At 68.4% G+C, this 47,762-nt stretch carries 38 protein-coding genes, 2 tRNA genes, 2 rRNA genes and 1 pseudogene (2 of these 43 cut by a window edge); 26 read left to right on the plus strand and 17 right to left on the minus strand.

Going from position 1 to position 47,762, the window contains the following annotated elements:
* The 4 genes in view from ACPWT1_RS06075 to ACPWT1_RS06090 are tightly spaced (at most 16 nt apart) and all read left to right on the plus strand, a layout consistent with a single transcriptional unit that may run on beyond the window.
* A protein-coding gene (locus ACPWT1_RS06075) for a glycoside hydrolase family 2 protein (protein ID WP_427914492.1) crosses the window boundary here: on the plus strand, positions 1 to 1,287 show its 3' portion. The gene continues 495 nt to the left of window position 1, outside the view; 1,287 of the gene's 1,782 nt are visible here — the last part of the coding sequence; its start codon lies off the left edge, out of view; the stop codon is at positions 1,285 to 1,287.
* Entirely contained in the window at positions 1,287 to 2,381 is a 1,095-nt protein-coding gene (galT, locus tag ACPWT1_RS06080; RefSeq protein WP_427914493.1) for a galactose-1-phosphate uridylyltransferase, read from the plus strand. Before ACPWT1_RS06075 ends, galT begins: the two co-directional genes overlap by 1 nt.
* On the plus strand, positions 2,378 to 3,511 hold the full coding sequence (gene galK, locus ACPWT1_RS06085) for a galactokinase (RefSeq protein ID WP_427914494.1): 1,134 nt from the start codon (positions 2,378 to 2,380) through the stop codon (positions 3,509 to 3,511). The genes galT and galK overlap by 4 nt, the downstream gene beginning before the upstream one ends.
* Positions 3,512 to 3,527: 16 nt before the next feature.
* Positions 3,528 to 4,277, plus strand: a complete 750-nt coding sequence (locus ACPWT1_RS06090; RefSeq protein WP_427914495.1) for a general secretion pathway protein GspB — start codon at positions 3,528 to 3,530, stop codon at positions 4,275 to 4,277.
* 43 nt (positions 4,278 to 4,320) lie between these two features.
* On the opposite strand, the gene ACPWT1_RS06095 is transcribed toward ACPWT1_RS06090, so the two are convergent.
* The gene (locus ACPWT1_RS06095; protein WP_427914496.1) at positions 4,321 to 6,501 is read right to left on the minus strand and encodes a family 1 glycosylhydrolase; all 2,181 of its coding nucleotides are present in this window, start codon (positions 6,499 to 6,501) and stop codon (positions 4,321 to 4,323) included.
* A gap of 13 nt (positions 6,502 to 6,514) precedes the next feature.
* Positions 6,515 to 7,729 (minus strand): UDP-galactopyranose mutase, encoded by a 1,215-nt coding sequence (glf, locus tag ACPWT1_RS06100; RefSeq protein WP_427914497.1) that lies wholly within the window; start codon positions 7,727 to 7,729, stop codon positions 6,515 to 6,517.
* Between the two features lie 331 nt (positions 7,730 to 8,060).
* Between glf and ACPWT1_RS06105 the strand changes: the two genes are divergently transcribed.
* Together ACPWT1_RS06105 and ACPWT1_RS06110 are read left to right on the plus strand one after the other, a co-directional pair.
* A complete protein-coding gene (locus ACPWT1_RS06105; protein ID WP_427914498.1) occupies positions 8,061 to 10,475 on the plus strand; it encodes a glycoside hydrolase family 5 protein in 2,415 nt (804 codons plus the stop codon).
* Positions 10,476 to 10,593: 118 nt separating this feature from the next.
* Positions 10,594 to 12,069 (plus strand): MFS transporter, encoded by a 1,476-nt coding sequence (locus ACPWT1_RS06110; RefSeq protein WP_427914499.1) that lies wholly within the window; start codon positions 10,594 to 10,596, stop codon positions 12,067 to 12,069.
* A 292-nt stretch (positions 12,070 to 12,361) separates the two neighbouring features.
* Here ACPWT1_RS06110 and ACPWT1_RS06115 read toward each other — a convergent pair whose 3' ends face one another.
* The gene (locus ACPWT1_RS06115) at positions 12,362 to 14,515 is read right to left on the minus strand and encodes a protein-disulfide reductase DsbD family protein (protein WP_427914500.1); all 2,154 of its coding nucleotides are present in this window, start codon (positions 14,513 to 14,515) and stop codon (positions 12,362 to 12,364) included.
* Between the two features lie 42 nt (positions 14,516 to 14,557).
* Positions 14,558 to 15,298, minus strand: coding sequence for an alanyl-tRNA editing protein (locus ACPWT1_RS06120; RefSeq protein ID WP_427914501.1), 741 nt, complete (start codon positions 15,296 to 15,298; stop codon positions 14,558 to 14,560).
* 115 nt (positions 15,299 to 15,413) lie between these two features.
* Between ACPWT1_RS06120 and ACPWT1_RS06125 the strand changes: the two genes are divergently transcribed.
* The 12 genes from ACPWT1_RS06125 (at position 15,414) to ACPWT1_RS06180 (ending at position 27,824) form a co-directional block, all read left to right on the plus strand.
* Positions 15,414 to 16,736, plus strand: a complete 1,323-nt coding sequence (locus tag ACPWT1_RS06125; RefSeq protein WP_427914502.1) for a PQQ-dependent sugar dehydrogenase — start codon at positions 15,414 to 15,416, stop codon at positions 16,734 to 16,736.
* 106 nt (positions 16,737 to 16,842) lie between these two features.
* On the plus strand, positions 16,843 to 19,455 hold the full coding sequence (gene mdeB, locus ACPWT1_RS06130) for an alpha-ketoglutarate dehydrogenase (protein WP_427914503.1): 2,613 nt from the start codon (positions 16,843 to 16,845) through the stop codon (positions 19,453 to 19,455).
* A gap of 78 nt (positions 19,456 to 19,533) precedes the next feature.
* A complete protein-coding gene (locus ACPWT1_RS06135) occupies positions 19,534 to 20,601 on the plus strand; it encodes a LacI family DNA-binding transcriptional regulator (RefSeq protein WP_427914504.1) in 1,068 nt (355 codons plus the stop codon).
* 49 nt (positions 20,602 to 20,650) lie between these two features.
* Entirely contained in the window at positions 20,651 to 21,328 is a 678-nt protein-coding gene (locus ACPWT1_RS06140; RefSeq protein WP_427914505.1) for an amino acid ABC transporter permease, read from the plus strand.
* Positions 21,329 to 21,982, plus strand: a complete 654-nt coding sequence (locus ACPWT1_RS06145) for an amino acid ABC transporter permease (RefSeq protein WP_427914506.1) — start codon at positions 21,329 to 21,331, stop codon at positions 21,980 to 21,982.
* Between the two features lie 35 nt (positions 21,983 to 22,017).
* Positions 22,018 to 22,806, plus strand: a complete 789-nt coding sequence (locus ACPWT1_RS06150) for a transporter substrate-binding domain-containing protein (protein WP_427914507.1) — start codon at positions 22,018 to 22,020, stop codon at positions 22,804 to 22,806.
* Positions 22,807 to 22,826: 20 nt separating this feature from the next.
* On the plus strand, positions 22,827 to 23,612 hold the full coding sequence (locus tag ACPWT1_RS06155) for an amino acid ABC transporter ATP-binding protein (RefSeq protein ID WP_427914508.1): 786 nt from the start codon (positions 22,827 to 22,829) through the stop codon (positions 23,610 to 23,612).
* The gene (locus ACPWT1_RS06160; protein WP_427914509.1) at positions 23,612 to 24,388 is read left to right on the plus strand and encodes a sugar phosphate isomerase/epimerase family protein; all 777 of its coding nucleotides are present in this window, start codon (positions 23,612 to 23,614) and stop codon (positions 24,386 to 24,388) included. Before ACPWT1_RS06155 ends, ACPWT1_RS06160 begins: the two co-directional genes overlap by 1 nt.
* Complete coding sequence (locus ACPWT1_RS06165; protein ID WP_427914510.1) at positions 24,385 to 25,329, plus strand: sugar kinase; 945 nt, start codon at positions 24,385 to 24,387, stop codon at positions 25,327 to 25,329. Before ACPWT1_RS06160 ends, ACPWT1_RS06165 begins: the two co-directional genes overlap by 4 nt.
* Positions 25,326 to 26,303, plus strand: coding sequence for a 2-hydroxyacid dehydrogenase (locus tag ACPWT1_RS06170; protein WP_427914511.1), 978 nt, complete (start codon positions 25,326 to 25,328; stop codon positions 26,301 to 26,303). Before ACPWT1_RS06165 ends, ACPWT1_RS06170 begins: the two co-directional genes overlap by 4 nt.
* A gap of 42 nt (positions 26,304 to 26,345) precedes the next feature.
* Positions 26,346 to 27,182 carry a creatininase family protein gene (locus ACPWT1_RS06175; protein ID WP_427914512.1) on the plus strand — a complete coding sequence of 279 codons (837 nt, stop codon included), beginning with the start codon at positions 26,346 to 26,348 and terminating at the stop codon, positions 27,180 to 27,182.
* A 150-nt stretch (positions 27,183 to 27,332) separates the two neighbouring features.
* On the plus strand, positions 27,333 to 27,824 hold the full coding sequence (locus ACPWT1_RS06180) for a CBS domain-containing protein (RefSeq protein ID WP_427914513.1): 492 nt from the start codon (positions 27,333 to 27,335) through the stop codon (positions 27,822 to 27,824).
* A gap of 10 nt (positions 27,825 to 27,834) precedes the next feature.
* On the opposite strand, the gene ACPWT1_RS06185 is transcribed toward ACPWT1_RS06180, so the two are convergent.
* From ACPWT1_RS06185 to ACPWT1_RS06200, 4 genes are all read right to left on the minus strand, one after another.
* Complete coding sequence (locus tag ACPWT1_RS06185) at positions 27,835 to 28,389, minus strand: inorganic diphosphatase (RefSeq protein ID WP_427914514.1); 555 nt, start codon at positions 28,387 to 28,389, stop codon at positions 27,835 to 27,837.
* A gap of 91 nt (positions 28,390 to 28,480) precedes the next feature.
* The gene (locus ACPWT1_RS06190) at positions 28,481 to 28,687 is read right to left on the minus strand and encodes a KGG domain-containing protein (RefSeq protein WP_427914515.1); all 207 of its coding nucleotides are present in this window, start codon (positions 28,685 to 28,687) and stop codon (positions 28,481 to 28,483) included.
* A 167-nt stretch (positions 28,688 to 28,854) separates the two neighbouring features.
* Positions 28,855 to 29,235, minus strand: coding sequence for a thioredoxin family protein (locus tag ACPWT1_RS06195; protein ID WP_427914516.1), 381 nt, complete (start codon positions 29,233 to 29,235; stop codon positions 28,855 to 28,857).
* Positions 29,236 to 29,259: 24 nt separating this feature from the next.
* A complete protein-coding gene (locus tag ACPWT1_RS06200) occupies positions 29,260 to 29,931 on the minus strand; it encodes a histidine phosphatase family protein (protein ID WP_427914517.1) in 672 nt (223 codons plus the stop codon).
* Between the two features lie 150 nt (positions 29,932 to 30,081).
* Between ACPWT1_RS06200 and ACPWT1_RS06205 the strand changes: the two genes are divergently transcribed.
* Positions 30,082 to 30,573, plus strand: coding sequence for a histone H1-like repetitive region-containing protein (locus ACPWT1_RS06205; protein WP_427914518.1), 492 nt, complete (start codon positions 30,082 to 30,084; stop codon positions 30,571 to 30,573).
* A 14-nt stretch (positions 30,574 to 30,587) separates the two neighbouring features.
* Here the strand turns inward: ACPWT1_RS06205 and ACPWT1_RS06210 are convergent, their stop codons facing one another.
* The 5 genes from ACPWT1_RS06210 to ACPWT1_RS06230 form a co-directional block, all read right to left on the minus strand.
* A complete protein-coding gene (locus tag ACPWT1_RS06210; protein ID WP_427914519.1) occupies positions 30,588 to 30,899 on the minus strand; it encodes a hypothetical protein in 312 nt (103 codons plus the stop codon).
* A gap of 138 nt (positions 30,900 to 31,037) precedes the next feature.
* On the minus strand, positions 31,038 to 31,727 hold the full coding sequence (locus tag ACPWT1_RS06215; protein WP_427914520.1) for a VOC family protein: 690 nt from the start codon (positions 31,725 to 31,727) through the stop codon (positions 31,038 to 31,040).
* A complete protein-coding gene (locus tag ACPWT1_RS06220) occupies positions 31,724 to 32,581 on the minus strand; it encodes a PhzF family phenazine biosynthesis protein (protein WP_427914521.1) in 858 nt (285 codons plus the stop codon). Before ACPWT1_RS06220 ends, ACPWT1_RS06215 begins: the two co-directional genes overlap by 4 nt.
* 12 nt (positions 32,582 to 32,593) lie before the next feature.
* A complete protein-coding gene (locus ACPWT1_RS06225) occupies positions 32,594 to 33,214 on the minus strand; it encodes a glutathione S-transferase family protein (RefSeq protein WP_427914522.1) in 621 nt (206 codons plus the stop codon).
* Positions 33,211 to 34,416: a PLP-dependent aminotransferase family protein gene (locus tag ACPWT1_RS06230; protein ID WP_427914523.1), complete on the minus strand. Its 1,206-nt coding sequence runs from the start codon at positions 34,414 to 34,416 to the stop codon at positions 33,211 to 33,213. Before ACPWT1_RS06230 ends, ACPWT1_RS06225 begins: the two co-directional genes overlap by 4 nt.
* Positions 34,417 to 34,575: 159 nt before the next feature.
* Between ACPWT1_RS06230 and ACPWT1_RS06235 the strand changes: the two genes are divergently transcribed.
* Positions 34,576 to 36,018 carry a PLP-dependent aminotransferase family protein gene (locus ACPWT1_RS06235; RefSeq protein WP_427914524.1) on the plus strand — a complete coding sequence of 481 codons (1,443 nt, stop codon included), beginning with the start codon at positions 34,576 to 34,578 and terminating at the stop codon, positions 36,016 to 36,018.
* Positions 36,019 to 36,036: 18 nt separating this feature from the next.
* Here the strand turns inward: ACPWT1_RS06235 and ACPWT1_RS06240 are convergent, their stop codons facing one another.
* Positions 36,037 to 37,803 (minus strand): phospholipase D family protein, encoded by a 1,767-nt coding sequence (locus tag ACPWT1_RS06240; RefSeq protein ID WP_427914525.1) that lies wholly within the window; start codon positions 37,801 to 37,803, stop codon positions 36,037 to 36,039.
* A gap of 83 nt (positions 37,804 to 37,886) precedes the next feature.
* Positions 37,887 to 39,758, minus strand: coding sequence for an ATP-binding cassette domain-containing protein (locus ACPWT1_RS06245; RefSeq protein WP_427914526.1), 1,872 nt, complete (start codon positions 39,756 to 39,758; stop codon positions 37,887 to 37,889).
* A 74-nt stretch (positions 39,759 to 39,832) separates the two neighbouring features.
* Between ACPWT1_RS06245 and ACPWT1_RS06250 the strand changes: the two genes are divergently transcribed.
* Entirely contained in the window at positions 39,833 to 40,288 is a 456-nt protein-coding gene (locus ACPWT1_RS06250) for a (2Fe-2S)-binding protein (RefSeq protein ID WP_427914527.1), read from the plus strand.
* A pseudogene (locus ACPWT1_RS06255) lies at positions 40,285 to 42,560 on the plus strand (molybdopterin cofactor-binding domain-containing protein). The gene ACPWT1_RS06250 and the pseudogene ACPWT1_RS06255 overlap by 4 nt, the downstream one beginning before the upstream one ends.
* 236 nt (positions 42,561 to 42,796) lie before the next feature.
* On the opposite strand, the gene ACPWT1_RS06260 reads toward ACPWT1_RS06255, so the two are convergent.
* Positions 42,797 to 42,979 carry a hypothetical protein gene (locus tag ACPWT1_RS06260; protein WP_427914528.1) on the minus strand — a complete coding sequence of 61 codons (183 nt, stop codon included), beginning with the start codon at positions 42,977 to 42,979 and terminating at the stop codon, positions 42,797 to 42,799.
* 162 nt (positions 42,980 to 43,141) lie between these two features.
* Between ACPWT1_RS06260 and ACPWT1_RS06265 the strand changes: the two genes are divergently transcribed.
* The 3 genes from ACPWT1_RS06265 (at position 43,142) to ACPWT1_RS06275 (ending at position 44,946) form a co-directional block, all read left to right on the plus strand.
* A 16S ribosomal RNA gene (locus tag ACPWT1_RS06265) occupies positions 43,142 to 44,672 on the plus strand.
* Positions 44,673 to 44,777: 105 nt separating this feature from the next.
* Positions 44,778 to 44,854 (plus strand) — tRNA-Ile (locus tag ACPWT1_RS06270).
* Positions 44,855 to 44,870: 16 nt separating this feature from the next.
* Positions 44,871 to 44,946: transfer RNA gene (locus ACPWT1_RS06275), tRNA-Ala, on the plus strand.
* Here the strand turns inward: ACPWT1_RS06275 and ACPWT1_RS06280 are convergent.
* Entirely contained in the window at positions 44,934 to 45,080 is a 147-nt protein-coding gene (locus ACPWT1_RS06280) for a hypothetical protein (protein WP_427914529.1), read from the minus strand. The two genes, ACPWT1_RS06275 and ACPWT1_RS06280, sit on opposite strands and share 13 nt — an antisense overlap.
* Before the next feature lie 151 nt (positions 45,081 to 45,231).
* On the opposite strand from ACPWT1_RS06280, the gene ACPWT1_RS06285 reads away from it, so the two are divergent.
* Positions 45,232 to 47,762 (plus strand): 23S ribosomal RNA (locus ACPWT1_RS06285); it runs 347 nt beyond the window's last position.
* Together the 16S and 23S rRNA genes with 2 tRNA genes alongside form the textbook arrangement of a ribosomal RNA operon.

Raw genomic sequence — 47,762 nt, forward strand, 5'->3', positions numbered from 1 at the left:
ACCGTCTGGCTCGAGCGCGTGCCGCGCACCTATGTCGACAAGGTGCGCTGGACCCCCCGCGTTGAGGGCTTCCAGATCGGCTTCGAGGTGCGCGTGCGCGGCGACGCGCTGGACGACCTCTCGGTGGAGATCAGCCTCAGCCACGGCGAGCGCCTGCTGGCGAAGGACCGCTACCAGGTCATCGACAACGAGGTCGACCGCTACATCGTGCTGTCGGATCCGGGCATCGACGACTTCCGCAACGAGTTGTTGTGGAGCCCCGAGCGGCCGACGCTGCTGGATGCGCGCATCCGCCTGCTGCAGGGCGACAAGGTGATCGACGAGTTCACGTCGTACACGGCGCTGCGCTCGGTGAACATCCTGCGCGACCGCTTCATGCTCAACGGCCGGCCCTACGTGCTGCGGCTGGTGCTGGACCAGGGCTACTGGCCCGAGACGCTACTGGCCGCGCCGGGCGACGAGGCCCTGAAGCGCGACGTCGAGCTCGCCAAGGCGATGGGCTTCAACGGCGTCCGCAAGCACCAGAAGATCGAGGATCCCCGCTACCTGTACTGGGCCGACAAGCTGGGGCTGCTGGTCTGGGAAGAGATGCCGTCGGCGTACCGGTTCACGCGCACGGCCATCAAGCGCATCGTGCGCGAGTGGACCGAGGCGATGGACCGCGACTACAGCCACCCCTGCATCATCGTGTGGGTGCCGTTCAACGAGTCGTGGGGCGTGCCCGAGCTCACGGCGGTGCGCGAGCAGCGCCATGCGGTGGAGGCGCTGTACCACCTGACCAAGACGCTGGATGCGACACGTCCCGTGATCGGCAACGACGGCTGGGAATCGAGCGCCACCGACATCATCGGCATCCACGACTACGACGCCAACATGGCGCACATCCGGCAGCGCTATGGCGCGGAGATCCCGCCGGACCAGCTGTTCGATCGCCGGCGCCCCGGCGGCCGCGTGCTCACGCTGGACGGCTACCCGCACCGCGGCCAGCCGGTGATGCTGACCGAGTTCGGCGGCATCGCCTTCCAGAACAAGCCCGAGCCGGGCGTCAAGAAGATCTGGGGCTACACCAAGGCCGAGAGTGAGCAGGAGTTCGCGCGCCTCTACGAGGAGCTGCTGCACACCATCATCCACACGGCCCTCTTCAGCGGCTTCTGCTACACGCAGTTCGCCGACACCTACCAGGAGGCGAACGGCCTGCTCAACGCCGACCGCTCGCCCAAGGTGCCGCTGGAGCGGATCCGCAAGGCGACCATCGAATCGCGCACCTGGATCCCGGGGACGCTGTGATGCACCGGCTCGACCTCACCAAGCCCGACGGACGCCCGCTGACGCTGTATGCGCGCGCGCCGATCGAGGGCGGGCTGCGGGCGCCGAGCCCGTTCCCGGAGCCGCTGAATGCCTCGCCGCACCTGCGCTGGCATCCGCTGCGCGGCGAGTGGGTCACCTATGCGGCCTACCGGCAGGGACGCACCTTCCTGCCGCCGCCCGAATACAACCCGCTCGCGCCCACCGTGAGCACCGACAACCCGACCGAGGTGCCCGCGGGCGCCTGGGACATCGCGGTGTTCGACAACCGCTTCCCGTCGCTGGGCGTGCCGGCCTCGGGCGGCGATCCGCCACCGCACCTGATCGTGCCGACCGCGCAGGCGCAGGGCCGCTGCGAGGTGGTGGTGTTCACGCAGGACCCCAAGGGCGCACTGGGCCGCCTGCCGCTGGACCACATCGAGCTGCTGCTGCAGGTCTGGGGCGATCGCACGCAGCGCCTGGGCGAGCGTGCGGAGATCCAGTACGTGCTGCCGTTCGAGAACCGCGGTGCCGAGGTCGGCGTCACGCTGCACCATCCGCACGGCCAGATCTACGCGTACCCCGTCGTGCCGCCGGTGCCTGCGCGCATGCTGCAGGTCGCCGCGCAGCACCGCGCCGAGCACGGCCGCGGGCCGCTGGAGATGCTGATCGAGGCCGAGCGTGCGAACGGCGAGCGCATCGTCTATGCGGGACCGCATGCCGTGGCGTTCGTGCCGGTGTGTGCGCGCTATCCGTACGAGGTGTGGGTCGCGCCGATCCGCAACGTGCCCGGCTTTGCGCAGCTCGAGCCCGCCGAACGCGCGGACCTCGCACGCGCGCTCAAGACCGTGCTGCTCAAGTACGACGCGCTGTGGGACCGGCCGCTGCCCTACCTGATGGCCTGGTACCAGGCGCCCACCGACGGGCAGCCGCATCCCGAGATGCACCTGCACGCCGAGATCTATCCGCCGTACCGCACGCGCGACCGGCTGAAGTACCTCGCCGGCACCGAGATCGCGGCCGGCCTGTTCGCGATGGACGCGCTGCCGGAAGAGAAGGCCAGGGAATTGCAGCAAGTGGAGGTGTCGCTCTCATGAGTCACGTTGCATTGGAAGCCGAGGTCGCAGCCAAGGCCGAACACCCGCGTTCGGGATGCGCGCACGATTTCGAGCAGGTGTTCCATGTCCTGCCGCATGCCGAAGCGCATGCGCCCGGCCGGGTGAACCTGCTGGGCGAGCACACCGACTACAACGACGGTTTCGTCTTGCCGGTGGCCATCCCGCAGCAGACGCGCGTGGCGATGGCGCGCAACGGCGGCTCGACCTTCCGCCTCCATGCGGCCGAACTTGGCAGCGCGGTCGAATTCAGCTTCGAGGATCCGCCGACCGAGCATTTCGCGAGCTATGTGTTCGGCTGCCTGCGGCTGGTGCACGAGGAGGGTGTCGACATCCCGGGGCTGGACATCCACGTCGCCTCGGACGTGCCGATGGGCGTCGGCCTGTCGTCGAGCGCCGCGCTGGAGGTGGCCACGCTGCGCTGCCTGCGCGAGCTGCTCGGCCTGCAGCTGGACGACGTGCGCATCGCGCAACTGGCCCAGCAGGCCGAGATCCAGGATGCGGGCGTGCGCTGCGGGATCATGGACCAGATGGCGTCCAGCCTCGCTGCCACCGATCGCGCGCTGCTGCTGGACACGCGTTCGCTGGAGCGCCGCATGGTGCCGCTGCCCGAGGGTAGCGCGGTGCTGGTGCTCGACTCGGGCGTGGCGCGATCACTGGCCACCAGCGGCTACAACCAGCGCCGCGCCGAATGCGAGGAAGCCGCGCGGCTGCTCGGGGTGGAATCGCTGCGCGACGTGGATCACCTCGAATACATCGAGAACCTGCCCGAGCTCCCGCGCAAGCGTGCGCGCCACGTCTTCACCGAGAACCGCCGCGTGCTGCAGGCGGTCGACTGCCGCGATCCGAAGGCCTTCGGTGAACTGATGAACGCCTCGCATGCCAGCCTGCGCGACGACTACGAGGTGTCCACGCCCGAGCTGGACCTGCTGGTCGACCTGCTGCAGCGCCAGCCCGGCGTGCTGGGCGCGCGGCTGACCGGCGCCGGCTTCGGCGGCGCCTGCGTCGCGCTGTGCAAACGGGAGGCCGTGCAGCAGGTCGCGCGCACGGTGCTCGCGCAGTACCGCGAGGCCGGGCACCAGGGCCGCCTGCTGGTGCCGGCCACCGATTGACCTGGAGGAATTCGCCATGCGTGTCCTGCCATCCACCCTGCTGGTGCTCGTCGCTGCGGTGGCGGGCATGGCCCCGGCGCAGTCGCAGGTGAAGGAGTCCGTGCCGTTCGGTGGCCGTCCTTTCGGCGCGCCGCCCGGCACGCCACCCGAAGGCGGCAGCGTGGCGCCCCAAGGCACCGCGATGGGCGGGCCCGGTGGGTCCAGCGTCACGGCACCGGGGACGCCCAACATGGGATCGCCGGCCGTGGTCGTCGCCCCCGCACCTGTACCGACGCCCGCCCCGGTGCCGGCGCCCGCGCCGGTGACGCCGCTGCCGGCGATGACGGCGCCTGGCGTCCACTCGCCCGTGCAGTCGCCGCCAATGCCCGCGATGCAGACGCCGGGCACCACGCCGGGCGCGCCAACCAATGCGAACGCGGCCCCGGCCGCAGTCGCACCGGCACCCCCGACGGCGGCGGTGCCTGCCCCCGCACCTGCGAGCGTCGTCCCGCCGTTCGGCGTGGGCCAGAACCCGTCGCGCAACGCGCCAGCCGTGTCTGCATCGACAGCGCAGCAGCAGCCCGTGCGCGGGTTGCCTGCCGATGCGCCCAAGCTGGTGATCAGCGGCTCGGTCTATTCACCCGATCCGGCCAAGCGGCTGCTGATCGTCAACGGCCAGGTGATGCGCGAGGGCGCCGACCTGGGCCAGGGCGTGCAGCTGCGTGAGGTGAAGCAGGACAGCGCCGTGCTGGGCTTCAAGGGCAACAACTACAACGTGGTGTTCTGAGGCCACGGACTGGATTGCGGGCCGAAGCCCGCAATGACAGCCCTCAGGCCGGCAGCTCCACCTCGTCGAGATAGCGCTCCAGCCCCGCCTCCAGCGTCGGCATCACCATTCCGCGCTCGCTGTCCAGCGCCGAGTAGCGCGGGCGGCAGGCCACCTGGCCGAGTTCGGCGCCGCTGCGTGCGTGCACCAGCGAGCGGTCCAGTCCCGCGGCTTCCGCTGCCAGCTGCGCCAGCTCGAACCAGCTCACCGCGCCGCGGTTGGCGAGGTGCCACAGGCCGTGCTCGCCATCCACCAGCATGTCCAGCGAGGTCTGCACGAGGTGCGGCACGTAGGTGGGCGACACCCACTGGTCGTGCGCGGCATGCCAGGGCTCCCCGCGCCGCATCGCCGCCAGCGCCTGCGTCACGAAGTTGTGCCTGTCCCATGGGCCGAAGAAGGCCGCCGTGCGCACCATCAGCGTGTCGGGCGCGACCGCCAGGATGCGCTGCTCCGCCTCGGCCTTGGTGCGACCGTAGGCGCACAGCGGCGCGGTGGGATCGGTCTCGACATAGGGCTGCGACTTGCGGCCATCGAACACCAGGTCCGACGAGAAGCTCATGAGCCGCACGCCGCGCTCGGCGCAGGCGCGCGCCAGCACCAGCGGGCCCTCGACGTTCTCGCGCCAGTTGCGAGGATCCGTCTCGGCATCGTCGACGCGCACGTAGCCCGCGGTGTTGACGACGGCCCACGGCTGCCAGCGGTCCAGCGCAGCGGCCACCGACGCCGGATCGGCGATGTCCATGTCCTGCCGGGTGAGCAGCTTGTAGGGCAGCCCGCGCATGTCGCACAGGCGCGCGTATGCACGGCCCAGCGTGCCGGTCGCGCCAGTGATCAGCAGCGGCTTGCCGATGACGGCGTGCGATTCCAGCTCGCCGTGGTGCGGGTAGAGCAGCCGCAGGTCGCGCTGCCACCAGCCCGGCCCCTCGAGGACCGGATGGCTGGGTTTGCGCCCGTGGCCCAGCTCGCGCGCCAGCGTCGCCAGGGCCGTCGGCCGCGGATCGTCGCCGCCGCGCACGTCCCACATCCCGGGCTCGTAGTGCCCCTGCTCCTTCGTGACCAGGCTGTCCCAGTCGAAGGTGCCGAACGCGGCCCACACGGTGAGCGCGCGCACGTCGAGGCCTTCGTCGCGCAGGTGCTGCGCCGAGGTCCAGGCCTGGCCGAGCCAGCGCAGCTGCTCCTCGCGCGTGCAGCCCAGGTGCACCTCGGTGATCGCGACCGGCCGCTCGTAGCGTTCGCAGGCCTCGCGCAACCGCGCCTGGAAGCCGCCGATGTGTGCGCCGAGCACCCGCGCGGTTTCCACGTCGGCATAGGCGTCGCGGCCGTTGCCGCCGCGCAGGTGCTCGGGGTACAGCGTGAGCCGGTCGTCGAGGAAGCGTTCGCTGGTGATGTAGGCGTTGATGCCCAGGATGTCGGGCGGGCAGGGCTCGTCGACCATCGCCAGCAGTTCGTCTTCGCTCGCGCCGTGGTGCCGCAGGTAATTCCACAGCGGATGCTCGCGCGTCACGCGGCCGCACAGCAGGTCGAAGCTGAGCCAGCGCCGGTCGTTCTCGAAGTCGGCCTGGTACTGCAGCCGCGGCGTGGCGACGGTGGTGTAGCCCAGGTCCTCGGTCTGCACCAGCTGCGCCTGCGGGTTCACGCGCCGGATGGCGCGCATCGCCAGCATGGTGCCCTGCACCTCGCCCAGCAGGCAGCGCACGAACTCGCGGTCGCTGCGCCCGTGCGGGTACCAGGTGCCATACAGGCCGGAGAATCGCGCCGTGGTCAGTGGCTCGTTGACGGGCGTGTACGCCGGGATGTCGGGAAAGCGTTCGGCGACGGCGCCGGCGTACTCGGCCAGCAGCTCCGGAAAGCGCTGGTCCACCAGGCTGGTGTGCCGCGGTCCGCTGCCGTGGTGCAGCAGGCCCGCGATCGGCTGCACGCCGAGCGTGCGCAGCCGCTGCAGGCGCTCCTCGGCGCAGCGCCAGTCGGCGCTGGCCGGCCCGTTCGGCGCGGTGCGTTCCCACAGCAGCGGAAAGCGCATGCGGCGGATGCCGAGCGAGGCGAGCCGGTCCAGGTCGTCCAGGCGGCGCTCGAAGCCGCTGTAGCGCATCTGGTCGAGGTAGCGGTCACCAACGCGGTTGACCGTGCATTCCGGCCCCGCCCAGAGCTCGAGCTCCCGCTGGCGCGGGACTGAGTGATCGTTCATGGCGCAGCAGCGGTCAGGCACTCCCGGCCGCGGTGTGCTGCACCGACGCGAGCGCCGCTTCGGCTTCGGCCGTGGCGTGCCTTTCCTGCAGCCGCTTGAACGCGGTAAGCGCCTGCGCCACCACCTGGTCCATGTTGTAGTACTTGTACGTCGCGAGGCGCCCGACGAAGGTGACGTTCTCCATCGCATCGGCCTCGGCCTCGTACTTGCGATAGAGCTCCGCGTTCTCCGGCCGCGGCACCGGGTAGTACGGGTCGCCCTCGGCGCGCGGGTACTCGTAGACCACCGAGGTCGTCGCGTGCTCCTGCCCCGTGATGTGCTTGAACTCGCTGATGCGCGTGTAGCCGTAGTCGTTGGGGTAGTTCACCGTGCCCACGGGCTGGAACTGCTCCTGCTTCACGTTCACGTGCTTGAACTCCAGGCTGCGGTACGGCAGCTTGCCGTACTTGAAGTTGAAGAACGCATCCACCGGGCCGGTGTAGACCATGTGCTTCCATGGCAGCAGGTCGACGATGTCGCGGTAGTCGGTGTTGAGCATCACCTTGATGTTCGGGTGGTCCAGCATCTTCTCGAACATCCGCGTGTAGCCCTGCAGCGGCATGGCCTGGAACGTGTCGGTGAAGTAGCGGTCGTCGCGGTTGGTGCGCGTGGGCACGCGCGCGGTGACGCTGGCATCCAGCTCCGACGGGTCCATGCCCCACTGCTTGCGCGTGTAGCCGCGGAAGAACTTGTTGTACAGCTCGCGGCCGACCTTGTTGACCACCACGTCCTCGGACGTCTTGATGTTCTCCTTCTTCTCGGCCACCGACTCGAAGAACTTCTCCACCTCGAACGAGGTGAGCTTCAGGCCGTACATCTTGTTGACCGTGTCCAGGTTGATCGGGATCGGCAGCAGCTGGCCGTCCACGCTGGCCAGCACGCGGTGCTGGTACGGGCGCCACTCGGTGAACCGCGACAGGTAGTCGAAGATGTCGGCCGAGTTGGTGTGGAAGATGTGCGGACCGTACGGATGGATCAGGACCCCCGCGTCGTCGTGCCGGTCGTACGCGTTGCCGCCGATGTGCGGACGCTTGTCCACGATCAGCACGCGCTGGTTGAGCACGTTGGCCAGGCGCTCGGCGAGCACGCTGCCCGCGAAGCCGGCGCCGACGATCAGATAGTCGAAGCCCCGCTGTCCAGGCACGGCTGCCGTCACGGCCGACTGGAATCCTTCACTGCCTTTGTCCATCGATCCTCCTGAAATGGAATGTCCGTTGCGCGAGCCGCTCGCTCGGCTCAGTGGCAGAGGCAATCGGCGGGCCCGGGTCGGCGTCGAGCTTAGTGAGGATCGCTAGTACGTCACGTAGCAAGAATGACCTGCACGCATGTCAGCGGATGCCGTAGGCGCGCCGCATGCAACGAGGTGTGAGTTGTGCGCAGTGCGGCGTTGCCATGACTCAGCACTTCGCCCATGCACGCCGATGGCTGTGCTTCGCTCCTGGTCGCAAGCACTCGTCCGGGCTAGCCCGCTGCGCACTCGTCCTACCGCCCGCCGAGCTTGGGCAACCTAAGGTGCAGTCGTGACCCGAACGACCGTTGACCTGGCCGTGCGCCGCCGCCTGCTCCTGCAGGCCGCGGCCGCGGCCGCCGTGGCGCCCAGCTTGCAGGGCTGCCTGTGGAACGAGAGCGAGGCCGCGACAGGCCCGACGCCGCCGCCCGTGATCGGCACCAACCTCTCCGGCATGGAGTGGGCGCAGCCCGGCATCCGGCGCGGCGGCAGCACGCAACCCAACCTGCACTACACCGCGCCGCGCCGCGCCGAGATCGCGTGGCTGGCGGCGAACGGGTTCAAGAAGAACCGGTTGCCCGTGCTGTGGGAGTTGCTGCAGCCGGTGCTGTTCGATGCGCGGCCGAATGCGGCGACACGCGCAATGACCGGCGAGCCCGGCGCGTTCGATGCGCTCTATGCGCAGCTGATCACCGAGGTGCTCGACGCGCACGCGGCGGTCGGCGCCACCTGCATCCTGGACCTGCACAACTACGGCCGCTACCGCGATTTCCGCTACACCGCCGACGGCAGCGTGCCCGGCCTGCAGAAGCCGCCGACGCCGCTGCACCGCGCGTACACCGAAGACCCCGGCGGCGTGCAGGAGCGCATCTTCTCGCTGGCGCCCGGCGCGACGCTCACGCAGGCGCACTACGCCGACTTCTGGACCCGCGCGGCGCAGCGCTGGAAGGACCACCCCGGACTGGCAGGCTGGGGCCTGATGAACGAGCCGCACGACATGCCCGCCCGCGGCGGTACCGAACCCACCGAAGGCGGTGGCGAGGACCTGGCGATCTGGCCTGCATACGCGCGCGCCGGCGTCGACGCGATCCGCAAGGTCGATGCGAAACGGCCGATCTACGTCGCCAGCAACCAGTGGAGCGCGGCGATGGCGCTGCCGGACGCCAATCCCGGTTTTCCGCTGCAGGGCGAGAACCTGGTCTACGAAGTGCACCTGTACCTGGACGCGGTGAGCGGCGGCCACGCCTTCGATTACGACAGCGAGGTGCGCAAGGGCTTCAGCGCCGGCGCGGGGCGCCGCTCCATCGACGCCGACACCGGCGTCAAGCGCCTCGAGCCCGCGATCCGCTGGGCGCGCAAGCACAACGCGCGCCTCGCGCTCACCGAGGTCGGCATGCCGGTCGACGACGAGCGCTGGCAGGTGATGTTCCAGAAGACCGTCACCCATGCGCTGCGCAACGGCGTCGAGGTCATGAGCTGGATGGGCGGCAGCCACTGGCCGATCCGCAGCCATGCGATCAACCACGTGCCGGGCTGGTACCAGAACCGCACGATCGAGCCGGCGGTGGCCGGGCCGATGAAGGCCGCGGCGGGCATCGGTCCTGCGGCGCTGTTCGACGAAGGCGCGGGCGTCGCGCAGGGCGGCCAGCCGGTCACGGTGACCGTGGCGATCCGCGGTGCACTGTCGCAGCCGCTGACGGTGAACGTGGCGGCGACCGAAGGCGCACGCCTGTCGAAAGCCAGCGTGACGATCCCGGCCGGCGCCAACACCAGCGACAGCTTCACGGTCGTGCCGGCACCGGACCGCGTGACGACGCTCACCTATTCGGGCGCCAGCGGCATCCAGGTGCCGCCGCCCCGCAAGCTGTACGCGTTCGCCGATCCCGTGAAGCTGGCGGACACCCACCTCGCCGATGCCGCGCTCGCCATCCTGGCCCGCTACGGCGCGAGCAAGTGGGAGATGGCCGATGCGTTCGACGACTACGTGCAGGGCTCGCCCGCGCGCGACGGCGGACCGGTGCGCGCGGTGGCCGACTCGGGGTTCGGCTCCAGCATCGCCAATCCCATGGAGATGCTCAACTTCGCCAACACCGACGACGCGCAGGCAGCGTGGCTGAAGCCACCGCTGCTGCGCGTCGTCAATGGCCGCAAGGTGCTGGACTGCAGCGTGCCGCACAGCACCGGCCTGTGGTGCAAGAAGGCCGCGCCCACGCCCGTGGTCCGGCCCCATCCGAACAGCCGCGTGCCGTATGACCTGCAGGACGAGCATTTCGCGCTGGCGCTGGTCATCGCACCGGCGGCCGGTGCTTCGGGCGTCGTGTTCCAGGCCTCCAAGGCGGAGGATCCGGTCACCAGCGAACTCACGGTGGCCGATGGCCAGCCGCAGGCACGCTGGATCGATGCACGCGGCCAGCAGGTGGTGCTCACGGCGCCCGGGCGGCTCGAGCCCGGTCGACCCACCGTGCTGTCGCTCACCAGCGCGCAGGGGGCGCAGGTGCTGCGCGTCGACGGCGAGCCGGCGGGCCGGGCCAGCGCGAGCTTCGCACCGTCGGCCTTCGCGCAGCTGCTGATCGGCGCGGGATTCCTCAGCTACTACCCGCGCGAGGGCTTCCGAGGCCACATCGTCGCTGCCATCGCGGGCCGCGGCCGGCCCAGCGACGCCGAGCTCGCGGTGCTGCACCGTTACCTGCGTTCACTTGCTGCGTGAGCCGCCGGGCCGCTCCCAAGGCTCACAGCACCGCAGCCCGCAGGGCGGTGGTTTTCGATTGAGCATTCGCGGCCCGCGCTGACACCGGCCGCACGGCAGGCTTGGTAGAAACCCCGCGATGCTCGAACCTGTCGAGACCGTCACACCGCAGGCCCTCGCGGCCGGCGAGCGAGCGCTGGTGCGCGACCTTGCGTGGGCCAGCATGTCGGGCGCGTTCAGCGGCGGCGTGATCCTGGTCGCCTTCGCACTCTCGCTCGGCGCCACGCCCGTCATGGTCGGCGTGCTGGCCGCCATTCCCTACCTCACGCAGGCCTCGCAACTGCCCGCCACGCTGCTCGTGGAGCGCGTGCGGCAGCGGCGCAAGATCGGCGTGTTCGCGATCACCGCGATGCGCGTGCTGATCCTGTCGATGGCCGCCCTGCCGTTCCTGCCGCATGGGATGGCGCTCACCTTCCTGGTCGGGTCGCAGGTGGTGATCGCCGCGCTGAACGCGATCGGCGCCTGCGCCGTGAACTCGTGGCTGCACCAGCTGATTCCGCACGAGAAGCTCGGTCACTTCTTCTCCCGTCGCCTCTTCTCCGGCACGACGCTGGCCTGCCTGGGCACGCTGGCCGCCGGTGCGCTGGTCGATCACTTTCCGCCGCACCGCACGGTGCAGGCCTATGCGCTGTCGTTCGCGCTGGCGGGGCTCACCGGCTTCGTCAGCTCGTTCTACCTGGGCCGCGCGCCGGAGCCGGTGATGCATGCGGCCGGACCCTCGGTGTCGATGCGCCAGCGCCTGCGCGGGCCGTTCCGCGACGCCAACTTCCGCGCGCTGCTGATGTTCCTGGGGGCGTGGATCGTCGCGTCCAACCTCGCCGCGCCCTTCATCACGGTGTACCTGATGGAGCAGCGCGGCTACGCGGTCGGCACCGTCACGAGCCTGTGGGTGACCAGCCAGCTGGCCAATGCGCTCACGCTGTACCTGTGGGGGCGGCTGTCGGACCGGCTGTCCAACAAGGGCGTGCTGGCGGTGGTGCTGCCGGTGTATTTCCTCTGCGTGCTCGCGCTGTGCTTCGTCGACGAGAGTTTCGACCCGCACTGGCAGCTGGGCTCGCTGTACGTGATCCATTTCCTGATGGGTGTCGCCACGGGGGGCATCGGCCTTGCGACCGGCAACCTGGGCCTCAAGCTGGCGCCGCAGGGCGAGGGCACCGTGTACCTGGCGGCCATCGGCCTCGTGTCCGCCGTCGCGGGCGGCACGGCGCCGATCGTGGCCGGCGCGCTGGCGCAGGCGTTTCAGGCCAGCCAGCTGTCGGCGGTGGTGCGCTTCACTTCGCCGGCCAGCCAGCATGAGATGGCGCTGGTGAGCTTCGCGCACTGGGAGTTCCTGTTCGCCATCTCCGCCATGGCCGGCTTCTACGTGCTGCATGCGCTGTCGCGCGTGCGCGAGGGCCGCGAGGTGAGCGAGCGCCAGGTGGTGCAGCAGTTCGCGCTGGAGGCCTGGCGGTCGGTGAACAACCTCTCGTCGACGGCGTTCGGGGCGATGTTCCCGTTCGAGCGGCTGTCGGAGCGTCGGAAGTGGTGGCGGGCGAGGGAGTCGCGCGGGCGGTGAGTTGCCGGGCGGCTCGGCGGGGTGAGGCTTTGGGGGTGCGCGGCAGGCGGTATCTGGCAGGGCCTCATACGGTGAGAGTCGCTTCGCCGAAGCTCGCTCCCGTCACCCAAATCGGCCCTGCCAGATACCGCCTGCCGCGTACCGGCACCGTGCGTGTTCGGAGAGGGCATTCAGTGCCCCGAGGGTGTCATCCGGTTTGACCTACGACCCAGCATGTGGGCGCCTTGGATTCCCGCGTTCGCGGGAATGACGGGACTCCGGAGAAGAGCAGAGCGGCGCCTGCCGCGCCCCCTCAGAGCTTGGCGACGACGCCTCGCACTTCAGCCACGCTGAGCAGCTCCGACAGCACCACCGGCGCGCTCCCCTGGCGGTACATCACGTACACCGGCACGCCGTTGCGGCCGAGCGAGGCCAGGGCGGCGCTGATGGCCGGGTCGCGGCGGGTCCAGTCGGCGCGCAGCAGGGCGACCTTGCGCTGGCGCAAGTCCGACAGCACCTGCTCGTTCGACAGCGTGGTCTTTTTGTTCACCTGGCAGGTGACGCACCAGGCCGCGGTGAAGTCGACGAAGACCGGCTGCCCCGCGGCGACGAGCTGCTGCACCTTGGCCTGCGACCAGGGTTGCCACTCGCCCTCGGCCTTCGCGGCCTGCTGCGACGGCGCGGCCGACGCGAGGTGCGGGCCGACGGTCCAGGCGACGGCGGCGAGCGCGAGGGTGGCGACCGTGCCGAGCACCACGCGCGTGCGGCCGCGCAGCGTGAGGGTCCACACCAGCAGGCTCACGGCCACCAGCAGCACCAGCAGCGCGCCGGCACCGTCGATGCCGCTCTGCTGGCCCAGCACCCACACCAGCCAGGCCACGGTGGCGAACATCGGGAATGCCATCAGGCGGCGGAAGACGTCCATCCACGGACCGGGACGCGGCAGCCAGCGGCCCACCGCAGGCACGGCGCTGGCAGCGAGATAAGGCAGCGCCATGCCGACGCCAAGGATGCCGAACACCAGCAGTGCCTCCACCGCTGGCAGCGTGGCGGCCAGGCCCAGCGAGGCGCCCATGAACGGCGCCGTGCAGGGCGACGCGATGGCGACGGCCAGCACGCCGGAGACGAAGGCATTGCGCACCGGGTGGCGCAGCTGCACGGAGGCGATCGACGAGGGCAGCACGCCGCCCACCTCGAAGACGCCGGCGAGGTTCAGCGCGATCAGCGTGAAGAGCACGGCCAGCACCGCCACCACCAGCGGCGACTGCAGCTGGAAGCCCCACCCGAGCTGCTCCCCCGCCGCGCGCAGGGCCAGCATCGCGGCGCCCAGCGCGAGGAACGACAGCACCACGCCGGCGGTGTAGGCCAGGCCGTCGGCGCGGCGCGCGCGCGCATCCTGCGCATGCGAAGCGAAGCCCACCAGCTTGATCGCCAGCACGGGGAACACGCAGGGCATGAGGTTGAGGATCAGGCCGCCCAGCAATGCGCCGAGCAGCGCGGCCATGAGGCCGACCCGGGACGACGCGGGGACGCTGGCCGTCGCATTGCTGCGCAGCGCCTCGTCCAGCGCCGGCGACACGCCCGTGGGTGCGGCCGCCACCGGCGGCCAGGTGCCGGCGACCTTGAGGGTCGCGCGCCAGCCCTGCTTGCCATCCGCGACCACGACCGGCAACTGCGTCGGACTCGTGCTGCGCAGCCCGGAGAGCGGGACATGCGCGGTCCACACCGCGCCCTTCCAGGCCTGGGTCCACGCGCCGGCAGGTTCGACGATCTCGGGCGTCTCCGGGAAGAACGCCAGCTCCTTGCCGCGCTCGGCGACCGGCAGGCCCTGCACCTCGATGTCGAGGCCATTGCCCGCGATGCGCGCCACGCTGTCCGGGATCGCGGCCGTGCCTTCAGGCACGTTGCGCGGCGCCGCCGCGAACGCGTCCGCGAAGGCCTGGCCGTGCATGGCGGTGGTGCTCTGCGCGGGGATCTTCAGCGCGAACTCGCCGTCCTCCGGGATGCACTCCTTCTTGCACACCAGCCATGTGGCCTTGAGCTTCACCGTGAGATCGCTCGCCAGCAGCGAAGGCTTGAAGTCGGGCCCGATCGTCAGCGGCACCGGCAGCAGCACGGTGCCTTCGTAGCCGTAATTGGCCAGCGTGCCGACCGGGATCTTGTGCGGCACCGGCCAGGCGATGTCGCCCGCGGTCACGCCCGCCGGCAGCGTCCATTCCAGCTGCGTGGCAAGGCCGGAGTCGCCCGGATTCTTCCAGTAGGTGTGCCACTCGGGCTGGTGCGCCAATTGCAGGCCCACCCAGACCTGCTTGCCGGGCGCGACGCCGTCGGGCGCATGCGCCAGCAGCTCGGCGCGCACGCGCTCGGTGGTGACCACGGCGCCCGGGCCGGTGGACAGCTGGGCGTGCGCTGCCAGCGACGAGGCCAGCAGCAGGAAGAGGGCGAACGAGCGCAGGACGGAGGACATGTGCAGGGTGCGAGCCGTGTGGGGCCGGACGAGTTCCGCCGTTCAGGCGAAGCCCAGCACCACGCGTCGGGTGGTGGCCGATTTCTTCTCGATCTTGGTGACCACCACCGCGCCGATCTCGGACGTGTTGGCCACGTGGGTGCCGCCGCAGGGCTGGTAGTCGATGGGGGCGTCGGCGCCGATGCGGATGGTGCGGATCCGGCCGGTGCCGCGTGGCGGCTGCACCGACATGCTGCGCACTAGCGCCGGGTTGGCGTCGAGCTCGGCGTCGGTGATCGCACCGACGGCGACCGGGTGCGCCGCGGCCACCAGCGCCGCGATGCCCGCGGTGAGGGCTTCCTTGTCGAGCGGATCGGTCATGTGGAAGTCCAGCCGCGCGTAGTCGGGCGTGATCGAACAGCCGTTCACCGGCTGCGGCACCAGGTGGCACAGCAGGTGGGTGGTCGTGTGGAAGCGCATCAGCTTGTGGCGGCGCTCCCAGTCGATGCGGGCCGTGACACGCTGGCCCGGCTGCAGCGTGGCCAGCAGGTCGTCCTGTCCCGGCGCGGGCACGTGCAGGATGGCGTCCGTAGGGCGGCCCTCGGCGTCCTTGGCCTTGCGCGTGTCGGCGATGGCGAGCTGGCGACCGTCCGCCAGCTGCAGCGTGCCGCTGTCGCCAGCCTGGCCGCCGCCCACCGGATAGAACACCGTGCGGTCCAGCACGACGCCCTCCGGCGCGACGGAGCGCACCGTGGCGTCGCACTCGCGCAGGTAGCCGTCCTCGCGGAACAGGTCTTGGGTCATCCCGCCATTTTCGGCGATGCCGGAAATCCCCTGCCTGGCTCGACATCGAGCGGCTGCGGCGAGGATGCGCTACGGGCCTACAGTCCGGCGAGCCCGCGCAGCCGACAGTGGCGGCATGAAGAACAACAAGCTGTCTGCCACCCTGCCTCTGCTGCTGGCCGCGGGGCTGGTCAGTGCCTGCGCCGCCGTCGCCGCAGCCGGCGACGAGAACGTGGGCGTCGGCCCCAACCCGCAGCTGCCGGCCCCGGACAAGTCGCTGGTGCCCACCGTCGACATCGCGCCGGCGATCGGCTGGCCGCAGGGCGGCAAGCCCAAGCCAGCAGCCGGCTTCCAGGTGACGGCCCTGGCGACCGGCCTGGACCATCCGCGCTGGCTGACGGTGCTGCCCAATGGCGACGTGCTGGTCGCCGAGACCAACGCGCCACCCAAGCCCCAGGACGCCAAGGGCATCAAGGGCAAGGTGATGAAACTGGTGCAGAAGCGCGCCGGCGCAGCGCCGCCCAGCGACAACCGCCTCACGCTGCTGCGCGACACCAACGGCGACGGCGTCGCCGACGTGCGCCAGGTGTTCGCGCAAGGCTTGCACTCGCCGTACGGCATGGCGCTGGTGGGCAACGAGCTGTACATCGCCGACACCGATGCGGTGCTCAAGGTGCCCTACCAGGCAGGGCAGCCCAAGGCGGCGGGCGAGCCCGTGAAGGTCACCGACCTGCCGGCCGGCGAGATCAACCACCACTGGACCAAGAACGTGATCGCGAGTCCCGACGGGGCGAAGCTGTACGTGACCGTCGGCTCCAACAGCAACGTGGCCGAGAACGGCATCGAGGCGGAGGAAGGCCGCGCCGCGATCTGGGAGGTCGACCGCGCGACAGGCAAGAAGCGCCTCTTTGCCACCGGACTTCGCAACCCGAACGGGCTGGCCTGGGAGCCGCAGACCAAGGCGCTGTGGACCGTGGTCAACGAGCGCGACGAACTCGGCAACGACCTCGTGCCCGACTACCTCACCAGCGTCAAGGACGGTGCCTTCTACGGTTGGCCGTACAGCTACTGGGGCAACCACGTCGACGACCGCGTGAAGCCGCCACGCCCCGACATGGTGGCCAAGGCGACGGTGCCCGATTACGGCCTGGGCTCGCACCGCGCGCCGCTGGGGCTGGCGTTCGCCGACGGCAAGCTGCAGGGCGAGTTCGCCAATGGCGCCTTCATCGGCGAGCACGGCTCGTGGAACCGCAAGCCGCGCGTGGGCTACAAGGTGGTGTTCGTGCCGTTCCAGGGCGGCAAGCCTTCGGGGCCGCCGGTGGACTTCCTCACCGGTTTCGTCAACGACGACGGCAAGGCGATGGGCCGGCCGGTCGGTGTGGCGATCGACAAGACCGGTGCGGTGCTCGTGGCCGATGACGTCGGCAACACGGTCTGGCGGGTGGCGCCAGTGCGCTGATCTCACGTGCGGACCTGGGGGGCCCGATGCCCCTGCCGCCCGGGTCGATACGGGGAGCTCGGCGATGGGAGCTGGGCCAGAATCGGCGGTCCACTCCGGCACGACCATGACCGACCAGAGCATCACCCGCTTCCTGCTGTCCCCCGGCACCGACACCGACCCGGCGGAGACCGCCGAATGGCGTGAAGCGCTCTCGGCGCTGATTGCCAGCGAAGGTCCGGAGCGCGCCCGCTTCATCCTCGACCAGCTGGCCGCGATGGCACGCGCGCCGCAGGTGGGCTGGTCGCCGGAGCTGGTCACGCCCTACGTGAACACGGTGCCCGTCGAGCAGCAGCCGCCGTTTCCGGGCGACCTCGCAATCGAGGAACGCCTGGCTTCGCTGATGCGGTGGAACGCGCTGGCGATGGTGGTCCGCGCCAACGGCGCCTATGGCGAGCTCGGCGGCCACATCGCCAGTTACGCCAGCGCGGCCGACCTGTTCGAGGTCGGCTTCAACCACTTCTTCCACGCGCGCAACGAGCAGCAGGGCGGCGACCTGGTGTTCTTCCAGCCGCACAGCGCGCCGGGCGTGTACGCGCGGGCGTTCCTCGAAGGGCGGCTCTCGGAGGCCGACCTCGCGCACTACCGCCAGGAGATCACCGCGCCTCAGGTGAACGCGCGTGGTCTCTCCAGTTATCCGCATCCCTGGCTGATGCCGGACTTCTGGCAGTTCCCGACGGGATCCATGGGCATCGGGCCGATCAGCTCGATCTACCACGCGCGCTTCATGCGCTACCTCACGCACCGGCACCTGCTCGATTGCAGCAGCCGCAAGGTGTGGGGCGTGTTCGGCGACGGCGAGATGGACGAGCCCGAGAGCATGAGCGCGCTCACGCTGGCGTCGCGCGAGAAGCTGGACAACCTCGTGTGGGTGGTCAACTGCAACCTGCAGCGGCTCGATGGCCCCGTGCGCGGCAACGGCCGCATCGTCGACGAACTGGAGAAGCTGTTCCGCGGCGCGGGGTGGCACGTGATCAAGCTGCTGTGGGGCAGCGACTGGGATGGCCTGTTCGCGCGCGACCTCACCGACGCCCTCGTCCAGGTGTTCGCGCGCACCGTCGACGGCCAGATGCAGACCTTCGCGGCCAAGGACGGCCGCTTCAACCGCGAGCACTTCTTCAACCAGAACGAGGCCCTGGCGCGACTCGCGCAGGGCATGACCGACGAGCAGATCGATCGCCTGAAGCGCGGCGGCCATGACCTGGTGAAGATCCACGCCGCCTACCACGTGGCCGCGCACCACCACGGCCAGCCGGTGGTGATCCTCGCCCACACCAAGAAGGGCTATGGCATGGGCACGGCCGGCCAGGGCCGCATGACCACGCACAGCCAGAAGAAGCTGGACGAGGCGGCGCTGCTGGAATTCCGCAACCGCTTCAACCTGCCGATCTCCGACGAGCAGGCGAAGACCCTCGCGTTCTTCAAGCCCGCCGAGGACAGCGCGGAGATGCGTTACCTGCACGAGCGGCGCGCCGCGCTGGGCGGCTACATGCCCAAGCGCGAGACCAAGGCGCCGGTGCTGCCGGTGCCGCCGCTCGCGTCGTATGCGCAGTTCGCGGTGCAAGCGGCCGGCAAGGAGATGTCGACCACGATGGCGTTCGTGCGACTGCTGGGCAACCTGCTGAAGGACAAGGACCTGGGCCCGCGCATCGTGCCGATCGTGGCCGACGAGGCGCGCACCTTCGGCATGGCCAACCTGTTCAAGCAGGTGGGCATCTACTCCAGCGCGGGGCAGCTGTACGACCCCGAGGACATCGGCTCGGTGCTCTCGTACCGCGAGGCGCTCGACGGCCAGATCCTGGAAGAGGGCATCAGCGAGGCCGGCGCCATCGCCAGCTGGACCGCCGCGGCCACCAGCTACAGCGTGCATGGCGTGCCCATGCTGCCGTTCTACATCTACTACTCGATGTTCGGCTTCCAGCGCGTGGGCGACGCGATCTGGGCCGCCGCCGACCAGCGCGCGCGGGGCTTCCTGCTGGGCGCCACGTCAGGCCGAACGACCCTGGGTGGCGAGGGCCTGCAGCACCAGGACGGCAGCAGCCACCTGGTGGCCGCGACCATCCCGAACTGCAAGGCCTACGACCCGGCCTTCGCGGGCGAGCTGGCGGTGATCATCGACCACGGCATGCGCGAGATGCTGGTGGACCAGCAGGACTGGTTCTACTACCTCACGCTGATGAACGAGAACTACGCCCAGCCGGACCTGCCGGAGGGCGCGGCGCACGGCGTGGTGCGTGGCGGATACCGGTTCGCCACGTTCGGAGAGAGCGTGCCGCAGGTCACGCTGCTCGGCTCGGGTGCCATCCTCACCGAGGTGCTGAAGGCCGCGCAGCAGCTGGCCGCGCAAGGCATCGCGAGCGAGGTGTTCAGCATCACCAGCTGGAGCGAACTCGCGCGCGACGGCCTGCATTGCGAGCAGCGCGCGTTGCGCGGCGAGGCACACACCACGCCCTGGCTGCACGAGATGCTGGCGGGCGCAAAAGGACCGATCGTCGCAGCGACCGACTACGTTCGGGCCGTGCCGGAGTCGATCCGCGCCTTCCTGCCCGCCGGGCGCCGCTACCTCACCCTCGGAACGGACGGCTTCGGCCGCAGCGACACGCGCGCCGCACTGCGTGGCTTCTTCGGTGTCGACGCAGCGCACATTGCGAGGGCGGCATCGCACCTGCTGCGCGGGTGACGCCAGCGGCCTGGGAAGGTCCGCAGGTGCGGTGAGCGGGCCCGGAGGTACCATCGGCTGAAACTGGTTTCAGCCGCCATGCCCGCCAAGTCCCAGCGCGCCGCCACCGCCCCCGCGGGCCCGCGCCGCACCATCTCCGACGTCGCGCAGCATGCGGGCGTCTCCAAGGCCACGGTCTCGCGCTTCCTGAACCGGCGCGACGAGCTGCTCACGCCCGAGATCGCGCGCCGTGTCGAGTCGTCCATCGCGGCGCTCGGCTACTCGCCCAGCCCGATGGCCCAGGCCCTTAAGCGCGGACGCTCGCGCCTGATCGGCCTGGTGGTCGCCGACGTCGCCAATCCCTTCTCGGTGGCCGTGCTGCGCGGTGCCGAAAAGGCATGCCAGGACGCCGGCTACCTGCTGATGCTGTTCAACCTGGGCGACGAACCTCGGCGCGAGCGCGAGGCGATCGAGGCGCTGGTCGCCTACCAGGTCGACGGCCTGATCCTCAACACGCTCGGCCGTGACGAGGCGGCCGTCGCGGCGGCGGCGCGCAGTGGGCGGCCGGTGGTGCTGGTCGATCGCCGGCACCGCGACATGCAGGCCGACTTCGTCTCGCTCGACAACGCCGGCGCGGTGCAGCTCGCGGTCGAGCACCTCATCGACGCCGGCTGGAACGACCTGCTGTACGTGAGCGAACCGGTGCGCGGCGTCAGCTCGCGCCAGGAGCGCGAGGTGGCGTTCCGCAACCTGGTGGCGCGGCGGCGCGGGGTGCGCGGTGGCGTGCACGAGTCCACCGGTGACGAGGCGGACCTGCGTGCGGCGGTGCAGGCGTTGCACAAGGCCGGCCGCAGGCCCGCGATCCTGGCGGCCAATGCCGTGGTCACCTTGCGTGTGGCCGCCGCGGTGGCTGCCCAGGGCTGGCAGTTCGGACACGACTTCGGGTTCGTCGGCGTCGACGAGACGGAATGGGCGCCGTTGGTGGGACCGGGGCTCACCACGGTCGCGCAGCCCACGGACGCGCTGGGGCGGCTGGCGACGGCGTGCCTGCTCGAGCGCCTGCAGGGCCTGGCCGTGCCGCCGCGCCAGATCCTGCTGCCGGGCCAGCTGGTGGCCCGCGCCTCATCGGCCGCGCCGGCGTCGGTAGTTTCCACGATGAAATCCTGAAACCGGTTTCTGTACACTCGCCTTCCAACGGCGCGCCGAGGCACAGCCCTTGTCCCTCAACTATTCATTCCAGTTCGACGCGGTCTTCGATGCGTGGCCACTGCTGCTGCGTGGCACCTGGATCACGATCCAGCTGTCGTTGACGGCGACGGCGCTGGGCCTCATCGTGGCCATCATCGGCGCGTGGGCCAAGACCTCCGGCCCGAAGCCGCTGCGCATGCTGGTCAATGCGTACATCGAGCTGGTGCGCAACACGCCGTTCCTGGTCCAGCTGTTCTTCTTCTTCTTCGCCCTGCCGGCGCTCGGCCTGCGCTGGTCGGCCTACGCGGCCGCGCTGGTGGCGATGGTGGTCAACCTGGGCGCGTATGCGACCGAGATCATCCGGGTCGGCATCGAGTCGATCCCGCGCGGGCAGGTCGAGGCCGGCTTGGCGCTCAACCTCAAGCGGCACCAGGTGTTCCGCCACGTCATCCTGAAGCCGGCGCTGAAGGCGATCTACCCGGCGCTCACCAGCCAGTTCATCCTGTTGATGCTCAGCTCGGCGGTGGTGTCGGCGATCTCGGCCGACGACCTCACCTCGGTCGCGGCCAACCTGCAGTCGCAGACCTTCCGCAGCTTCGAGATCTACATCGTGGTGGCCGGCATCTACCTGGCGCTGGCCCTTGCGTTCTCGTTCCTGTTCCGGGCCATCTACCGGTTCGCCCTCGACTACCCGGACCGCCGCTGAATGCGCACCTTCGGCACCCCCGAGTTCCTGTTCATCCTGGCCGCGGCGCGCTGGACCATCGCGCTGTCGCTGATCGCCTTCCTCGGCGGTGCGGTGGGTGGGCTGATCGTCGCGCTGGCCCGCACCAGCGAGAGCGCGGCAGCCCGCGCGGTGTCCACCGCCTTCGTCCAGGTTTTCCAGGGCACGCCGCTGCTGCTGCAGCTGTTCCTGGTGTTCTTCGGTGCGCCGGTGCTGGGCTGGGACATCAATCCGTGGATCGCGGCCGGCGTCGCGCTCGTGCTCAACACCAGCGCGTTCCTGGGCGAGATCTGGCGCGGCTGCATCCAGGCGATCCCGCGCGGCCAGTGGGAAGCGGCCGATGCGCTGGGCCTGCACTACGTCGACCGCATGCGCGACGTGGTGCTGCCCCAGGCGTTCAAGATCGCGCTGCCGCCCACCGTTGGCTACATGGTCCAGGTGATCAAGGGCACCTCGCTCGCGGCCATCATCGGCTTCACCGAGATCACCCGCGCCGGGCAGATCATCAACAATGCCACGTTCCAGCCGTTGATCGTGTTCGGCGTCGTGGCTGCCGTCTATTTCGCCCTGTGCTGGCCGCTGTCGCTGCTGGCCGGGTGGATGGAACGCCGCCAGGCGGCGGCACTGGCCCGCTGAGGCGGGCGCTTCACTTTCTTCCACAGGAGACCTCCATGCATCACTTCTCGCGTCGCGCGTTCGCCGCCTTCGCCCTCGCAGCCGGCTTGGCTGCCACCGCCGCATCCGCGTTCGCGCAGGCGCCCGAGGACCTGAAGAAGAAGGGCGAGGTCAACGTCGGCCTGCTGGTGGACTTCCCGCCCTACGGCACCACCAACGCGCAGAACCAGCCCGACGGCTACGACGCCGACGTCGCGAAGCTGCTGGGCAAGGAGTGGGGCGTGAAGGTGAACCTGGTGCCGGTGACCGGCCCGAACCGCATCCCGTTCCTGCTGACCAACAAGGTCGACATGCTGATCGCCTCGCTGGCCATCACGCCCGAGCGTGCCAAGCAGGTGCAGTTCTCCAAGCCGTACTCGGCCGCCACGATCGTGCTGCTGGGCCCGAAGAAGTCCAACATCAAGGCCGCCCCGGACCTGAAGTCGGTCCGCGTGGGCGTGGCCCGGGCCAGCACCCAGGACGTCGCGCTGACCGCGATCGCGCCGCAGGGCACCGAGATCCGCCGCTTCGACGACGACGCGTCCGCGATGCAGGCCCTGATCGCCGGCCAGGTCGACGCCATCGGCTGCTCCACCACCGTGGCCGCGCAGATCGACAAGCGCAAGCCGGGCGAGTTCGAGCCCAAGTTCGTGCTGAAGCAGCAGGAGATGGCCGTCGCCATTCGCCCGGGCCAGGACGCGCTGCTGAAGTCGGTCAACGAGTTCGTCACCAAGAACACGGCCAACGGCGAGCTGAACAAGCTGTACCGCAAGTGGCTGGAGACCGACCTGCCCAAGATGCAGTAAGGCGAGCGCGCGGGAATAGCATGGACCACCAGCTTCAGGCCGGCGCCGAACCCATCATCCGCCTCGAAGGGGTGGAGAAGTGGTACGGCAAGTTCAAGGTGCTGGACGGCATCGACCTGAAGGTCGCGCCCGGCGAGCGCATCGTGATCTGCGGGCCCTCGGGCTCGGGAAAGTCCACGCTGATCCGCTGCATCAATGCGCTGGAAACCGTGCAGAAGGGACAGGTCGTCGTCGACGGCATCGACCTCACGGCCGGCAAGCGCAATGTCGACAGGGTGCGCGCCGAAGTCGGCATGGTCTTCCAGCAGTTCAACCTGTTCCCGCACCTCACCATCCTGCAGAACTGCACGCTGGCGCCGATGCGCACGCGCGGCGTCAAGCGCGACGAGGCCGAAGCCACGGCGATGAAGTACCTCACGCGGGTGCGCATCCCGGAGCAGGCCAACAAGTACCCGAGCCAGCTCTCGGGCGGCCAGCAGCAGCGCGTGGCGATCGCGCGCGCGCTGTGCATGACGCCGCGCATCATGCTGTTCGACGAGCCCACATCGGCGCTCGATCCGGAGATGGTGAAGGAAGTGCTGGACACGATGATCGGCCTGGCGGAAGAGGGCATGACCATGCTGTGCGTCACGCACGAGATGGGCTTCGCGCGCAGCGTGGCCGATCGCGTGATCTTCATGGCCGACGGCCGCATCGTCGAACAGGCGCCCCCGCAGGAGTTCTTCACCCGGCCGCAGCACGAGAAGACGCGCCAGTTCCTGGGCCAGATCCTCAGCTCGCACCACCACCATCCACAGGCGGCGTGATGCAGCAGGTCCTCATCTCCCTCGGCGCGTTCGGCGCGGCCGAGGTGCGGCGGCACGGGCAGCAGTGGTTCTCGCAGCTGGCCCATGAAGCCGGCGCCGATGGCGTCGAGGTGCGTGGCGAGCTGCTGCGCGATGCATCGAGTGAACTGCCCGCCATCGCGCGTGTGGCCCGCGAGCGTTCACTGGCCCTCGTCTACTCCAGCCCCGAGGGGGTGTGGCAAGCCGATGGCAAGCTGGACACGGCGGCGCTGGATCGCGCGCTGGACGCTGCGCGGCAGCTCGGTGCACCGCGCCTCAAGATGTCGATCGGCGGCTTCGGGCGCGACTCTGCGGGCAGCTTCGCCGCCCTCGCGCAAGCCGTGCGCGCCGCGGGCGTCGAGCTCGTGATCGAGAACGACCAGACCGTCGCGGCCGGCACCATCGCGCCGCTGCAAACCTTCTTCACTCAGGCGAACGCTGCCGGCGTCCGGCTGGGCATGACCTTTGACATGGGCAATTGGCACTGGACGGGCGAGTGCCCGCTCGAAGCCGCGCACAGCTTCGCGGACCGCGTCGCCTACGTGCATTGCAAGGGCGTGCAACGCCAGCCGCATCGCTGGGTGGCAGTACCGCTGGCGGACTCGGCGGCGCCCTGGCGCACGATCCTGCGCGCGATGCCGCGCAGCGTGCCGTGGGCGATCGAATACCCGCTCCAGGGCGACGACCTCGTGGCCGTCACCCGCGAGCAGGTGCGCAGCCTGCGCGAGATCGCCGCGACGCTGGGAGCCGCGAAATGAGCAGTACCGGGCATGACGTCGTCCTGTTCGGCGAGATGATGCAGATGATGGTGGCCGACCGGCCGGGCCCGCTCGAGACCATCGGCACCTTCCACAAGCGCACCGCGGGCGCCGAGACCAACGTCGCCATTGGCCTGGCCCGCGCCGGCCTGCGCGTGGGTTGGGCCAGCCGGCTCGGCAGCGATTCGATGGCGCGCTACCTGCTGGGCGAGATGCGGCGCGAGGGCGTCGACTGCTCGCGCGTCGTGTGCGATCCGACGCAGCGCACCGGCTTCCTGTTCAAGGGCCGCGTCACGGCCGGCGACCCGCCGATCGAGTACCACCGCAAGGGCTCGGCGGCCAGCCACTTCGCGCCGGACGACATCGACGTCGAGTGGCTCACCGCCGCGCGGCTGCTGCACGTCACGGGCGTGTTCCCCGCCATCTCCGCCAGCGCGCTGGCCACCATGCAAAACGCCGTCGGGATCGTCCGCGCCGCGGGCGGCACGATCTCGTTCGACCCCAACCTGCGACCCACGCTGTGGGAGTCGCCCGAGACCATGCGGCGCGAGCTGAACGCACTGGCGTTCCAGGCGCACTGGGTGCTGCCCGGCCTGGAAGAAGGTCGCTTCCTCACCGGCGAGCAGACCCCCGAGGGCATCGCGGCCTTCTACCGCGCGCAGGGTGCGCCGTTCGTGGCCGTGAAGCTCGGCGCCGAGGGCGCCTACTTCGACAGCACGATCGCCAGCGGCTACGTGCCCGCGTTCCCGGTCACCGAGGTGGTCGACACCGTGGGTGCCGGCGACGGCTTCGCCGTCGGCGTCATCAGCGCGCTGCTCGATGGCCGCACGGTCACCGAAGCGGTGCGGCGTGGCGCCTGGATCGGTGCCCGCGCGGTGCAGGTGCTCGGCGACACCGAAGGCCTGCCGACGCGGGCGCAGCTGCAGGAGGCCGGCCTGTGAGCGGTGCACGGCGCCAGGTGCTGGTGTTCCGCGAGCTGCCGGACGACCAGCTCGCCCGCATCACCGCGCAGCATGCGGTGACGGTCGCCAACCCGCGTCAGGGCGCCGCGCAGAAGGCCGCCTTCGAGGCGGCACTGCCGCGGGCCGAAGGCCTGATCGGCTCCAGCTACGCGATCACGCCCGCGCTGCTGGATGCGGCGCCGCGGCTGCAGGTGATCTCCACGATTTCGGTTGGCGTCGACAACTATCCGATCGCCGAGCTGCGCCAGCGCCGCATCGTGCTGTGCCACACGCCCGGCGTGCTCACCGAGACGACCGCCGACACCGTGTTCGCGCTGGTGATGGCCACCAGCCGGCGCCTGGTCGAACTGGCGAACCTCGTGCGCGACGGCCAGTGGACCCGCAACATCGGCGAGGACCTGTTCGGCTGGGACGTGCACGGCAAGACGCTGGGCATCCTCGGCTTCGGCCGAATCGGCCAGGCCGTCGCGCGCCGCGCCGCGCTGGGCTTCCGCATGCCGGTGAAGTACCACGGCCCGCGCCCGGTCGACTTGCCCGAGCTGCGCGGCCACGCGGTGCATGCGCCACTCGACGAGGTGCTCGCCGGCAGCGACATCGTGGTGGCCACGCTGCCGCTGAACGACGCGACGCGCGGCCTAATGGGGCCGCGTGAGTTCGGGCTGATGAAGCGCGACGCGATCTTCGTCAACGGTGGCCGCGGGGCCACGGTGCAGGAAGCGGCGCTGCTGCAGGCGCTGGACAGCGGCCACCTGCGCGCCGCCGGGCTGGACGTGTTCGCCACCGAACCGCTGCCCGCCGACTCGCCGCTGCGTCGCCATCCGCGCGTGACGGCCCTGCCGCACATCGGCTCGGCCACGCACGAGACGCGCCATGCGATGGCCGAACTGGCGACGACCAACCTGCTGGTTGCGCTGGCGGGAGACGTGCCTCCCGCGGTGTACGCGGGCCACTGAACGCGCCGCCGCGCAGGGGGCTGCGCGACCATAATGCCGCGCATGGCACTCCGTTCGCGCTTCTGGGCCGACCTCTCCACGCTGGACTTCGCGCGCCTGCAGGCCAGTGGCACGGCGTCGCAGGTCGTCGCCGTGCTGCCGGTGGCGGCGATCGAGCAGCATGGTCCGCACCTGCCGGTGAGCGTGGACCAGACGCTGGTCGACGGCATCGTCATCCACAGCGTGCAGCACCTGCCGGCCGAGCTGCCGGTGCTGTTCCTGCCCACGCAGCAGGTCGGCAAGAGCAACGAGCACCAGCGCTTCCCCGGCACGCTCACGCTCTCGGCCGAGACGCTGATCCGGCTGTGGACCGAGATCGGCGAATCGGTGGCGCGCGCAGGCATCCGCAAGCTGGTGCTGTTCAACTCGCACGGCGGCCAGGTGAGCGTGATGGACATCGTGGCGCGCGACCTGCGCACCCGCTGCGACCTGCTGGTGTATTCGGTCAACTGGTTCAACCTGCCGCTGGGGGACGAGGTCGACGGCCAGTTCACGCGCGAGGAACACCGCTTCGGCATCCATGCGGGCGACATCGAGACATCGATGATGCTGGCGTTGCGGCCGCAGTTCGTCGACATGGCGCAGGCGCGCGACTTCAGGTCGACGTCGCAGGACCGCGCGGCGGCCTACCCCATCCTCGGCAACGGCCGCAGTGCCAAGCTCGGCTGGCAGATGCAGGACTACAACCCGCAGGGCGCCGCAGGCAATGCGTCGCTGGCCACGGCGGACAAGGGGCGCGCGGTGGTCGATGCCGCCGCCCGGCAACTCGCGCTGCTGCTGCAGGAAGTGGCGCGGCTGCCGCTCACCACGCTGGTCGAGAAGCCACAACTGCCCGGCTGAAGCGCCAGCATCGCGCAGCTGGACCGGCTGCAATCCCGCCGTCATTCGCGTCCTACGGTCGCTTGCGAGGCCGCCGATGGTGCGTGCCGTTCACGGTCCTAGAGTGGTCGCAAGGCCGGCGCCGCGCCGGCACGACCAAGGAGCGACTCGATGGCAACCGTGGCAGAAGTGATGACCAGCGACGTGCGCAGCATGTCGCCGCAGCAGACGCTGGCTGAAGCAGCCAGGCTGATGGACGCATTGAACGTGGGCGTGGTCCCCGTGTGCGAAGGCGATCGGCTGGTGGGCATGGTCACCGATCGCGACATCGTCGTGCGCGGCATCGCGCGCGATCTCGACCCGAAGGCGTGCAAGCTGGTCGACGTCATGAGCGGGCACGTGCGCACCGCGCGTCCCGACGACGATGTCGACGAGGTGCTGGGCGAGATGGCCAACGCGCAGATCCGGCGCATGGCGGTGGTGGACGCGAACGACAGGCTGGTGGGCATCCTGTCCATCGGCGACATCGCGGCCAAGAGTCCGGAGGACGAAGGGGACGTGGCGCTGTCGCTGGGCGACATCTCGTCGCCCGCGGAGCCGGATCGCTCGGGCGAGCCGCAAGCGCAGTCGCAGTCGCAATCGCAATCGCAATCCCAGTCGTGACGGCCGGCGGCTAGCCCTTCGCGGCGCGCGCATACGCGCTGCGGCCCTCTTCGAGCAGGCGCTTCGCCTCGGCCGCTCCCTCGCGGCCGAGCGGTTCGAAGCGCACGTCCTTCTGCGCGTTGTAGAACACGAAGAAGCGCTCGATCTCGTCGAGCACGGACGGCGTCACGTCCGCCATCTTCTTCCAGTGCGCATAGCGATGGCTGTTGCGCGCGACGGCGAGCAGCCGGTCATTGCGCTCGGCCTTGCCGCCGGACGCGGGCTTCTGCCGCGCGAGGATCACGCCGACCACGCGGCAGGGCACCACGGTTCCGGGCGGCGCCGGTTCGTCCATGAACAGCAGCACGTCGAGCGGGTCTCCGTCCTGACCCTGCGTGGAGGGGACGAAGCCGAAGTCGTACGGGAAGGCCGTGCCCAGTGGCAGCACCGCGTGCAGTTCCATGGCGCCGAGCGCCGGCTGCCATTTGAGCTTGTTGCGGCTGCCTGCCGGCGCCTCGATGACCGCGCGCCAGTTGCCCTCGTCGTCGCGCGCTGGCAGTGCGTGCAGCGCAGGTGGCGCTGTCATGAAGGGACCTGCATCTCAAATGGCAAGGCCGCCCGAAGGCGGCCTCGCGTTGCAGCAGATGCGGGACCGCGCAGGTCCCGCGCGCGACGCTTCACTGCGCCTTCTTGCGATTCTGGCTGCGAGCCTGGCCACCCTTGCGCCCAGCCTCGCGGGCTTCCTCCGACGTGAACTCGTGGGCCGTGCCCTTCTCGTGTGCTGCCTTGCCGCCCTCGCTGGCGATCTGGCGCTGGCGCTCCGGATCCATCGAGGCGAATCCTCGGTTCGACTTGCCCTGGTTGCCTTGATTGTTCGATGCCATCTGGGTACTCCTAAAAAGCTTGGATGGAAGATGCATGGCGGCGCCTTGGCGCCGACCATGGGAGGCATTGGGAGGGCAACGCAGAGAAGCGCTCGTCAGGGCTCGGTGCTGAGCGCTGTAGGAAAGGGCCTTGCTGGGTTACATCCAGACAACGCCTGTATCCGCTGCTATTTTTTCGAGAGCACGAGCGTGTCGAGTCTCGCGAGCAATGCACCCGCTTCGGGGGCTGTCGCACGCTCTGTTGCAGGTGAGGAAATCAGGCTGTCGAGCAGCCGCGCGACTTGCGTGGACGACGGTTGGACGGGTCCGAAGAAGCGCGCGCGCGATCCGTGCGCGACAAGCAGCGAGGGGAAGGTCTCGATGTCGACGTCGCCCATCGCGTCGGCCTCGTCCTCGACATCGACCCAGGCGAACTGCACCTGCGGATGCGTCGCGGCGAGCTGCTCGAACACCGGCGTCCACTCGCGGCACACGCCGCACCAGGCGGCACAGAGGCAGATCACGCGCCATCCGTCGGCGCCCTGCTGGCTCGGCAGTGAGGTCTCCATCGCCGCCAGTTTACGCAAGCAAGCTCAGGCGTACGTCACCGATGCGCGAAGACCCGGTGCATCCAGGTGCGGCAAGGTGTTGAACGTCACGAGCGAGAGGCGCTTGGGGTTGAAGGCGAACTCGGTGACCGACGTGTTGCGCAGGCGCAGGTTCAGCTCGATGCTCGCGGCGGGCGCGGCACCCAGGACCTGCGCGACCGCAGTGGAAATCGGGCCGCCGCTGCTGACGACCAGCACGCGTCGGCCGAAGTGGTTGGCCCGCACGTGGTCCAGCGCGCCGACGACGCCGCTCACGAAGTCGGGATACGAGGGCATGCGTTCCGGTTGCGTGCGGCCCTCCATCCAGGCCGCGAGCCCTTCGCGCAGCAGGCGGAAGTGCTGGCGCACCAGCTCCGGCGTGTCGGGCCGCACCAGGGGCTGCGGATGGATCGCGGCGATCACGGCCTCGCTGTCGTATTCATTCAGGCCGGCCCAGGGCAGGTGCTCGTCCTGGTGGCGCATGCCCTGCAGGATGCCGGCCAGCGTCTGCTTGTGGCGCCGCAGCGTCCCTGCGATCAGCGCGTCGAACGTGATGCCCTGCTGCGCGAAGTACTCGCCGAGGAGCTCGCACTGGCGCAGGCCGAGCGCGCTCAACTGGTCGTAGTCGTCCGCGCCCAGCGAGGCCTGCCCGTGGCGCACGAGATAGAGCGTTCCCATGCCGCCATTGTCGCGAGCGCTGCCGCGGGCCCTGGTCCCATGAGCGACTGTCGACAGCATTCGCTGACGCGATCGGACGGCTCCCGCTGGCACGCAGGGGATCGCGGCTCAGGTTGTGATCGGGGTCCTTTCAACAAGGAGAAAGCGCCCATGGCCCGCTACGGCAAGAAGTCGCACGACAAGGTCCACGAGGCCATGCACGAGATGAAGCATGGCGAGCTGCGCAGCAGCACGGGGCAGAAGGTCACCAACCCCAAGCAGGCCATCGCGATCGGCCTGTCGGAGGCCCGCAGCGAGGGCGGCAAGGTGCCGGCCAAGAAGAGCACGGGACGCAAGACGGCGGCGAAGAAGACCACCGCGCGCAAGACCACAGCGAAGAAGGCGCCGGCGAAGAAGACCTCGACGGCGCGCAAGTCGACGACAGCGAAGAAGTCCACCGCGCGCAAGACGCCAGCAAAGAAGACGACCGCGAAGAAGACGACCGCGAAGAAGACCACGGCCAGGAAGACGCCGGCGAAGAAGACCGCGGCCAAGTCGACGGCAAGGAAGACGACCGCGCGCAAGTCGACGACCGCCCGCAAGTCCACGGGTCGCAAGACGACCGCGAAGAAGAGCAGCGCCCGCAAGAGCGCGTCGAAGTAGGCGCGAGCGCGCCGCTAGAGACGCTGTGCGAGCGGCGTCGGCTCCAGCGCCATCGCTGCGTCGCCTGCGGTGGCCACGTCCACCGTCCGGTTGCGCAGGTGGTTCTGCGCCATGAGCTCGGCGCTGGCCAGGGCCGCTTCGGGCGTGTCGAACAGGCCGCCGCCACACAGGTGGGCGCAGCAACCGGGTTGCTCGCACAGCGTCGCCAGCCAGAAACTGCGGGGGCGCTGGCAGCAAACCTTGGCGAACCCGAGGTAGCGCCCGCCGATCTCGCTGGCGGAACTGGCGACGAAGTGGCCGTCGAACGGCCCGGTGACACGGTCCATGGAGTGCTCCTGGCGCCCGGCAGCTGGCGCGGACCGCCACTCTAGGAGGGGCGCACCGACAGTGGTGTAGGACCGTGCTGACGCTGTGTCAGGCGGTCGGGCGGAGCCCATCGGCCCGAGGTCCGCGCCGGTTTGCGATCAGATGCCGCCCGATGCGAGGCGGACCGTGCCGCGCGGCGTGAGCAAGGTGGCACACAGGGCCGTAGCCCCTTCGGCGACGTCGATCCGTTGCAGCCCGATCGCGTCCAGCGCGCGCCGCAACGCGTCGGCACGTGGATGGCGGACCGTCACGCGATGCAGGCTCACGCCGCTGTCCGGCATGCCGGACGCCGGATGCGTTTCGCCCCATGCGATCAGCGTCGGCAGGCAACCGTCGAACAGCCGCTGCCCGTCGTCGCGCACCGTGATCTGCCACTGCAGCAGCCCGCGCGGCGTCATGCGCGAGGCGGACAGGATGCGCCCGCGATCGATGTGCTGCGCGGCGAGCGCATCGACGGCCGCCTGCAGGTCGGGCACCTGCACCACCCAGTGCAGCAGCCGCGGACCATCGTCGCGCAGCAGCTGCCGCACGCGTGCGTCGTCGAGGTCGAACCAGCGCTGGCGTCCCTCGGGCGCCACCGGCACCGCCGGGTCGGCCGCGATGATCTCGAAGTAGGCGCGCGGGTGGTCGACGGTCGCGATGCGCAGCAGACGGTTGTGCGTGCCCATGAGCGGATGCTGGCCGCCAGGCCCCGGCACGACACCGAGCGTGGCCTCGCACCACGCCTCGCCCTGCGCGAGCGTGTCCGCGGCGACCACGAGGTGGTCGATGCGCGCGGTGGGTGTCACAGCTGCACCTGGCCCTCGATGCAGGTGACGCTGGCGCCACCGATCCAGATGTCGGCGCCCTCGCGCTGCACGTGGACGCGACCGGCGCGGCCGAGCGCCGTGCCTTGCGCTGCCACGTAGCGATCGGGCGCGAGCGCGGCGCCGATCAGCCATTGCGCGAGCGCGGCGTTGAGGCTCCCGGTGACGGGGTCTTCGATCATGCCGGCGTTGCCAGGCAGGAACGCCCGCACCTCGAACGCGCAGTCGTCGTTGCGGGAGCCGACCACGCCGACCTTGCCCCGCGGCCCGACGACACCGACGTCGAGCCCGGCCAGCACCGAGGCGTCGGGACGCAGGGCGAGCACCTGCGCAGCGTCGCGCAGCATCACTCCGCGCCAGTTGGGGCCGTTGTCGCACCAGGCGTGCGCCACGATGTCGCTGCGTTCCACGCCGAGGCCGCGGGCAATGAGGTCGACATCGGCGTCGTCCAGCGGCCCGCTCTTGCGCAGCGGCGGCGCGGCGAACGCGAGGCGATCACCGTCGCGCCGGATCTTCACCAGACCGACGCCGCACTCCTGCACGATGTGCTCGCCCTTCGGCCTGCCGCCCGCGCGCAACCACGCGTGGCAGCTGCCGAGCGTCGGGTGCCCGGCGAACGGCAGCTCGCGCCCGGGGCAGAAGATCCGCAGCTTGTAGTCGGCGCCGGGATGCTCCGGCGGCAGCACGAAGGTCGCTTCGGACAGGTTGGTCCAGTTGGTGAAGGACTGCATCTGCTCGGTGGCCAGCCCGCGTCCGTCGAGAACCACTGCGACGGGATTGCCGAGATAGGGCACGGCCGTGAACACATCGACTTGCTGGAATGGACGTGGGGACATGGGATCTCCGGATCAGGACAGGGGCAGGTCGAGCACGCCGCGTGCGGCGGGCAGCGCGATCATGCGCGCGTACCACGCCTCGAGATGGGGCCGCGAGCGGTGCTGCAGCGGCAGGCCGCGCCAGCGGTGCATCTCGCACGCGATCGGGATGTCGGCGACGGTGAGCGCCTGCCCCGAGAGATAAGGCTGCTTCGCGAGCTGCACGTCCAGCATGTCCCACAGCGGCTCGGTGGCCGCGACCGACGCGTCGATGGCGGCCTGGCGGCGCTGTTCGGCCGGGGTGCGCACCAGCTGGATGAACGCTTCGCGGCCGGCGCCGTTGAGCGTGGTCTGCTGCCAGTCCATCCAGCGTTCGGCATCGAAGCGCTGCCGCAGGTCCGCCGGATAGAGACCACCGTCGGCATCGCGGGCGGCCAGGTAGCGCACGATGACGTTCGACTCCCACAGCGTGTAGCCGTCGTCGTCGAGCAGCGGCACCAGCGCGTTCGGGTTGCGGGCCAGGTAGTCCGGCGTGCGCACGACGCCGAAGGTGCCGCCCGCCTCGCGGCGCTCGAACGGGATGCCGAGCAGCTGCAAGGTGAACACCACCTTGCGCACGTTGATGGAGGACAGCCGTCCCCACAGCACCATCACGGCCGTCTCGCCTCGCGGATCACCGCGGCGAGCGCGACGATGCCGGCATCGATCTGCGGCACGGTCGCGGTGACGAACGACAGCCGCAGCGTGCGCAGCGCGTCCGCATCCGGTGCATCGCCGGCATAGAACGCCGCGCCGGGGACGAACGCCACGCCGCGGTCCACCGCCTTGGGCAGCAGGTCGAGCGCGCTCAGGCCGCGCGGCAGGCGCGCCCACAGGAACATGCCGCCATCGGGCTTGTTCCATTCGACGCCCAGGCCGGCCATCTCGCGCTGCAGCGCGGCCAGCATCGCGTCGCGCTGCGAGCGGTACAGCGCGCGGATGCGCGGCACGTGGCGATCGAGGAAGTCGCCCTGCAGCACGGCATGCGCCATGCGCTGGTTGAAGCTGGGGCTGTGCAGGTCGGCCGCCTGCTTGGCCTGCAGCAGCTTGGGATAGAGCGCCGGCGGTGCCACCAGGAACCCCAGGCGCAGGCCCGGCGCGAGCACCTTGGAAAACGAGCCGAGATAGATGCAGCCTTGCGGATTGCGCGCGGTCAGCGGTGCGGGCGGCGGCTGGTCGAACCAGAGATCGCCATACGGGTTGTCCTCGACGATGGGAACGCCCGCACGCTGCGCGGCCTGCGACAGTTCGTCGCGCCGGGCCGCCGACATCGTGCGGCCCGTGGGATTCTGGAAGTTCGGCAGCAGGTAGAGGAAGCGCGCACCGCTTGCCTTGGCTTCGAGGTCGCTCGCCAGCACGCCGTGCTCGTCGTTCGCGACCGGCACGACCTCCGGCTCCATCGGCGCGAAGGCCTGCAGCGCGCCGAGATACGTGGGTGTCTCCACCAGCACGCGGGAGCCGGGATCGAGCAGCACCTTGGCCACGAGGTCCAGTCCCTGCTGCGACCCGGTGGTGACGAGCACCTGTGCCGGGTCGACCGGCCAAGGCAGCATCGCCGCGATGCGCTCGCGCAGCGGGCCGAAGCCTTCGCTCGCCGCGTACTGCAGCGCCGCCGCGCCGTCGTCGTGCAGCACCTGCGCGCTGGCAGCGGCGAACTCCGCGACCGGGAACGTGGTGGGCGAGGGAAGCCCGCCGGCGAAGCTGGTGATGCCGGGCCGCTCGGTGACCTTGAGGATCTCGCGGATGACGGAGGGATTCATCCGGGCGGCGCGGCGCGCCAGCACCCAGGGCGTGGACGGGAGATCGTTCGGTTTCATGCGGAGTCCTCGAAGTCGCGTGGCCGGCATGGTTGCCCGCGGATTGCGTCGCCACGGCCGCCACTGTAAGCTCGCCGATCAGTACACCACCAGTACAGTTGACCGGTTCAGGCCAGCGTCTGTATTGGTCGGTTTGGCAATACAGCGCAGGAGCCCGCGATGTTGATGAAGGCCGCTTCCCAGTCGCTCACCGAGCAGCTTTCGGGCCGCTTCGCGCAGCGGATCCGCGACCGCCTGCTCGCGCCCGGCGCGCGGCTGCCGTCGGTGCGCCAGTGCGCGCAGCAGCAGGGCGTGAGTCCCGCCACCGTGGTGGCTGCCTACGACCAGCTGCTGGCGCAGGGGCTGGTCGAGGCGCGCAAGAACCGCGGCTTCTTCGTGCGCGAGCTGGCGTCGCGGGATCCGGTGGCGGCCGACGGTGCGCCCGTGCAGCTGAATGCGGCCTGGGCCACCGCCACCGGCTTCACCACGTCGCGCGCCCACAAGCCGATCGACGCGACGGCCCTGATCCGCGGCATGTTCCACAAGGTGAGCAACAAGCCGCAGCCGGGCATGGGCGTGTTCCCGCCCGAGTGGCTGGAGTCGACCTTCATGCCCGCGGCCGTGCGCAAGGTGACCGGCACGCGCTCGCTGCACGAGTTCTCGCTGCAGTACGGCGAGCCGATGGGTGACAGCGTGCTGCGGCGTGCGCTGTCCAAGAAGCTGGCCACGCTGAACGTGCACGCCGGCCCGGAAAACATCATCACCACCGTCGGCGCGACGCACGCGCTGGACATCATCAGCCGCAGCCTGCTGCGCCCGGGCGATCCGGTGATGGTGGAGGAGCCAGGGTGGGCCGTGGAGTTCGCGCGCCTCACCGCGCTGGGGATGCGGCTGCTGCCGGTGCCGCGCCGGCCGGACGGGCCCGACCTGGAGGTGATGGCGCGCTACTGCGAGGTGCACAAGCCCAAGCTGTACGTGAGCGTCAGCGTGCTGCACAACCCGACCGGCTACAGCCTCACGCCGGGCAGCGCGCACCGGATGCTGCAGCTGGCCAACCAGCACGACTTCGTGATCGTCGAGGACGACACCTACAGCCACATCGCGCCGGAGCACGCGACGCGCCTCTGCGCGCTCGATGGCCTGCAGCGCACCATCCACGTCAGCGGCTTCGCCAAGATCCTGGCGCCCAACTGGCGCGTGGGATTCCTCGCGGCGCATCCGAGCCTGATCGAGCAATTGCTCGACACCAAACTGCTGGCCACGCTGACGACGCCGGCGCTGCTGGAGCGGGCACTCGCCCTGTGCATCGAGCAGGGCCAGCTGCGGCGCCACGCCGAGCGCATCCGCACGCGGCTCGATGCGGCGCGCAGCCGCAGCGTGAAGCTGGCACTGGCGGCAGGCTGCACATTCGCGGCCGAGCCTGCGGGGCTGTTCGGCTGGGTGGACACGGGCGTGGACACCGATGCCCTGGCGCAGCGGATGCTGGACGAGGGCTACCTGCTCGCGCCCGGTGCGCTGTTCCATGCCGAGCGCAAGCCCAGCACGCTGATGCGCATCAACTTCGCGACGACGCAGGACGCGACGTTCTGGCGGACCTACGCCGCGATGGTCCGGAAGATGTAGCGCCTGGCCCGGGCGCGGTCAGAGCATCTGTTCCGGCGCGATGGGTGCCAGCACGTCGACCAGCAGCTTGAGCTTCCAGTCGGCCTCGGGTTCGCTGGTGGCATCAGGGAAGGAGGCGCCTTGCGGTGCGAGCCAGTGCAGGTGGCCATCGCGCAACTCGACCCGGTACGAGCTGTGTGCGAAGGCGTTCTCGATCAGCTTCGCCGCCTGCCCGGCGAGCGCCGGGCTGCGGATCAGCAAGGCCACCTCGCTGTTTTTCTGCTGCGAACGCAGGTCCAGGTTCATCGAGCCGATCACCGCGAGCCGCCGGTCGATGATCACCGCCTTGGAATGCAGGCTGGCGCGCGAGGTGCCGCTCTTCGATCCGCCGGGGCCGGAGCCGCTGCCCAACCGCGCGGCGCCGCGGTCGTCCTTGCCTGCCGGCGGCGCATACGTCTGCAGGCCGGCAGTGGCCGGATCGGACCGCATCTCGTGCAGTTCGACACCGAGCTTCAGGAGGTCTTCTCGATAGCGCTTGTAGCCCGCGTGCGCGGCGGGCGCGTCGTTCGATGCGAGCGAATTCGTCAGCACGCGCACGGCGACGCCACGGCCGCGAAGCTCGGCGAACAGCCGCATCATCTCGGCGCCCGGCACGAAGTAGGGCGAGATGATCAGCACCTCCTGCCGGGCCTGCGACACCAACTGCAGCAGGCCGTCGACGACCGTCTCGCCCGCCTGGACCTCGTCGTCGCCGGGCGCGACTTTGCCGGGCTTGTCGGCGAGCAGCGCGGCCGGGGCCCACGTCAGCGGGGCTTGCTGGAGGTCGAGCGGGCGGCCCTGGGCCGGCGAGGGTGTCGGGCTCGCATTGGGCAACACCGTCGGGCCGGGCTGCGTGCGCACGGTGGGTTGCGATGGCGAGGGCGCCGCCGCCTGCGGCTGCTGCTGCTGCTGCGCAGTGACCTTCTTCATGCCCGGCTTCGCGGGCGGCGTGGCTTCACCGTGCTCCTTGGACGGCTCCTTCTTCTCCAGGCGATCCAGGTCCCGCTTGTCCAGCAGCGTGTGCACGGGATAGGCCAGGTCGTTGTTCCAGTAGCGGTCGAAGCTGGACGACATCTGCTTGACGACGGCGCCGGCGGCGAGGACGTCCAGGTCCACGAATGCACTCTCGCCATCGCCGCCGAAGTACGCATCGCCGAGGTTGCGGCCGCCCGCGATGCCCCAGGCGTTGTCCGCGATGAACAGCTTGTTGTGCATGCGCTTCTGGATGTGGTCGGCCTGGTGCAGCGACCCGAGGATCTTGCCCACGAGGGAGCCGCGCGAACCGGGAAGCGGGTTGAACAGCCGCATCTCCACGCCCTTGACGAACGCGAGGCGCAGCACCTGCGCGTCCTCGCCGGCGGTGTTGAAGTCGTCGAGCAGGATGCGCACGCGGACGCCCCGCTGGGCCGCGGCGCGCAGGTGCTCGAGCAGGATCTCGGTGCTGCTGTCCGCGTGGATCGCGTAGTACTGCAGGTCCAGCGTGCGCTGCGCCGCGTCGATCAGCGCGACCCGGCCGCCGAACGCAAGGTCGACGCTGGACAGCAGCATGAATCCGGAGTCACTGCGTGCGGAGCCGCGTCGCGCGACGACCAGCTTGCCGAGCGCGGTGTCCTCCGGCGTCTCCAGCGCATGCGAGGGCGTGCGCGGTACGTTGTCCGGCACGCTCGCGCAGCCGACCGTGGAGGTGCACAGCAGCAGGATGGCCACCCAGCGCATGGCGTGGGCACGAAGCAGGGCGAACGGGGACGGTGCACGGAAGACCAGCATGGCTGGGCCACTGTAGATCGCGGGCGCTGCCCTTGGGGCTGCCGGCAGGTCAGCCGTGGCCGCAAGTTCAGGCGGGCGCTGCCTTACAGGGCGCCGAGTGCTTCCCAGCGCTCCAGGGCGGTCATGAGCTCCTCCTCGATGGCAGCGCTGCGGGCCGCGAGCTGGGCTGCGCGACCCGGGTCGGTGGCGTACAGGGTGCCGTCACCCAGCTCGGCGTTCAGCTGCGCCTGTTCCTGTTCGAGGCCGTCGATCAGGCCGGGCAGCGCTTCGAGCTCGCGCTGCTCCTTGTAGCTCAGCTTGCGCCGTGCGGCTTGCGCTGCCGGTGCTGCCGCAGTTGCGAGCGCGGGCTTGGCAGGTGCCGGACTGGCCGCAGGCGCGGCTGCCAGGGCGAGCGACCTCTGCGATTGCGTGAGCCAGTCCTGCACGCCGCCTTCGTATTCGCGCCATCGCCCGTCGCCCTCGAAGGCGATCGTGCTGGTGACCACGTTGTCCAGGAACGTGCGGTCGTGGCTGACGAGGAACACGGTGCCGTCGTAGGACTGCAGCAGGTCCTCGAGCAGTTCGAGCGTGTCGATGTCGAGGTCGTTGGTGGGTTCGTCGAGCACCAGCACGTTGGCCGGCCGCGCGAACAGGCGCGCGAGCAGGAGCCGGTTGCGCTCGCCGCCGGACAGCGAGCGCACGGGCGAGGCCGAGCGGGCCGGCGAGAACAGGAAGTCGCCCAGGTAGCTCTTGACGTGCTTGCGCTGGCGGCCGATCTCGATCCACTCGCTGCCGGGGCTGATGAAGTCCTCCAGCGTGGCGTCGAGGTCGAGGGCGTCGCGCATCTGGTCGAAGTACGCGACCTGCAGGTTGGCGCCCTGCCGCACCTTGCCGCTGTCGGCGGCGAGCTCCCCGAGGATCAGCTTCAGCAGCGTGGTCTTGCCCGCGCCGTTGGGGCCGATCAGGCCGACCTTGTCGCCGCGCAGGAGGGTGGCACTGAAATCACGCACGATCACGCGATCGCCGAACGACTTCGACACATGCGCCAGCTCGGCGACGATCTTGCCGCTGGGCGCACCCGAGGCGACGTCCATCTGCACGCGGCCGAGCGCTTCGCGGCGCTGCTGGCGCTGCTGGCGCAGGTGTTCCAGCCGCGTGATGCGGCCCTGGGCCCGGGTGCGTCGCGCCTCGACGCCCTTGCGGATCCACACTTCCTCCTGGGCCAGCAGCTTGTCGGCCTTGGCGTTGACGACCGCTTCCTGCGCGAGCTGCTCGTCCTTGAGCACCAGGTAGCGGCTGAAGTTGCCCGGGTACGAGCGCAGGTGGCCGCGATCGAGTTCGACGATGCGGGTGGCCACGCGATCGAGGAAGGCGCGGTCGTGGGTGATGGTCACCACGCTGCCCTTGAAGTCGACCAGCAGGCCTTCCAGCCAGGCGATCGCTTCCAGGTCCAGGTGGTTGGTCGGCTCGTCGAGCAGCAGGACGTCGGGCCGCGTCACGAGGGCCTGCGCCAGGGCGACGCGCTTGCGCGTGCCGCCGGACAGGGTGCCCACGCGCGCCTGCGGATCGAGGTGCAGGCGGTGCAGCGTTTCGTCCAGCCGCTGCTGCCACGACCAGCCGTCCTGCGCCTCGATGCGGCCTTGCAGCGAATCGAGGTCACCTTCGTTGCGCGTGTACTGGTCGATCAGCGCGAGGACGCCGGCCAGGCCTTCGCGCACGGCCTCGGCCACCGTCGCCTCGGGCGCCAGCGTCGGCTCCTGCGCGACATAGGCGATCTTCAGTCCCTGCTGCAGTTGCAAGGTGCCGTCGTCCACGCGTTCCATGCCGGCGAGGATCTTCAGGAGCGAGGACTTGCCGGCGCCATTGCGGCCGATCAGGCCCACGCGCTCGCCGGTTTCGAGCGCGAACTCGGCGTGGTCGAGGAGGGGAACGTGCCCGAACGCGAGCTGGGCATTGAGGAGGGTGAGGAGCGCCATCGAGCCGCGGATTATCCGGACGCGGGCGGCAGGGCTGGCTCAGGTGCTCGATATAGTGCGTGCGAGGAGGCGCTGTGCAACTACAAGTCAATGGCCAGCCGATGGAGGTCGACGCCGATCCGGCCATGCCCCTGCTGTGGGTCCTGCGCGACCTGCTGCACCTGACGGGCACGAAGTACGGTTGCGGGGTCGCCGCGTGCGGGGCGTGCACGGTGCGCCTGGACGGGCAAGCGGTGCGATCGTGCGTCACGCCGGTGTCCGCGGCCGCCGGCAGGCGGGTGGCCACCATCGAAGGCCTGGGGACCGGCAGCAAGCCGCACCCGCTGCAGGCCGCGTGGATCGCCGAACAGGTTCCGCAATGCGGCTATTGCCAGAGCGGCATGCTCATGGCGGCGGCGGCGCTGCTGGATCGCAAGCCGAGGCCCACCGACGCCGACATCGACGAGGCGATCACGAACATCTGCCGCTGCGGCACCTACCAGCGCGTGCGCGCCGCGATCAAGCGCGCCTCTGCAGGAGGCAACGCGTGAGGCGCAGGACCTTGCTGCTGGCCGGCACGGCCGGCGCGGGCGCCCTGGTTGTCGGATGGCTGGCGCTGCCGCAGCGGTCGCGACTTGGGTCGCCGGGGCTGATGCTGCCCGCCGAAGGCGAGGTGGCGCTCAACGGCTGGCTCAAGGTGGGCGTGGACGGCGAGATCGTGCTCGCGATGCCGCGAAGCGAGATGGGGCAGGGCGTGTACACCGCGCTGCCGATGCTGGCGGCTGAGGAACTGGACGTGCCGCTGTCACGCATCCGCATCGAGCGCGCCGGCACCGATGCGATCTACGGCAACGTGGCGATGCTCACGGCGGGCCTGCCGTTCCGCCCCCTGGATGACGAACGCGAGGACGGCTTCGGGCGCGCCAAGGCGGCGCGCTGGGTGGTTGGCAAGGCGGCGCGGGAGCTCGGCATCAACGCCACCGGCGGATCCACCAGCGTGGTCGATGCGTGGGAGGTCGTGCGCATGGCGGCGGCGACCGCACGCGCCTCGCTGCTGGGAGCGGCCGCGCTGCAGTGGCGGCTGCCCGTCGATGAACTGACCGTGAGCGACGGGGTCGTGTCGCACCCATCGGGACAGAGCGCTGCGTATGCGGCGCTGGCGCGCTATGCAGCTGCGACGCCGCCCGGGTCCGTGCAGCTCAAGCCGCGGGAGCAGTGGCGGCTGCTGGGGCGTCCCGCCCCACGTCTGGACGTGCCATCGAAAGTCGACGGGAGCGCCCGCTTCGGCATCGACATGCGGCCGGAGGGATTGAAGTTCGCGGCGCTGCGCCTCTGCCCGATGCTGGGCGGCTCGCCGGGACGCATCGACGCGACCGCAGCCATGGCCCTGCCGGGCGTGGAGCGGCTGGTGCGCCTGCCGGCGTATGCCGGGTCGACGGCGGGCTTCGCGGTGATCGCCCGGACGTCCTGGCACGCGATGCAGGCCGTCGCCGCAGTGGACGTCGAGTGGCAACAGCGGCCGGCCGGCGCGCTGGACTCGCAGCAGATCGCCGAGGGCCTGAAGCGCGCCGTGCAGGAAGAGGGCGGTCACGTGTTCCATGACCACGGCGATGTGGCCCTCGCCGAGTCCGGTGCTGCGCATCGTGTGGAGGCCTGGTACGCCGCGCCTTACCTGGCGCACGCGACGCTGGAGCCCATGAATTGCACCGCGCGCGTCGCCGAGGGGCGGGTGGAAGTCTGGGCCCCGACGCAGGTGCCGTTGATGGCTCGCGACGTCGCGGCGCGCGTGGCGGGCGTCTCGCCGTCGCAGGTCACCGTGCATGTGCCGCTGCTGGGCGGTGGGTTTGGTCGGCGGCTCGAGGTCGACTACGTGGCCCAGGCCGTGCGAATTGCCATGGACGCCGGCGGCGCGCCGGTGCAACTGCTGTGGCCGCGCGAGGAAGACACGACGCATGACTTCTACCGGCCGATGCAGGTGGCGATGCTTCGCGCCACCTTCGATGCCGCTGGCCAATGGCAGAGCCTGCGCGTGAAGACCGCCGGGGACGCGATCACGCCGCGGTGGTTCGAGCGCGCGATGCCGTCGCTGTCGGGCCCGGTCGACCTGCCGGACAAGACCACGGTGGAGGGCATCTTCGATCTGCCTTACGGCGTCGCGAACCAGCGGATGGAGCATGTCGCGACGCGCAGCCACGTGCCGGTCGGCTACTGGCGGTCGGTGGGCCATTCCCACAATGCGTTCTTCGCCGAGTCGTTCGTCGACGAGCTTGCAGCGCATGCAAAGCTGGATCCGGTGGAATTCCGGCGGCGCTGGCTGAAGGGCGCGCCGCGTTATCTCGCCGTGCTGGAGCTGGCGGCCCAACGCGCTGGCTGGGGATCGCCGCTGGCCGAAGGGCGCGCCCGCGGGGTCGCCCTCCATGAGTCGTTCGGCAGCGTGGTCGCCCAGGTCGTCGAGCTGTCCCTTGAGCAGGGGCGGCCACGCGTCCACCGCGTCGTCTGCGCCATCGACTGCGGCACGGTGATCAACCCTGGCATCGTGGCCCAGCAGATGGAGGGTGCGATCGTCTTCGGGCTCACTGCGGCTTTGCACGGCCGCATCGATATCCATGAAGGGCGCGTGCAGCAGAGGAACTTCCCGGACTACCCGATGCTGCGGTCGCCTCTGCCCCGAAGGTGGAGACATGGATCGTCGCCAGCGAGCGTCCTCCGGGCGGCGTTGGTGAGCCTGGGGTGCCGCCGGTCGCGCCTGCGTTGGCAAATGCGCTGTTTGCGTTGACTGGACAACGTATCCGCACTCTTCCGCTCGCCGGGCTGGATTCGTAAGAGAGTGCATCACCGGCGGGCGCATGCCCCGGGCCTGCTATAGTCGCTGGCTCTGTTGATGAGCGCTGCGCAAGCGGTGACGTCAGCGGCTCAGAAGAAGAGCGCAACCCGACGGGTTGACCGGCATGCAGGTTTCGGCCTACAATAGCGGGCTCTGCTGATCGCGATTGAGCTTGGGTCCGACAAGGGCGCTGGCGAGACGTGGCGGCGGTTCTTCGGGTGACGTTGAGAGATGTTCACCCGGCTGCTTCAGTTCTTGTTTTCGCTTCGGCAACAGTCGAGGCGGCGAGAAAAAAGTAAGCGGCAGCGGTTGACGGATCGCTCAAAACTCTGTCATAATCGAAGGCTTCGCTGATCGCAGCGGGCAAGCAAAGCAAGGCGGAAACGCTGAGTGGAGCGCCGAGGTTCGTTAACAACATGCAGCCGATAAGCGTGGGCGTTTGATGGCGACTGCCAAGTTCTTCGGAACTGGGTCCGCAAGGACCTACAAACGCTCATAGATAGACAAGATAGCTTCAGAGATGAAGCGACCTTGTCGATTCCAAATGAGTGGCCTCGAAAGAGGCAAACAAATCAAGATCGAACTGTAGAGTTTGATCCTGGCTCAGATTGAACGCTGGCGGAATGCTTTACACATGCAAGTCGAACGGCAGCACGGGGGCAACCCTGGTGGCGAGTGGCGAACGGGTGAGTAATACATCGGAACGTGCCCAGTCGTGGGGGATAACTACGCGAAAGCGTAGCTAATACCGCATACGATCTACGGATGAAAGCGGGGGATCGCAAGACCTCGCGCGATTGGAGCGGCCGATGGCAGATTAGGTAGTTGGTGAGGTAAAGGCTCACCAAGCCTGCGATCTGTAGCTGGTCTGAGAGGACGACCAGCCACACTGGGACTGAGACACGGCCCAGACTCCTACGGGAGGCAGCAGTGGGGAATTTTGGACAATGGGCGCAAGCCTGATCCAGCCATTCCGCGTGCAGGATGAAGGCCCTCGGGTTGTAAACTGCTTTTGTACGGAACGAAACGCGCTGAGTTAATACCTCGGCGTAATGACGGTACCGTAAGAATAAGCACCGGCTAACTACGTGCCAGCAGCCGCGGTAATACGTAGGGTGCAAGCGTTAATCGGAATTACTGGGCGTAAAGCGTGCGCAGGCGGTGATGTAAGACAGGTGTGAAATCCCCGGGCTTAACCTGGGAACTGCATTTGTGACTGCATCGCTGGAGTGCGGCAGAGGGGGATGGAATTCCGCGTGTAGCAGTGAAATGCGTAGATATGCGGAGGAACACCGATGGCGAAGGCAATCCCCTGGGCCTGCACTGACGCTCATGCACGAAAGCGTGGGGAGCAAACAGGATTAGATACCCTGGTAGTCCACGCCCTAAACGATGTCAACTGGTTGTTGGTCCTTCACTGGATCAGTAACGAAGCTAACGCGTGAAGTTGACCGCCTGGGGAGTACGGCCGCAAGGTTGAAACTCAAAGGAATTGACGGGGACCCGCACAAGCGGTGGATGATGTGGTTTAATTCGATGCAACGCGAAAAACCTTACCCACCTTTGACATGTACGGAATTCCGCAGAGATGTGGAAGTGCTCGAAAGAGAACCGTAACACAGGTGCTGCATGGCTGTCGTCAGCTCGTGTCGTGAGATGTTGGGTTAAGTCCCGCAACGAGCGCAACCCTTGTCATTAGTTGCTACGAAAGGGCACTCTAATGAGACTGCCGGTGACAAACCGGAGGAAGGTGGGGATGACGTCAAGTCCTCATGGCCCTTATAGGTGGGGCTACACACGTCATACAATGGCCGGTACAAAGGGCTGCCAACCCGCGAGGGGGAGCCAATCCCATAAAACCGGTCGTAGTCCGGATCGCAGTCTGCAACTCGACTGCGTGAAGTCGGAATCGCTAGTAATCGTGGATCAGAATGTCACGGTGAATACGTTCCCGGGTCTTGTACACACCGCCCGTCACACCATGGGAGCGGGTTCTGCCAGAAGTAGTTAGCCTAACCGCAAGGAGGGCGATTACCACGGCAGGGTTCGTGACTGGGGTGAAGTCGTAACAAGGTAGCCGTATCGGAAGGTGCGGCTGGATCACCTCCTTTCTGGAAAACAGCAGTTCAAATTGAACGCCCACACTTATCGGTTGTTGGAAGGTTGTCGCCAACGGCCAGGCTGCAATTGCAGTCTGAGTTGCTAGCGACCGGCTTGGGTCTGTAGCTCAGTTGGTTAGAGCACCGTCTTGATAAGGCGGGGGTCGTTGGTTCGAGACCAACCAGACCCACCATCCCGTCAGCAAACCTGGGGGATTAGCTCAGCTGGGAGAGCACCTGCTTTGCAAGCAGGGGGTCGTCGGTTCGATCCCGTCATCCTCCACCAATTACTTTGATCAACACCAAAGCGGCTTCGCAAGAGGCTTCTTTGTTGTTGGCGCCAGGATTGCCTGGCACCAATCGGCTGTTCTTTAACAATTCATAGAGTCGAATCAGCGTTGACAGCGGAAACCGCTTCATGGCGGACCGTGCCGTTGTCAACAATTTTTGATTGCGTCAAATGAACTTCACTTCGAAGCAATTCGAATGAAGACGGCATAACGCGCGAGGTGAAAGACCTCGCAATTCCTTGATGAACTACGAATCCTCGTGAGAGGGGTCAAAGTTATAGGGTCAAGTGAATAAGAGCATGTGGTGGATGCCTTGGCGATTACAGGCGACGAAGGACGTGATAGCCTGCGATAAGCTTCGGGGAGCTGGCAAATAAGCTTTGATCCGGAGATTTCCGAATGGGGAAACCCACCCTTAGGGGTATCGCATGATGAATACATAGTCATGCGAGGCGAACCGGGTGAACTGAAACATCTCAGTAGCTCGAGGAAAAGACATCAACCGAGATTCCGAAAGTAGTGGCGAGCGAAATCGGAAGAGCCTGCTAGTGATAGCACGACTGTTAACGGAACGGCTTGGAAAGGCCGGCCATAGCGGGTGATAGCCCCGTACGTGAAAACAGACGTGTGGTACTGAGCTAGCGACAAGTAGGGCGGGACACGTGAAATCCTGTCTGAAGATGGGGGGACCATCCTCCAAGGCTAAATACTCGTAATCGACCGATAGTGAACTAGTACCGTGAGGGAAAGGCGAAAAGAACCCCGGGAGGGGAGTGAAATAGATCCTGAAACCGCATGCTTACAAAAAGTCGGAGCCTGCAAGGGTGACGGCGTACCTTTTGTATAATGGGTCAGCGACTTACATTCAGTGGCAAGCTTAACCGAATAGGGAAGGCGCAGGGAAACCGAGTCCGAATAGGGCGTCCAGTCGCTGGGTGTAGACCCGAAACCAAGTGATCTATCCATGACCAGGATGAAGGTGCCGTAACAGGTACTGGAGGTCCGAACCGACTAGTGTTGCAAAACTAGCGGATGAGCTGTGGATAGGGGTGAAAGGCTAAACAAACTTGGAAATAGCTGGTTCTCTCCGAAAACTATTTAGGTAGTGCCTCAAGTATTACCTTCGGGGGTAGAGCACTGTTTAGGCTAGGGGGTCATGGCGACTTACCAAACCTATGCAAACTCCGAATACCGAAGAGTACAGCTTGGGAGACAGAGCACCGGGTGCTAACGTCCGGACTCAAGAGGGAAACAACCCAGACCGCCAGCTAAGGTCCCTAAAATTGGCTAAGTGGGAAACGAAGTGGGAAGGCTAAAACAGTCAGGATGTTGGCTTAGAAGCAGCCATCATTTAAAGAAAGCGTAATAGCTCACTGATCGAGTCGTCCTGCGCGGAAGATGTAACGGGGCTAAGCCAGTTACCGAAGCTGCGGATTTGCACGCAAGTGCAAGTGGTAGGAGAGCGTTCTGTAAGCCTGTGAAGGTGTCTCGAGAGGGATGCTGGAGGTATCAGAAGTGCGAATGCTGACATGAGTAGCGTTAAAGCGGGTGAAAAGCCCGCTCGCCGTAAGCGCAAGGTTTTCTACGCAACGTTCATCGGCGTAGAGTGAGTCGGTCCCTAAGGCGAGGCAGAGATGCGTAGCTGATGGGAAACAGGTCAATATTCCTGTACCGATGTGTAGTGCGATGTGGGGACGGAGAAGGTTAACTCGGCCGGGTGTTGGATGTCCCGGTTCAAGCCTGTAGTCGTGCCTGGTAGGTAAATCCGCCGGGCTTAGATGAGAGGTGATAACGAGGCGGCTTGCCGCCGAAGTGAGTGATACCCTGCTTCCAGGAAAAGCCACTAAGCTTCAGCTACACACGACCGTACCGCAAACCGACACTGGTGCGCGAGATGAGTATTCTAAGGCGCTTGAGAGAACTCGGGAGAAGGAACTCGGCAAATTGACACCGTAACTTCGGAAGAAGGTGTGCCTTTAGTAGGTGAAGTCCCTCGCGGATGGAGCCCAATGAGGTTGCAAAAAATCGGTGGCTGCGACTGTTTAATAAAAACACAGCACTCTGCAAACACGAAAGTGGACGTATAGGGTGTGACGCCTGCCCGGTGCTGGAAGATTAAGTGATGGGGTGCAAGCTCTTGATCGAAGTCCCAGTAAACGGCGGCCGTAACTATAACGGTCCTAAGGTAGCGAAATTCCTTGTCGGGTAAGTTCCGACCTGCACGAATGGCGTAACGATGGCCACACTGTCTCCTCCCGAGACTCAGCGAAGTTGAAATGTTTGTGATGATGCAATCTCCCCGCGGAAAGACGGAAAGACCCCATGAACCTTTACTGTAGCTTTGTATTGGACTTTGAACAGATCTGTGTAGGATAGGTGGGAGGCTTTGAAGTGCGGTCGCTAGATCGCATGGAGCCAACGTTGAAATACCACCCTGGTGTGTTTGAGGTTCTAACCTGAGACCCGTTATCCGGGCTGGGGACAGTGCATGGTAGGCAGTTTGACTGGGGCGGTCTCCTCCCAAAGCGTAACGGAGGAGTTCGAAGGTACGCTAGTTACGGTCGGACATCGTGACGATAGTGCAATGGCATAAGCGTGCTTAACTGCGAGACTGACAAGTCGAGCAGATGCGAAAGCAGGACATAGTGATCCGGTGGTTCTGTATGGAAGGGCCATCGCTCAACGGATAAAAGGTACTCTGGGGATAACAGGCTGATACCGCCCAAGAGTTCATATCGACGGCGGTGTTTGGCACCTCGATGTCGGCTCATCTCATCCTGGGGCTGTAGCCGGTCCCAAGGGTATGGCTGTT

It is taken from the genome of Ramlibacter sp. MMS24-I3-19, assembly GCF_050320135.1.
Classification (GTDB): Bacteria; Pseudomonadota; Gammaproteobacteria; order Burkholderiales; family Burkholderiaceae_C; genus Ramlibacter.

Excerpts from the sequence above, each read along its gene's own strand:
- galT (WP_427914493.1), top strand. The coding sequence starts at position 1,287 with ATGCACCGGCTCGACCTCACCAAGCCCGACGGACGCCCGCTGACGCTG.
- galK (WP_427914494.1), top strand. The coding sequence starts at position 2,378 with ATGAGTCACGTTGCATTGGAAGCCGAGGTCGCAGCCAAGGCCGAACAC.
- ACPWT1_RS06090 (WP_427914495.1), top strand. The coding sequence starts at position 3,528 with ATGCGTGTCCTGCCATCCACCCTGCTGGTGCTCGTCGCTGCGGTGGCG.
- ACPWT1_RS06095 (WP_427914496.1), bottom strand. The coding sequence starts at position 6,501 with ATGAACGATCACTCAGTCCCGCGCCAGCGGGAGCTCGAGCTCTGGGCG.
- glf (WP_427914497.1), bottom strand. The coding sequence starts at position 7,729 with ATGGACAAAGGCAGTGAAGGATTCCAGTCGGCCGTGACGGCAGCCGTG.
- ACPWT1_RS06110 (WP_427914499.1), top strand. The coding sequence starts at position 10,594 with ATGCTCGAACCTGTCGAGACCGTCACACCGCAGGCCCTCGCGGCCGGC.
- ACPWT1_RS06115 (WP_427914500.1), bottom strand. The coding sequence starts at position 14,515 with ATGTCCTCCGTCCTGCGCTCGTTCGCCCTCTTCCTGCTGCTGGCCTCG.
- ACPWT1_RS06120 (WP_427914501.1), bottom strand. The coding sequence starts at position 15,298 with ATGACCCAAGACCTGTTCCGCGAGGACGGCTACCTGCGCGAGTGCGAC.
- ACPWT1_RS06125 (WP_427914502.1), top strand. The coding sequence starts at position 15,414 with ATGAAGAACAACAAGCTGTCTGCCACCCTGCCTCTGCTGCTGGCCGCG.
- mdeB (WP_427914503.1), top strand. The coding sequence starts at position 16,843 with ATGACCGACCAGAGCATCACCCGCTTCCTGCTGTCCCCCGGCACCGAC.
- ACPWT1_RS06135 (WP_427914504.1), top strand. The coding sequence starts at position 19,534 with ATGCCCGCCAAGTCCCAGCGCGCCGCCACCGCCCCCGCGGGCCCGCGC.
- ACPWT1_RS06145 (WP_427914506.1), top strand. The coding sequence starts at position 21,329 with ATGCGCACCTTCGGCACCCCCGAGTTCCTGTTCATCCTGGCCGCGGCG.
- ACPWT1_RS06150 (WP_427914507.1), top strand. The coding sequence starts at position 22,018 with ATGCATCACTTCTCGCGTCGCGCGTTCGCCGCCTTCGCCCTCGCAGCC.
- ACPWT1_RS06155 (WP_427914508.1), top strand. The coding sequence starts at position 22,827 with ATGGACCACCAGCTTCAGGCCGGCGCCGAACCCATCATCCGCCTCGAA.
- ACPWT1_RS06160 (WP_427914509.1), top strand. The coding sequence starts at position 23,612 with ATGCAGCAGGTCCTCATCTCCCTCGGCGCGTTCGGCGCGGCCGAGGTG.
- ACPWT1_RS06165 (WP_427914510.1), top strand. The coding sequence starts at position 24,385 with ATGAGCAGTACCGGGCATGACGTCGTCCTGTTCGGCGAGATGATGCAG.
- ACPWT1_RS06175 (WP_427914512.1), top strand. The coding sequence starts at position 26,346 with ATGGCACTCCGTTCGCGCTTCTGGGCCGACCTCTCCACGCTGGACTTC.
- ACPWT1_RS06180 (WP_427914513.1), top strand. The coding sequence starts at position 27,333 with ATGGCAACCGTGGCAGAAGTGATGACCAGCGACGTGCGCAGCATGTCG.
- ACPWT1_RS06185 (WP_427914514.1), bottom strand. The coding sequence starts at position 28,389 with ATGACAGCGCCACCTGCGCTGCACGCACTGCCAGCGCGCGACGACGAG.
- ACPWT1_RS06190 (WP_427914515.1), bottom strand. The coding sequence starts at position 28,687 with ATGGCATCGAACAATCAAGGCAACCAGGGCAAGTCGAACCGAGGATTC.
- ACPWT1_RS06195 (WP_427914516.1), bottom strand. The coding sequence starts at position 29,235 with ATGGAGACCTCACTGCCGAGCCAGCAGGGCGCCGACGGATGGCGCGTG.
- ACPWT1_RS06200 (WP_427914517.1), bottom strand. The coding sequence starts at position 29,931 with ATGGGAACGCTCTATCTCGTGCGCCACGGGCAGGCCTCGCTGGGCGCG.
- ACPWT1_RS06205 (WP_427914518.1), top strand. The coding sequence starts at position 30,082 with ATGGCCCGCTACGGCAAGAAGTCGCACGACAAGGTCCACGAGGCCATG.
- ACPWT1_RS06210 (WP_427914519.1), bottom strand. The coding sequence starts at position 30,899 with ATGGACCGTGTCACCGGGCCGTTCGACGGCCACTTCGTCGCCAGTTCC.
- ACPWT1_RS06220 (WP_427914521.1), bottom strand. The coding sequence starts at position 32,581 with ATGTCCCCACGTCCATTCCAGCAAGTCGATGTGTTCACGGCCGTGCCC.
- ACPWT1_RS06230 (WP_427914523.1), bottom strand. The coding sequence starts at position 34,416 with ATGAAACCGAACGATCTCCCGTCCACGCCCTGGGTGCTGGCGCGCCGC.
- ACPWT1_RS06235 (WP_427914524.1), top strand. The coding sequence starts at position 34,576 with ATGTTGATGAAGGCCGCTTCCCAGTCGCTCACCGAGCAGCTTTCGGGC.
- ACPWT1_RS06240 (WP_427914525.1), bottom strand. The coding sequence starts at position 37,803 with ATGCTGGTCTTCCGTGCACCGTCCCCGTTCGCCCTGCTTCGTGCCCAC.
- ACPWT1_RS06245 (WP_427914526.1), bottom strand. The coding sequence starts at position 39,758 with ATGGCGCTCCTCACCCTCCTCAATGCCCAGCTCGCGTTCGGGCACGTT.
- ACPWT1_RS06260 (WP_427914528.1), bottom strand. The coding sequence starts at position 42,979 with ATGTTGTTAACGAACCTCGGCGCTCCACTCAGCGTTTCCGCCTTGCTT.
- ACPWT1_RS06280 (WP_427914529.1), bottom strand. The coding sequence starts at position 45,080 with ATGAAGCGGTTTCCGCTGTCAACGCTGATTCGACTCTATGAATTGTTA.